This is a genomic window from Betaproteobacteria bacterium (assembly GCA_016720855.1).
Classification (GTDB): Bacteria; Pseudomonadota; Gammaproteobacteria; order Burkholderiales; family Usitatibacteraceae; genus FEB-7.
In genome coordinates, this window is sequence record JADKJU010000003.1 from 676,673 (window position 1) to 730,634 (window position 53,962).

64 protein-coding genes and 5 pseudogenes (2 of these 69 cut by a window edge) are annotated in these 53,962 nt (G+C 64.7%); 19 read left to right on the plus strand and 50 right to left on the minus strand.

Features of this window, described 5'->3' with window-relative positions; translation table 11 throughout:
• The 4 genes from IPP91_16900 to IPP91_16915 all read right to left on the minus strand — a co-directional run.
• Nucleotides 1-29 carry the 5' end (the start) of a hypothetical protein gene (locus IPP91_16900; GenBank protein ID MBL0143734.1) on the minus strand. It extends 607 nt beyond the left edge of the window, so 29 of the gene's 636 nt are visible here — the first part of the coding sequence; its start codon is at nt 27-29; the stop codon falls past the left edge of the window.
• 48 nt (nt 30-77) lie between these two features.
• Nucleotides 78-458 carry a VOC family protein gene (locus IPP91_16905; protein ID MBL0143735.1) on the minus strand — a complete coding sequence of 127 codons (381 nt, stop codon included), beginning with the start codon at nt 456-458 and terminating at the stop codon, nt 78-80.
• Between the two features lie 81 nt (nt 459-539).
• Nucleotides 540-728, minus strand: a complete 189-nt coding sequence (locus IPP91_16910; protein ID MBL0143736.1) for a DUF1697 domain-containing protein — start codon at nt 726-728, stop codon at nt 540-542.
• A gap of 122 nt (nt 729-850) precedes the next feature.
• Nucleotides 851-1,450: a hypothetical protein gene (locus IPP91_16915; GenBank protein ID MBL0143737.1), complete on the minus strand. Its 600-nt coding sequence runs from the start codon at nt 1,448-1,450 to the stop codon at nt 851-853.
• Between the two features lie 259 nt (nt 1,451-1,709).
• On the opposite strand from IPP91_16915, the pseudogene IPP91_16920 reads away from it, so the two are divergent.
• Nucleotides 1,710-2,868 (plus strand): annotated as a pseudogene (locus IPP91_16920) (IS110 family transposase).
• Between the two features lie 398 nt (nt 2,869-3,266).
• Here IPP91_16920 and IPP91_16925 read toward each other — a convergent pair.
• The 23 genes and pseudogenes from IPP91_16925 to IPP91_17035 form a co-directional block, all read right to left on the minus strand.
• On the minus strand, nt 3,267-3,620 hold the full coding sequence (locus tag IPP91_16925; protein ID MBL0143738.1) for a VOC family protein: 354 nt from the start codon (nt 3,618-3,620) through the stop codon (nt 3,267-3,269).
• A gap of 125 nt (nt 3,621-3,745) precedes the next feature.
• Nucleotides 3,746-4,510 carry an ATP-binding protein gene (locus IPP91_16930; protein MBL0143739.1) on the minus strand — a complete coding sequence of 255 codons (765 nt, stop codon included), beginning with the start codon at nt 4,508-4,510 and terminating at the stop codon, nt 3,746-3,748.
• A gap of 27 nt (nt 4,511-4,537) precedes the next feature.
• Nucleotides 4,538-6,060, minus strand: a pseudogene (locus IPP91_16935) (IS21 family transposase).
• Nucleotides 6,061-6,397: 337 nt separating this feature from the next.
• Nucleotides 6,398-6,676 (minus strand): GNAT family N-acetyltransferase, encoded by a 279-nt coding sequence (locus IPP91_16940; protein MBL0143740.1) that lies wholly within the window; start codon nt 6,674-6,676, stop codon nt 6,398-6,400.
• Between the two features lie 281 nt (nt 6,677-6,957).
• Nucleotides 6,958-7,686 carry a CPBP family intramembrane metalloprotease gene (locus IPP91_16945; GenBank protein ID MBL0143741.1) on the minus strand — a complete coding sequence of 243 codons (729 nt, stop codon included), beginning with the start codon at nt 7,684-7,686 and terminating at the stop codon, nt 6,958-6,960.
• Between the two features lie 105 nt (nt 7,687-7,791).
• Complete coding sequence (locus IPP91_16950; GenBank protein ID MBL0143742.1) at nt 7,792-8,349, minus strand: dihydrofolate reductase family protein; 558 nt, start codon at nt 8,347-8,349, stop codon at nt 7,792-7,794.
• 209 nt (nt 8,350-8,558) lie between these two features.
• Entirely contained in the window at nt 8,559-9,020 is a 462-nt protein-coding gene (locus tag IPP91_16955) for a VOC family protein (protein MBL0143743.1), read from the minus strand.
• Between the two features lie 138 nt (nt 9,021-9,158).
• Nucleotides 9,159-9,632, minus strand: coding sequence for a DUF2726 domain-containing protein (locus IPP91_16960; GenBank protein MBL0143744.1), 474 nt, complete (start codon nt 9,630-9,632; stop codon nt 9,159-9,161).
• Nucleotides 9,633-9,723: 91 nt separating this feature from the next.
• Nucleotides 9,724-9,969, minus strand: a complete 246-nt coding sequence (locus IPP91_16965; GenBank protein ID MBL0143745.1) for a GlsB/YeaQ/YmgE family stress response membrane protein — start codon at nt 9,967-9,969, stop codon at nt 9,724-9,726.
• Between the two features lie 111 nt (nt 9,970-10,080).
• Nucleotides 10,081-10,350 (minus strand): hypothetical protein, encoded by a 270-nt coding sequence (locus IPP91_16970; GenBank protein ID MBL0143746.1) that lies wholly within the window; start codon nt 10,348-10,350, stop codon nt 10,081-10,083.
• The gene (locus tag IPP91_16975; protein ID MBL0143747.1) at nt 10,340-10,459 is read right to left on the minus strand and encodes a BrnT family toxin; all 120 of its coding nucleotides are present in this window, start codon (nt 10,457-10,459) and stop codon (nt 10,340-10,342) included. Before IPP91_16975 ends, IPP91_16970 begins: the two co-directional genes overlap by 11 nt.
• A gap of 562 nt (nt 10,460-11,021) precedes the next feature.
• Nucleotides 11,022-11,297 (minus strand): hypothetical protein, encoded by a 276-nt coding sequence (locus IPP91_16980; GenBank protein ID MBL0143748.1) that lies wholly within the window; start codon nt 11,295-11,297, stop codon nt 11,022-11,024.
• Nucleotides 11,287-11,556: a BrnT family toxin gene (locus tag IPP91_16985; GenBank protein MBL0143749.1), complete on the minus strand. Its 270-nt coding sequence runs from the start codon at nt 11,554-11,556 to the stop codon at nt 11,287-11,289. The genes IPP91_16980 and IPP91_16985 overlap by 11 nt, the downstream gene beginning before the upstream one ends.
• 85 nt (nt 11,557-11,641) lie before the next feature.
• Entirely contained in the window at nt 11,642-11,920 is a 279-nt protein-coding gene (locus tag IPP91_16990; protein MBL0143750.1) for a BrnA antitoxin family protein, read from the minus strand.
• Nucleotides 11,883-12,158 carry a BrnT family toxin gene (locus IPP91_16995; GenBank protein ID MBL0143751.1) on the minus strand — a complete coding sequence of 92 codons (276 nt, stop codon included), beginning with the start codon at nt 12,156-12,158 and terminating at the stop codon, nt 11,883-11,885. Before IPP91_16995 ends, IPP91_16990 begins: the two co-directional genes overlap by 38 nt.
• Before the next feature lie 218 nt (nt 12,159-12,376).
• On the minus strand, nt 12,377-12,724 hold the full coding sequence (locus tag IPP91_17000; protein MBL0143752.1) for a DUF3024 domain-containing protein: 348 nt from the start codon (nt 12,722-12,724) through the stop codon (nt 12,377-12,379).
• A 110-nt stretch (nt 12,725-12,834) separates the two neighbouring features.
• The gene (locus IPP91_17005) at nt 12,835-13,128 is read right to left on the minus strand and encodes a type II toxin-antitoxin system RelE/ParE family toxin (GenBank protein ID MBL0143753.1); all 294 of its coding nucleotides are present in this window, start codon (nt 13,126-13,128) and stop codon (nt 12,835-12,837) included.
• Nucleotides 13,116-13,301, minus strand: coding sequence for a hypothetical protein (locus IPP91_17010; GenBank protein ID MBL0143754.1), 186 nt, complete (start codon nt 13,299-13,301; stop codon nt 13,116-13,118). The genes IPP91_17005 and IPP91_17010 overlap by 13 nt, the downstream gene beginning before the upstream one ends.
• A 130-nt stretch (nt 13,302-13,431) precedes the next feature.
• Entirely contained in the window at nt 13,432-13,824 is a 393-nt protein-coding gene (locus IPP91_17015) for a hypothetical protein (GenBank protein MBL0143755.1), read from the minus strand.
• A gap of 275 nt (nt 13,825-14,099) precedes the next feature.
• Nucleotides 14,100-14,390: pseudogene (locus IPP91_17020) on the minus strand (BrnT family toxin).
• A 173-nt stretch (nt 14,391-14,563) separates the two neighbouring features.
• Complete coding sequence (locus tag IPP91_17025; GenBank protein ID MBL0143756.1) at nt 14,564-14,833, minus strand: hypothetical protein; 270 nt, start codon at nt 14,831-14,833, stop codon at nt 14,564-14,566.
• Between the two features lie 3 nt (nt 14,834-14,836).
• Nucleotides 14,837-15,040, minus strand: a complete 204-nt coding sequence (locus IPP91_17030) for a hypothetical protein (protein ID MBL0143757.1) — start codon at nt 15,038-15,040, stop codon at nt 14,837-14,839.
• Between the two features lie 156 nt (nt 15,041-15,196).
• Nucleotides 15,197-15,730, minus strand: a complete 534-nt coding sequence (locus tag IPP91_17035; GenBank protein MBL0143758.1) for a hypothetical protein — start codon at nt 15,728-15,730, stop codon at nt 15,197-15,199.
• 148 nt (nt 15,731-15,878) lie between these two features.
• Between IPP91_17035 and IPP91_17040 the strand changes: the two are divergent.
• Nucleotides 15,879-17,041: pseudogene (locus tag IPP91_17040) on the plus strand (IS110 family transposase).
• 393 nt (nt 17,042-17,434) lie between these two features.
• On the opposite strand, the gene IPP91_17045 reads toward IPP91_17040, so the two are convergent.
• From IPP91_17045 to IPP91_17095, 11 genes and pseudogenes are all read right to left on the minus strand, one after another.
• On the minus strand, nt 17,435-17,857 hold the full coding sequence (locus IPP91_17045) for a VOC family protein (GenBank protein ID MBL0143759.1): 423 nt from the start codon (nt 17,855-17,857) through the stop codon (nt 17,435-17,437).
• 140 nt (nt 17,858-17,997) lie between these two features.
• On the minus strand, nt 17,998-18,210 hold the full coding sequence (locus tag IPP91_17050) for a type II toxin-antitoxin system HicA family toxin (protein ID MBL0143760.1): 213 nt from the start codon (nt 18,208-18,210) through the stop codon (nt 17,998-18,000).
• On the minus strand, nt 18,207-18,413 hold the full coding sequence (locus IPP91_17055; GenBank protein ID MBL0143761.1) for a type II toxin-antitoxin system HicB family antitoxin: 207 nt from the start codon (nt 18,411-18,413) through the stop codon (nt 18,207-18,209). The genes IPP91_17050 and IPP91_17055 overlap by 4 nt, the downstream gene beginning before the upstream one ends.
• Nucleotides 18,414-18,570: 157 nt before the next feature.
• Nucleotides 18,571-18,783 carry a type II toxin-antitoxin system HicA family toxin gene (locus tag IPP91_17060; protein ID MBL0143762.1) on the minus strand — a complete coding sequence of 71 codons (213 nt, stop codon included), beginning with the start codon at nt 18,781-18,783 and terminating at the stop codon, nt 18,571-18,573.
• A gap of 27 nt (nt 18,784-18,810) precedes the next feature.
• Nucleotides 18,811-18,983: pseudogene (locus tag IPP91_17065) on the minus strand (type II toxin-antitoxin system HicB family antitoxin).
• 142 nt (nt 18,984-19,125) lie between these two features.
• Entirely contained in the window at nt 19,126-19,404 is a 279-nt protein-coding gene (locus IPP91_17070) for a hypothetical protein (GenBank protein MBL0143763.1), read from the minus strand.
• Nucleotides 19,405-19,543: 139 nt separating this feature from the next.
• Nucleotides 19,544-19,960, minus strand: a complete 417-nt coding sequence (locus IPP91_17075) for a hypothetical protein (GenBank protein ID MBL0143764.1) — start codon at nt 19,958-19,960, stop codon at nt 19,544-19,546.
• A gap of 779 nt (nt 19,961-20,739) precedes the next feature.
• Nucleotides 20,740-21,087, minus strand: coding sequence for a hypothetical protein (locus IPP91_17080; protein MBL0143765.1), 348 nt, complete (start codon nt 21,085-21,087; stop codon nt 20,740-20,742).
• A 410-nt stretch (nt 21,088-21,497) separates the two neighbouring features.
• Nucleotides 21,498-21,845 (minus strand): hypothetical protein, encoded by a 348-nt coding sequence (locus IPP91_17085; protein MBL0143766.1) that lies wholly within the window; start codon nt 21,843-21,845, stop codon nt 21,498-21,500.
• A gap of 119 nt (nt 21,846-21,964) precedes the next feature.
• A complete protein-coding gene (locus IPP91_17090; GenBank protein ID MBL0143767.1) occupies nt 21,965-22,501 on the minus strand; it encodes a hypothetical protein in 537 nt (178 codons plus the stop codon).
• A 480-nt stretch (nt 22,502-22,981) separates the two neighbouring features.
• A complete protein-coding gene (locus IPP91_17095; GenBank protein MBL0143768.1) occupies nt 22,982-23,590 on the minus strand; it encodes a BRCT domain-containing protein in 609 nt (202 codons plus the stop codon).
• 145 nt (nt 23,591-23,735) lie between these two features.
• On the opposite strand from IPP91_17095, the gene IPP91_17100 reads away from it, so the two are divergent.
• Nucleotides 23,736-24,713 (plus strand): integron integrase, encoded by a 978-nt coding sequence (locus IPP91_17100; protein ID MBL0143769.1) that lies wholly within the window; start codon nt 23,736-23,738, stop codon nt 24,711-24,713.
• A gap of 213 nt (nt 24,714-24,926) precedes the next feature.
• Here IPP91_17100 and IPP91_17105 read toward each other — a convergent pair whose 3' ends face one another.
• Nucleotides 24,927-25,550 (minus strand): SAM-dependent methyltransferase, encoded by a 624-nt coding sequence (locus tag IPP91_17105; protein MBL0143770.1) that lies wholly within the window; start codon nt 25,548-25,550, stop codon nt 24,927-24,929.
• Between the two features lie 144 nt (nt 25,551-25,694).
• Nucleotides 25,695-26,300 carry a hypothetical protein gene (locus IPP91_17110; protein ID MBL0143771.1) on the minus strand — a complete coding sequence of 202 codons (606 nt, stop codon included), beginning with the start codon at nt 26,298-26,300 and terminating at the stop codon, nt 25,695-25,697.
• 150 nt (nt 26,301-26,450) lie between these two features.
• Between IPP91_17110 and IPP91_17115 the strand changes: the two genes are divergently transcribed.
• Both IPP91_17115 and IPP91_17120 read left to right on the plus strand, forming a co-directional pair.
• Complete coding sequence (locus IPP91_17115; protein MBL0143772.1) at nt 26,451-26,831, plus strand: hypothetical protein; 381 nt, start codon at nt 26,451-26,453, stop codon at nt 26,829-26,831.
• Nucleotides 26,832-26,892: 61 nt separating this feature from the next.
• Nucleotides 26,893-27,354 carry a DUF3617 family protein gene (locus IPP91_17120; protein ID MBL0143773.1) on the plus strand — a complete coding sequence of 154 codons (462 nt, stop codon included), beginning with the start codon at nt 26,893-26,895 and terminating at the stop codon, nt 27,352-27,354.
• Between the two features lie 25 nt (nt 27,355-27,379).
• Here the strand turns inward: IPP91_17120 and IPP91_17125 are convergent, their stop codons facing one another.
• The 4 genes from IPP91_17125 to IPP91_17140 are packed head-to-tail and all read right to left on the minus strand — an operon-like array spanning nt 27,380 to nt 31,509.
• Nucleotides 27,380-28,084 carry an SGNH/GDSL hydrolase family protein gene (locus IPP91_17125; protein ID MBL0143774.1) on the minus strand — a complete coding sequence of 235 codons (705 nt, stop codon included), beginning with the start codon at nt 28,082-28,084 and terminating at the stop codon, nt 27,380-27,382.
• Between the two features lie 2 nt (nt 28,085-28,086).
• On the minus strand, nt 28,087-28,950 hold the full coding sequence (locus IPP91_17130; GenBank protein ID MBL0143775.1) for a fructosamine kinase family protein: 864 nt from the start codon (nt 28,948-28,950) through the stop codon (nt 28,087-28,089).
• Nucleotides 28,951-28,993: 43 nt separating this feature from the next.
• Nucleotides 28,994-30,169 carry a cystathionine beta-lyase gene (gene metC / locus IPP91_17135; protein MBL0143776.1) on the minus strand — a complete coding sequence of 392 codons (1,176 nt, stop codon included), beginning with the start codon at nt 30,167-30,169 and terminating at the stop codon, nt 28,994-28,996.
• On the minus strand, nt 30,166-31,509 hold the full coding sequence (locus IPP91_17140) for a flagellar biosynthesis protein FlgA (GenBank protein ID MBL0143777.1): 1,344 nt from the start codon (nt 31,507-31,509) through the stop codon (nt 30,166-30,168). Before IPP91_17140 ends, metC begins: the two co-directional genes overlap by 4 nt.
• 229 nt (nt 31,510-31,738) lie before the next feature.
• On the opposite strand from IPP91_17140, the gene IPP91_17145 reads away from it, so the two are divergent.
• Nucleotides 31,739-35,797 carry a PAS domain-containing protein gene (locus IPP91_17145; protein ID MBL0143778.1) on the plus strand — a complete coding sequence of 1,353 codons (4,059 nt, stop codon included), beginning with the start codon at nt 31,739-31,741 and terminating at the stop codon, nt 35,795-35,797.
• A gap of 48 nt (nt 35,798-35,845) precedes the next feature.
• On the opposite strand, the gene IPP91_17150 is transcribed toward IPP91_17145, so the two are convergent.
• From IPP91_17150 to IPP91_17160, 3 genes are read right to left on the minus strand one after another with little or no spacing between them, the layout of a single operon-like run.
• Nucleotides 35,846-36,580: an ABC transporter ATP-binding protein gene (locus tag IPP91_17150; protein ID MBL0143779.1), complete on the minus strand. Its 735-nt coding sequence runs from the start codon at nt 36,578-36,580 to the stop codon at nt 35,846-35,848.
• Complete coding sequence (gene cbiQ, locus IPP91_17155; protein MBL0143780.1) at nt 36,577-37,386, minus strand: cobalt ECF transporter T component CbiQ; 810 nt, start codon at nt 37,384-37,386, stop codon at nt 36,577-36,579. The genes IPP91_17150 and cbiQ overlap by 4 nt, the downstream gene beginning before the upstream one ends.
• Nucleotides 37,387-37,423: 37 nt before the next feature.
• A complete protein-coding gene (locus IPP91_17160; protein MBL0143781.1) occupies nt 37,424-38,440 on the minus strand; it encodes an energy-coupling factor ABC transporter permease in 1,017 nt (338 codons plus the stop codon).
• A 164-nt stretch (nt 38,441-38,604) separates the two neighbouring features.
• Here IPP91_17160 and IPP91_17165 point away from each other — a divergent pair, with 164 nt between their 5' ends.
• The 8 genes from IPP91_17165 (at nt 38,605) to IPP91_17200 (ending at nt 46,159) form a co-directional block, all read left to right on the plus strand.
• Nucleotides 38,605-39,009, plus strand: a complete 405-nt coding sequence (locus IPP91_17165; protein MBL0143782.1) for a DUF1924 domain-containing protein — start codon at nt 38,605-38,607, stop codon at nt 39,007-39,009.
• Between the two features lie 9 nt (nt 39,010-39,018).
• Nucleotides 39,019-39,516, plus strand: coding sequence for a diheme cytochrome c (locus IPP91_17170; GenBank protein ID MBL0143783.1), 498 nt, complete (start codon nt 39,019-39,021; stop codon nt 39,514-39,516).
• On the plus strand, nt 39,513-40,085 hold the full coding sequence (locus IPP91_17175; protein ID MBL0143784.1) for a cytochrome b/b6 domain-containing protein: 573 nt from the start codon (nt 39,513-39,515) through the stop codon (nt 40,083-40,085). The genes IPP91_17170 and IPP91_17175 overlap by 4 nt, the downstream gene beginning before the upstream one ends.
• A 28-nt stretch (nt 40,086-40,113) precedes the next feature.
• Nucleotides 40,114-40,779 carry a response regulator transcription factor gene (locus IPP91_17180; GenBank protein MBL0143785.1) on the plus strand — a complete coding sequence of 222 codons (666 nt, stop codon included), beginning with the start codon at nt 40,114-40,116 and terminating at the stop codon, nt 40,777-40,779.
• Nucleotides 40,776-42,116, plus strand: coding sequence for a sensor histidine kinase N-terminal domain-containing protein (locus IPP91_17185; GenBank protein ID MBL0143786.1), 1,341 nt, complete (start codon nt 40,776-40,778; stop codon nt 42,114-42,116). The genes IPP91_17180 and IPP91_17185 overlap by 4 nt, the downstream gene beginning before the upstream one ends.
• Nucleotides 42,117-42,234: 118 nt before the next feature.
• Nucleotides 42,235-43,848 carry a peptide chain release factor 3 gene (locus tag IPP91_17190; protein ID MBL0143787.1) on the plus strand — a complete coding sequence of 538 codons (1,614 nt, stop codon included), beginning with the start codon at nt 42,235-42,237 and terminating at the stop codon, nt 43,846-43,848.
• Nucleotides 43,849-43,960: 112 nt separating this feature from the next.
• A complete protein-coding gene (locus IPP91_17195; protein ID MBL0143788.1) occupies nt 43,961-45,664 on the plus strand; it encodes a CBS domain-containing protein in 1,704 nt (567 codons plus the stop codon).
• Between the two features lie 243 nt (nt 45,665-45,907).
• A complete protein-coding gene (locus tag IPP91_17200) occupies nt 45,908-46,159 on the plus strand; it encodes a hypothetical protein (protein MBL0143789.1) in 252 nt (83 codons plus the stop codon).
• Nucleotides 46,160-46,415: 256 nt separating this feature from the next.
• On the opposite strand, the gene IPP91_17205 is transcribed toward IPP91_17200, so the two are convergent.
• The 3 genes from IPP91_17205 to IPP91_17215 all read right to left on the minus strand — a co-directional run bounded on the left by IPP91_17205 (nt 46,416) and on the right by IPP91_17215 (nt 49,585).
• Nucleotides 46,416-46,856, minus strand: coding sequence for a copper chaperone PCu(A)C (locus IPP91_17205; protein MBL0143790.1), 441 nt, complete (start codon nt 46,854-46,856; stop codon nt 46,416-46,418).
• 51 nt (nt 46,857-46,907) lie between these two features.
• The gene (locus IPP91_17210; GenBank protein ID MBL0143791.1) at nt 46,908-49,067 is read right to left on the minus strand and encodes a TonB-dependent receptor; all 2,160 of its coding nucleotides are present in this window, start codon (nt 49,065-49,067) and stop codon (nt 46,908-46,910) included.
• A gap of 122 nt (nt 49,068-49,189) precedes the next feature.
• A complete protein-coding gene (locus IPP91_17215; protein MBL0143792.1) occupies nt 49,190-49,585 on the minus strand; it encodes a DUF2946 domain-containing protein in 396 nt (131 codons plus the stop codon).
• Between the two features lie 212 nt (nt 49,586-49,797).
• On the opposite strand from IPP91_17215, the gene nikR reads away from it, so the two are divergent.
• From nikR to IPP91_17240, 5 genes are all read left to right on the plus strand, one after another.
• Complete coding sequence (nikR, locus tag IPP91_17220; GenBank protein ID MBL0143793.1) at nt 49,798-50,268, plus strand: nickel-responsive transcriptional regulator NikR; 471 nt, start codon at nt 49,798-49,800, stop codon at nt 50,266-50,268.
• A 188-nt stretch (nt 50,269-50,456) separates the two neighbouring features.
• Entirely contained in the window at nt 50,457-50,741 is a 285-nt protein-coding gene (locus tag IPP91_17225) for a hypothetical protein (GenBank protein ID MBL0143794.1), read from the plus strand.
• 109 nt (nt 50,742-50,850) lie between these two features.
• Nucleotides 50,851-51,360, plus strand: a complete 510-nt coding sequence (locus IPP91_17230) for a phospholipase D family protein (GenBank protein MBL0143795.1) — start codon at nt 50,851-50,853, stop codon at nt 51,358-51,360.
• Between the two features lie 114 nt (nt 51,361-51,474).
• The gene (locus IPP91_17235; GenBank protein MBL0143796.1) at nt 51,475-52,470 is read left to right on the plus strand and encodes a tripartite tricarboxylate transporter substrate binding protein; all 996 of its coding nucleotides are present in this window, start codon (nt 51,475-51,477) and stop codon (nt 52,468-52,470) included.
• Between the two features lie 4 nt (nt 52,471-52,474).
• Nucleotides 52,475-53,962, plus strand: partial view of a D-aminoacylase gene (locus tag IPP91_17240; protein ID MBL0143797.1) — the 5' portion only. 108 nt of this gene lie beyond the right edge of the window; the window shows 1,488 of its 1,596 coding nt (coding positions 1-1,488); its start codon is at nt 52,475-52,477; its stop codon lies off the right edge, out of view.

Sequence of the window (53,962 nt, forward strand, 5' to 3'; positions counted from 1 at the left end):
AGCGCGGCACAGAGCAGGATCCGGTTCACGATGTCTCCAGGGATTGGCGCGATTGGGGGAGAAATGTAATGGCGCGTTCAACGACCTTCAGGCGGCTCCCAAAGCTCGATCTTGTTTCCGTCAGGATCGAGCACCCAGCCGAATTTGCCGTACTCCGAAGTTTCCGGCTCGCCAACAAGGTTGCAGCCTTCGCTGCGCAGTGCAGCCAGAAGAGCGTCCAGGTCGTCCACACGGAAATTGATCATGAAAGACGCGGTACTAGGTTCCATCTTGCTCGTATCATCGGCAAAAGGAGTCCAGATGGTCATCCCCGGAGGGCTATCAGGACCGCCCCACTCGAAAACGGCTCCGCCCCACTCGGTGACCTCCAATCCAAGGTGGTCGCGGTACCACGCATTCAAAGCGTTCGGGTCTTTGGACTTGAAGAAGACTCCACCGATTCCCGTAACACGCTTCATGGTGCTCTCCGAATGGGCAGCTATTTGTTCTGCGCTCTAACGCTTGCCATGAGATGCGGCCTGAAGGCTGCAAGGCAGGCTTCAGGACGTCGCCTCGATGGCAAGATCAGGCGTCACGTTCGTTGCTTCAGGGCCTGCAGCTTCAGGACAGTTGTCCATGTTCTCGTGTGCATATCCCAGGTCCGCGAGCAGAGCGCGAAAGTCCGCCATCGGGAAACGCTTGGTGTTGCCGACGTTGACACCTCGGAGCAGGGCTATGAACTGCGGCATCCGCCAAACCTTGCGGCGACGTATTTTGAATTCCGCAATGGTATTCATTGGAGCATCGCGCCTGATGTTTGCCATGAGAGGCGGAACCCCGCTTGCCGGGGCACGTCCTCTCGATGGAGGGGTCAGGCTCCATCGACGAACAACTGCTTGCGTGCGATGGCATCCATGTTCGCTTGCTTGAATGCGCGCGCGTACGCGCTATTGGTGAAGGAGAACCCGATGGCGGTAACTGTGCCGGAGACGAATTCGCGCTTGAGGGTAGGGATTCGAACCGGCTGGAAGTAGCTGGATTGCCCGCGTGACGGCCTGGCTCGCAACATGACCGTGAGCGTTGTGAACACTGCCAGACTTGCGGCGCCAGGGGCAAGATATTTGGCAACGAGTGGCGGCGCGATCCCGATTTCACCGAGCAAGACTAACGCCGCGAAATAGACGGCGAATAGGAGTGCCAGAAGGAGCAGCCTATGAACAACGTTCTTTGGCCGCCGCTTCGCAGATGCGGTGCACCGTGGGCAAAAGGGAAGTGGCAACTGAAACGTAGTCTCCGTGCCTCCGGCAATCAGGTAGGAGCTGCGACGCGTGTCTTGCGGGATGACCCGCAGCCTCTCGTTGGCGCCGCAGTTGCAGCACAAATTGCTTGGGAAGCCGAATTCAACGCCTTCGCGAAATGTCAGGGTACCGAGTGGTATGTGCATGGAGGCATCATTCTTTCTGGAATCCAACGTTCGAGGTGAGGCGGGTCCAGCAGGAAGACCCCAGCCCCGACCGGAAGGATGATAAGCCTCACCTGAAGGCCGGGCCTGGCGGCTTGCCGTTGGGCCTCCCCGGGCGGGTGATGCGGCACTGTATGAGTCCTAGACAAGATGGCTTGTTGAGTTGAGGCGGCCCGTCTCCCGGGATACCGTGAATTGCACGCCGAAGGCGTGCAGAGCCACATCAATGCGCCACGAGGGCCGTTGAAACTCAGCCAGGAGACGAGCCATGAACGAATCCAGCATTCTGTACGTGGGACTGGACGTGCACAAGGACAGCATCGACATTGCGACGGCGCATGGCGCTCGTGATGGTGAGGTCCGGCACCTGGGCAGCATTGGCGGGGACTTGCCAGCATTGTCGAAAGCGCTGCGCAAGTGGATCAGCACCGGTCACCGGTTGCAAGTGGTCTACGAGGCTGGCCCCTGCGGGTTCGTGGTGTGGCGACATCTGCACACGCTCGGCATTGCCTGTGACGTGGTGGCGCCGTCGTCCATCCCGAAGCGATCGGGTGAGCGCGTGAAGACCGACCGTCGTGACGCGATGATGCTGGCCCGGCTTGCGCGTGCGGGGTGAGCCTGACGGCAATACGGGTTCCCGACGAGGCGGACGAGGCGGTGCGCGATCTGGTGCGTGCTCGTGAGGACGCCGGCGTGAGCGTCGTAATGGGCGCCATCGCCTGAAGGCGCGCTGCTGCGCAATGGCATCCCCTACGCGGGCAAGAGTTCGTGGACGGGTGCCCATCTGCGCTGGTTGGCGACACTGAAGATCGCCTACCCGGTGCAGCAAGTCGCCTTTCAGGAGCACCTGTACTCGATCACCGAATCCAGCCAGCGCCTCGGGCGTCTGGAGCAAGCCATCCGCGAGGTGTTGCCCACGTGGGGCCTGGCGCCGCTGGTGGAGGCGCTGCAAGCCTTGCGCGGTGTGCAACTGCTGGCGGGGATGACGCTGGTAAGCGAGCCGCAAAACTTCGAGCGCTTCGACGCTCCGCGTCGCCTGATGGCCTATGTCGGACTGGTTCCCGGGAGCATTCCTCGGGCCAGAAACGCCGCCAGGGCTCGATCACCAAGGCCGGCAACAGCGCGGCACGGCGCATGTTGGTCGAGGTTGCCTGGCACTACCGACACCCCGCACGGGTGACGCCGATCATCGCCACGCGCCAGGCCGATCTGCCCAAAGCGGTGACCGACATCGCGTGGAAGGCGCAGCTGCGATTGCATGCCAAGTTCACGCGACTGCTGGCGCGCCGCGTGCCGAAGAACAAGTGCGCGGTGGCCGTAGCCCGCGAGTTGACGGCTTCGTGTGGGCCATCGCCAAAGAGGTCAACGCAACAGGTTGGCAGGGCTTGCCCCGCAACGTCCCCACCGCCGCGACCGCAAGCCATTGAACCCATGCATGCACCCATTCGATCAATGCAAGGTCTTGAGGGAGAACTCGAACCAAGACAACCATCCGATGCCGGACCGGGAACGCGACGCAGCCACGGCCACAGGGGAATCCACGAAAACGTTATTGGTGCCCGCGCAAGCGGCGATCTCAGTCCCTAGACCGCAGGAAGCCCCGCGACGAACACTTGATCTGTCGGTAACCAACCCACGCATATCAGCATGAACAACCGTCGCATCCACACCCGGCTCCGCCGCGTTCCCCGTCCGGCAACAGATCCGCAAACCTCATCCGAATACCCCGGAGGATTCAATGCACCCTCTTGACAGAGTAAAGCCATATCAGCGTTTGAGCTACGCGGCCCGCAGCGGCGTGTCAAGTTGAGCGAGGTGCTAGCCGTCACTGCGCTTGTTTTCGAGGCAACGCTTCCAGCATGCTCATCCGGTTGCCTTCCGGGTCGTTGAAGGACACATACCTTCCAATTCCCGGGATCATCATGGGTTCGCCCAGGACGCCGCCGCCGGCCTCCGATACCCGCAAGATGGCTTCTTCAATGTTTTGCACCGCTATAACGACGCTCGGATGCTGTGCTGGCCACCCAGGATTTCGCGGGTAGAAGCCACCGTTTATCGCCCCTGGCTCCTTCGGCCTGTTTCCTTCCGTTTTAGTCGTTTCAGCCAGAACGTAGCCCCCCATTTCCGCGCCCAGGGCTTGTGTATTCCAACCAAATGCAGATTGATAGAAGCGAGCCATTCGTTCCGCTGCGGATTCCGGTGAAGTCGGGCCGGCGTTCCGGCGGAAGCCGGGCCATCGTTCCGGTCGATGCCGGGCCGTGGCGTGATGCGGGTAGCGCACTGTCGCTGAGTTGATGGGAGACGTCAATGTGCCTTGGTGCGTGTTGGTGGTTTCGGGTTGGTGGTCTTCTGCTTTCGCATCGAGTCGCCCTTGAGGGCGAGGCGATAGCTGTTGTGAACGAGCCGGTCGAGGATTGCGTCGGCAAGGGTGGGGTCGGCCAGGTGCGTGTGCCACTGTTCGACGGGCAGTTGGCTGGTGACGATGGTGGAGCGGCGGTCATAGCGGTCGTCGAAGATTTCCAGGAGGTCGCGCTTGGTCTGCTCGGCGAGCGGGGTGAGGCCGAAGTCGTCGAGGACCAGGAGGTCGACCTTGGCCAGGAGCTTGAGGAAGGCGGAGCGGTTTTGCAGCGCGTGATAGCGGGCGAGTTCATCGACGAGCCGCGGCAGGCGGAAGAAGCGCACCGAGAAGTCCGCACGGCAGGCCGAGTGGGCGAGCGCGCAGCCCAGGAAGCTCTTTCCGACGCCGGTGGGCCCGGTGATGAGCACGTTCAAGTGTTCGGCGATCCAGGCCAGGTCGCGCACCCGGACCATGGCGCCGGGGTCGAGGCCGCGAAGGGCGCTCGTGTCCATGTCCTCGATGACGGCGCCCTGCGGCAAGCGAGCCCAGCGCAGGCGCTGTGCCAGGCGAGCCGAACCGCGCTCGGTGATCTCGTGCTGGATCATGAGCCCGAGGCGCTCCTCGAAGGTAAGTTGCGAACGATCCGGGGTGCACAGTTGCTGCTCAAGGGCGGCGGCCATGCCGCGCAGGCGCAGTTGCTGGAGTTGCTCGACGAGCGGTTGGGTCAGCATCGATGTCCTCTGGGGTGGGTGACGGGCCTACTGGAAGTACTTCTCGCCGCGCACGCTGTCGTGCTCCAGGGGAGCGCGGCCTGGGCGGGCGGGGCGGGCGCGGGCGTGTTGATGAGCGTTCGAAGCGAGCGGTAGCTGAAGCTGCGGATCGCAACCGCCCGCGTGGCGGCCCCCTCGAGCGCCTCGGGGCTGAAGTCGCGCGCAAGGCGAAGGATCCCCAGGCTCGAGCGCAGGCACTCCTCGGGATGGCGCCTGCGGTGCAGTTGCTCGGTGAGCACCTCGGCGGTGGCCGGTCCGATGGCCAGGCGCGCTGCATCAAGCGCTCGTGGGTGAGGTCGATGACGGCGCTGTGCCGCTCGGGACGATGATCGGCGAGGGTCACGAACTGCCCGCGCGAGGGCGCACGCAGGTGCGTGGCGACCAGGTGCTGGCGATGGAAGATCTCAATCACACGCGCGCTCAGGCGTACCTCGACCGTGCGTCCGACCAGCTTGAAGGCACGGAGTAGTAGGCGCGCTCGACCTCAACGTGATAGTCCAGGTGCACCTTGGCCTTCTTCCAGGTGGCGAATTCGTAAGGCCTGTGCGGAAGCGGGCGCAGCGCCGCACGCTCGATGTCGGCAAACAGGCTCGCGCGGCACCCTTCGCGCTTCTTGAAGGGGCGAGCGTTGAGATCGGCCACGAGGAGCGCGATCGCGGCATTGAGTTCGCCAAGCGAGAAGAACGTCCGGTTACGAAGACGGGCAAGGATCCAGCGCTCGACCACCAGCACGCCCGCCTCGACCTTGGCCTTGTCGCGGGGCTTTCGCACCCGCGCCGGCAGAATCGCCACCGCGTAGTGCTCGGCGAAGTCCTGGTAGGCGGGATTCAAGTCCGGCTCGTAGCGGTGCGCCTTGTGGACGGCGCTCTTCAGGTTGTCGGGCACGAGGGCACGAGGAACGCCGCCGAGGAATTCCAGAGTGCGCACCTGGGAGCCCAGCCAATCGGGCAACGCCTGCGTCCAGGTCGCTTCCGCATAGGTGTAGCTGCTCGCGCCCAGGACGGCCACGAAGATCTGGGCCGCGCGCAGGCTCCCCGCTCGTGCGATCCACGACCGGCATCGTCTGCCCGGCGTAATCGAGGAAGAGCTTGTCGCCGGGAACGTGGTTCTGGCGCAGGACCAGATCCTGGTTGGCGAGCCAGCGCCGGTACTGGTCGCAGAAGACGCTGTACTGCCAGCCATCGGGGAGCCTCGCCTTGTACTCCTGCCAGAGCAATTGCCGCGTCACCCCGGGGCGCTTGAGCCTCGGCATGCAGAAACGCGAAGTCCGGCTGCGGGGTGCGAGACAGCGGCACCTCGCGCTGGTAGAGCCGCGCCTGAAGGCCCGCCTCGTCAAGCCCGGCCGGCAGCGGCCAGCCCACGCCCGCCGCGTGCGCGCGGCGCAGGCACTCCTGCACCGTCGAACGGGCGCTCCCGACGGCCGCGGCAATCTCGCGGTCGCTCAGACGGACTTCAAACTTGAGACGCAGAACCTCTCGGATCTTCCGCATGGGTAACCTCGGTTGCGCCACCGCCGGACTCCTTCCAGATGGGAAAGGAGCCCACGGTAGCCCTGGTTACCCGCATCACCCCCGGCCGGCATGGACCGGAACGCTGGCCCGGCATGCTCCGGAATGGTGGCCCGGCATGCTCCGGAACGCTGGCCCGGCATGGACCGGAATCCGCATTCCGCGTCGTCGTAGGGCATCTCAAAGTGAACGACTGGGTCCATGGAAAGATCTCCTTGAGGTTGGTTGATGGGGGTGGCTTCTGCGTGAGGACTAACGACCTGGTTGAGCGGCCGCACACCGACCGCATTGCCGCGCGAAACGCGGCACACGCTGACTCACGGACAGTTCCAACGCACTGTTAGGCGTCATTCCCCGCACTCAACGGTAGCCGTTTGCTCATGGATGTACCTGCACTAAAACCCGCCGCCTCATAGAACGGCGTCATGGAGGGTGCGCAAGACAAGTAGACGGCGAATACGTTGAGCCGCTCAACCATTCGATTCAGGAGTTCTGTTCCAATTCCCTTGCCCCGATATTCTTGGCGTACTTCAAGTGCGGAAATGTAGGCGCATGCAACGCCGTCACTCAACGCGGCGATGTAACCACAGAGAATCGAGGCTTCGAGGTCCCTGGCCACGATTACGTCGCTACTGTGAGTCAATATTTCGAATAGTGTCCCGTCAGGCGGCTCGAAATCCCAATGCGCTAGGAGGCCCGTCAACTCTGATCGGTCGATATCTTTGACGGAGCTGGAATACGCGATTATCAATTGACGCCTAACGATCGAGCTAAGCGGGCAACGACGGCAAGCCATCAGGCCCGCGCGGTGCAGAATAAGCCACGGAGGCTCGCGGGCTTGGTGGCTTGCCGTTGGCGCTCCGCTTGAGCGAGGGGTTAGGCCGCACTTTTTTATGCGCGTCAATTCATGTTGAGCGGCCAAAGTCCATGCAGCACTGCCGGTATCCAAAGATTCCCTGAGCGATAGTAGACGATGCCAAAGAGTAGGCCAATGGCAAACACCGCAGCGATGGTCCACCAATTGAGCACGCCTGACCCGAAAAGAAGATTGGTATGCAGCGGACCAAGGGTAAATGCGACGTTTGATACGAGAAGGCCGCCGAGTGCACCGAAGCGACGCGTCAGTTCCGTCTGCAACCACCCGCGGTAAAGAAACTCCTGTAGCACCCCCCACACCAATCCGGTAAAGACGGAGAACACCAGGAAGCCAATGTATCCGTGCAGGTTCAATAGGCTCAAGAGGTGGTCTTTAAACACCAGCGCAAATCCGATGAGGGCAAGAGGTGCCACCTGAGTCAGGTACAGTCGCTCGCCCTCGCTCCAGCTCGTGCGTGAACGCAGACCCACGGCCGCAAATGGTGCACGTACAAACGCCGCGTGCACCACCAGGAAGACAACAAGCAACGCGAGCACCAGAGATGTCTTGGCAATTGGAGTGTCAAGCAATCCCGCCTCTCGACCGGCAACTTTCAGTGCTGAGAAAGCGCCTATCGCGACCGCGAGGAAGGAAAGCAAGATCCGTCGTCCGACCGCGTTGCTGTAGTCCGGCGCCAAGGGTGACTCGAACATCAGCATATGCGCCCGCGCCGATCGAACGAGAAATGAGTGTTGGTGGTTTTCTCGGGCCATAAACTTCTCTCCGTGCGGCCTATCGCCCGCGCTCACCGGCGGGCCGAGCAAGGCGAGGCCTGTCCGAGTGCAGCGCGTTGTTAGGCGACATGACCCATCTCCGAGTCAGCGCGCGCGCCGGTAGTGCATGGCGACCGCGCCGCTGCGGAGCGGCTTCGCCGAGATCAACTCGAGCCGTCGCGTGCTGGGCAGCCCGCTCTCGTACAGGGTCGGGCCGTGGCCGGCGATCCTGGGGTGGACGAGCAACTTGTACTCGTCGATCAGATCCAGCCGGTCCAGCTCGGTCGCGAGCTTGCCACTACCGAGGAGTACGCCGTCCGGGCTCGCGTCCTTGAGCTTCTGTACGCCTGTGCGCAGGTCGTCGGCGATGTGGTGGCTGTTGGTCCACCGGAAGTCCTTTCGCGTCGACGACACCACGTACTTCGGCTTGGCCTCCAGCTTGACCGCCCACTCGCGCATCGCCGGCGGTGCCTCCGCGTCGCCGCGGGCGACCGCTGGCCAGTAGCTCTCCATCATCTCGTAGGTGACGCGGCCCCACAGCATCGCCCCGCCCTCGTCCATGAGGCGGGTGAAGAAGGCGTGTGTCTCGTCGTCGGCGATTCCTTCCTGGTGGTCGACGCAGCCGTCCAGGGTGACGTTGATACTGAAGGTCAAGAGTCCCATGGTGTCCTCCGTTCGAGATACGCGACGAGCCGATCGCCGTCTGGCTCCAAGGGCAAGAGCCCATTTCGCGAGGTACTCACCCTGTGTCGCCTAACGCCCAAACTCAGCCGCAGCGCCATTTTTGCGTTAGCACATTTGGTGACGTCGGCTGGAGTGCCTTGTTGGGCGGCATTCATGGAAAGCACGGGTATCTGACTGGACGGGCACGACTACGCCTCGTTGTAGGCTCTCTCGAGCTCAGCCACGTCGAGCTTCACCATCGTCATCATGGCTTCCATCACGGCCTTCACCTTCCTGGGGTCCCTATCATGGATCAGCTCGGTGAATCGTCTCGGAACAATTTGCCAGGAGAGACCGAAGGGGTCTTTGATCCAACCGCATTGCGTGGGCTTCGCTCCTGCCTTCACGAGCTTGTCCCAGTATTCATCCACTTCATCCTGATCCGCGCAGTCCACGTAGAGCGAGACCCCCTCAGAGAAGCTGAAGTACGGACCTCCGTTGTAGCCCATGAAGAGTTGACCACCAACGACGAACTCGGCGGAGCTGATGGGACCGTCCTTGCCCGTGCGGGCTAGGTTGCGTACTTCGGAGTGCGGAAACGTCGCGGTGTAGAACTCGATCGCCGCTTCGAGGTGGTCGTTGAACATGAGGAAGGGTGTCACTTTGTTCATGGGAGTGTCTCCTCTGTGAGGGCGATGCTCTTCTCGGCCCAACGCTCTAGTTGAGCGGCCGGGCACGATGCCTCGGCTGCGGAAAGACGCGGCTCACGCTGACCCACCGCCCGCTCGAACGCGTTGTTAGGCTGCTGGTCATTGCGCTAGGGCCGCCCGTATTGCCGCTTCGTTCGGAATCGCGTTGACACTCCACCTGATCACGGTCACTCCGGCGTCAGCCAATGCCTTGTCTTTCCTCGCGTCAGCCTCGACACGCGACGACCTATCGTGGGAACTGTCGTCAAGCTCAATCGCGGCGACGACCGTCGAGTCCTTAAGGCACACAAGAAAGTCGAGGCTCATGCGGTTGATTCGATTATTCCACTCATGGAACGGGGCCTCCTTCTTCACGCCGAGCACCCGAGAAAGCTGACCCTGGGCAAGGATGATGCAATCAGGGATAGCGGCGACCAACCGGTGATAGAGCACCTGTTCAGGATCACTTAGCGGCTTCTTGAGATAGAACGGCCACTGACCGTCTCCGCCCTTGGACAACCCGCGGACGCGCGCAAGAACAAATGCCGCAGTTACAACCACTAGCACGACGATAGGAATGACCCAAGGCGACACAGCTAGCACACCCCTTGAATGTTCAGCAGCCTAACGGACTAAGTTAACCGGACCGCCGGAGGCCGGTCCGGTTGAACGCGTGGTTAGGCCCCTATGCTCGTTTGATGAGGCGCACGATGAAAATGAGCACTATTGCACCAATCGTTGCAACGATGATGCTTCCAAGAAGACCACCGCCCAAGGACACCCCGAGCGTGCTGAACAGAAAGCCTCCGAGCAATGCGCCCAGCACGCCAACGATAATGTCGCCAATGACTCCAAAGCCGCCGCCCTTCACGAGCTGTCCGGCCAACCACCCTGCCACCAGCCCGATCAAAATAAACCAGATGAATCCCATGTGTTCCTCCACCTAAGACTGCGTTTGACAGCGTACCCCTACGCTACATGTAGTGGGCCTAACGATCTAGTTGAGCGGCCGGGCACAATGCACTTGCTGCAACGGCGCGCATCATTTCTTGGGCGCGCCGTTGCGGCCTACGCTCTTTCCCGGCCCGCTCGAACGCGTTGTTAGACGTCGTGCCGCTTGCCCCGCCTTGAGCACCACTAGCAGAGCTTCGTTTACGGATGCCGAGTCGGGAAAGGCCTTCGCGATATCAGGCTCAAGAACGACTACGTTCGAGCCTTCTTTGGCGAGGCGTTTGTGGTATTTCCCTCTCACCGCACTCGACAAGTCGTATTCGCGCCGCATTTCGGCGACGCCAGGGACTTTAGGTTTCATAGCGTTTGCGCTCCGAGGCGCTGGCTAGTCTTGCACTGATGATTCGGAGGGTTGAGCCGCGCTCGGTGTGTGCGACTACGACAATCCGACCGCCCGAGAAGGCACCCATGGTGATTAATCACCGCTCTCCAAGAGTTCGCACCCATGTCGTTTAGTGGATCTAACGATCTAGTTGAGCGGCCTACCACGCTGCCGCTTCGCGCCGCAGCGGCGCGCCACAATGACCCACGGACCGCCCCAACGCATTGTTAGAAGGCACTTCGCCCATGCTAAACCCCGCGTGCTGCACGACTGCCACGGTTGATCTTCAATAGTTCGACGACTTCTGGCAGGGTGCCCAAACCACACCCCTCAACGGACTTCACTTGGGCAAGGCGCTCCTGAAGCCACAATCCCGACATCGCCCTATGCAGGGTGTAGGCGCCCGAAACCACGGTCATGGCCCCTCTTTGATTGGGACGGTCGAACCTCGCCTCGAGTGGCGATCCATCGTCTGCGAAAAAGAGCCACGTTCTGTCCTTTACGTCGCTCCCTTCGCAATGCGACTCTGCGTCCAGGGTGGTCGGAAATGCCGTTAGCCCACCGTCGTCTGTAGCTAACGCGAAAATCATGTGCCTTCTAACGATCTAGTTGAGCGGCCGACCACGATGCATCTTCCGTGGCGGCGCGCATCATTGCTTGGGCGCGCCGCCGCGGCCCACAACCTTCTTCGGACCGCTCGAACGCATTGTTAGACGTCGTACTGACTGCCCTGCCTTGAGCATCACCCGAAGCGCCTCGTTCACGGATGCGGAGTCCCGAAATACCTTCGCGACATCTGGCTCAAGGACGACGATGTTTGCCCCCTCCTTGAGAAGACGCTGGTAGTACTTCCCCCGCTCCGCCTTCGAATATTCAAACTCATATTCCGGTCGCAACTCGTTGACGGTTGAAGCTTTAGTTTTCATGGCGTTTGCGCTCGCTGGCGCTGGCAGGTCTTGCGCTGATGATTCGAATTGCCGTGCCTCGTTCTGAATGAGCCACGACCAAGAGACGCGCCCTCGAAGACATCCCAACGGTGATGACACGCCGCTCTCCTGCGGAGTGGTCGGGGTCAACAAACGTCGCGGATAGCGGAGCCAGGAACACGGTAGTTGCTTCGTCGAACGAGGCGCGATGCTTGCGAAGATTCGCCTCTGCCTTGTCGCTGTCCCATTCGAAGCGCATATGCCAATTCTAGACGCGAGCTTGTACGACATCTAACGTCCGCGTTGAAGGGCACGCGGATTTATGCGCGTCCCTTCGAATGATGTTAGAGCGAGGCATCTTTAAACGCTTTGAGCACGGCATTGATTCTCGTCTGATAGCCGGGCCCCTTGGACTTGAACCATTCGAGTACGTCAGAGTCCACTCGCAGCGAGATCGACGCCTTTGGGCTGACTGGCTTGAGGCCCTGGCGAACGATACCGCGGACAATGTGCTTCACCTCTGCCTCAGGATGCTTGGCGGAAGTCTTGATGTTCCGGTCCTTCAGGGCACGAACCCGAGGCCAGTCAGTCTTGGAGATTTTGGAGGAGGAGGACTTCTTCATGGCGCGTCGCCTTCCGAAAGGAGATGACATGGATGCGCGAAGGAGTTTCAGTGTGGACGAGGGAAACGGCGATATCTGCCAGGAACCCCAGCGTGACAAAGCGCTGCTCTCCGTACGCAAAGCGATCATCCTCGAACGTGAAGGTAGGACCTTCAAATACCTTGGGAGCATCGACGAAGTCCAAACCATGGTCCTTCAGGTTCGAACGCCGCTTCTTCTCGTCCCAAGAGAATCGCATCGACATAGTGTATATACACTGCGCCTATGCGTCAACTTGCGAGCCTTCGCTCCAACGCTGGAGTTAAGCAGTGCGCGGCCTTTCGCGCGTCCGCTTTGGCGTTATGTTAGCCCGCTTGTCGCGCGGATGATGGAGGCCTGCGTGCCATGAGGGCCGGTAGAACGAGAAACCCGGCGCCGTCAATGATTGCGTGCCGGTTGACATGTTAGATGGCACCTTCAGCCCCAGAAGCACGCGTATTGGTCTTCGTCGACAAGTTTCACAAACTTCTCCAGGGATTCCACCAACGGCGTCGGCTCATAGCGATGCCATTTCAGGTCGGCGCGCTGCCAAAAGACGCGCCAGGCTGCTTCGGTTTTCACGAACGTGGCCTTGGCCACCGAATGCTCTAGCTTTTCGCCCGGCTCTTTCCACCGCGGTCGGATCTCGAATATTTCGACGCTCTGCCCCGTGATTCGGAAGCCGATGTCGAGCTCGGGGCGGATGTGGGCAGGGGGCCGCCGCCTTTGTACGAATGCGCCGACGATTCGCTCGCACCGCTTCTGTTCAAATTCGCTCAATGCCATTTTGGTGCCATCTAACGATCTAGTTGAGCTGCCGGCCACGATGACTGTGCCGCGGCCAGACGCGGCCCACGATGCATCACGGACAGCTCGAACGTGATGTTATGTGTCATTCAGATTTGATACCGCGAAATGTCGAGGGAACCGTGAAAGACCCCAAGGATATCGACGTTGCCGTCGCCCTTCACCAAGTACGCAATTCTGTAATGTCCGTAGAGGAGGATTCGGACGCTTCTCAGTGACTCTAGATAACGGTGTCCGATTTCGGGATGGCTTTCGAGCACTTGAGCTCGCTCGAATATTTCTTCGACCGTCTGCGCGGCGGCCACAGCATTGTCTGTGGCGATGAATGCATAGATGTCAGCAAGCCAGTCTTGAGCCTCGGCCGTCCAGGCTATCTCGGCCATGACTTGATGCGCCGCCCCATGTCTTCATTCGAGATAGTGCGCTTCGCATCGGAATCCGCTAGACCACGCCCGACCATTACGTGGAATGCAAGTTCGCGCACGATCTCGTCGCGCGAGCTGTCATCGGGCTGATTCTGGATCAACAGGATAAGTTCTTCCTTTGCCGTCGACATATCCAGCACCTCCATTTCATGCCTATCGTGCCACAGGCGTCCTCACTCGGCGAATGACACATAACGATCGAGTTGAGCGGCGACCAATGCAGCGCAGCGACGTTGGGGGACCGCCCGCTCGAACGCGTTGCTAGGGATCAAGACGTTTCTCTTCGTACGCAGTACACAGCAACACTCGCCACCCGTCGCCCGTTCGGATGAGGTTATAGGTCGTATGGAATTGCCACGGCGCTTGGCCCCTGGACCGATCAATACGCCACGCAAGGTCGGCCACCGCGAAGTCGTCGCCTTGTGCAAAGAACGATGCCAGCTCAAAGCTCGCGGACACGAAGCCGTTGGAACGATAGAGCTCGCACAGGGCGATCATATTGGCGCGCACCGGATCGAGTGACGGCCAATGCGTGTATCCCTTGTCAGAGGCGATCCCGGAGGGGACTGCGTACATTTTTGCAACCGCTTCGCCGTCGAGGCGATTGAAGGCCGCGCGGTATTGTTCAAGAAACTCCCCAATTTCCGCAGTCACGTCTTGATGCCTAGCGATTAAGCTAACGGGCGGCCCGCTTGCGGGACGTCCCTGTTGAGCGACCAGTTAGAGGTTGCGCGTACGCGTCTACGTAGGCATCCAATAGTTGCCTGATCATGCGTTGATACTGCGTCTGGTTCTTTGCTGCGTGAGACTTGAAGAACTCGACGCTTCGCTTGCTAAGTGCAATCGTGACCTTCACACCCTCATCACGAAACGCGAGTTGATTGGGCGGAGGAAGGAAGTCGGGGACCACGCGGTACTCCCCGATCGGCTCACTTGTGTACTTTGTTTTCGCGGTCATAGATAGATTTCCCTTTGCGCCAGAACCCGGCGCCAAAGATCCTGATAATTCCGCCACGGTACGTAAAGCGGACTGTCAGTACGCCTCGATCAACCCGCCCAAAGCAGAAGTAGCGCTTCTCCCTTGTGCTGTGATCCAAGTCCTCGGCTATGACGCGCCGTGAATCTGCAAAGGCCTATTGCGCCTCACCAAACGAAACCTGATGTTTCTGCTGGTTCTCGAAGTCCTTGGCGGGACCCCACTCGAAATACGTCATCGCCATTTGCCAAGGATATCACTGGTATGGCGCATGTGCCATATGCCTATATGGCATCCCGCATCTCGCGCAATCTCTAACGTCCGCGTTGAGCGGCCGCACACCGGCCGCCGTGCCGCGCGAGATGCGGCCCACGATGTTTCACGGTCAGCTCGAACGCGTTGTTAGACCGCATTTCCTCAGATCTTGGTGAGGAGCTTTTCATATTCGCTGTGCGGACCGACCCAGAACCACATCATCTGGCTCTCCCTGAGTACTCCGACGGCTCGCCAATCGAGGTCGATTCGAACTGAATAGACCGGCAGCGTCGCGTGAACCTTTTTGAATCGGAGGGAAGGATGACTCGGATTCTCTGCCCAAAGCTGATAGGCGGCATTTGCCTTCTCCCGAACGCTCGCAGGAGCTACTTCGAGCAGCTCACGAAACCGCCGCGTCGTGAGCGACTGCACAGTCTAGAGGGGCTTGGTTTGCCCGGTAGCGTGTTCGGCCAGTGCCTCTTCGGCGAGTTTGGCCAATGCGTCCTGCGACTTTGCAAAGGACTCTGACCAGCGCTTCTCCGACGCGAGCTCCTCCAGCACGAGCGTAGCCACCGCATCCTGTTCGGAGGCAGGAAGCTTTGCAACTTCGACTAGTGCTTTCTCGAGGAGGCGGGTCATGAATATGTCCTTGTCGGTGCAGGTCAATTCTACGCCCCTGCTCTAATGCGGTCTAACGACCGAGTTGAGCGGCCGGCCACAGCGACCCTGCCGCGGGAAGACGCGGCCCACGATATTTCACGGACCGCTCGAACGCGTTGTTAGAGGTCATCTCCGCTACCCTGCCTGATCCGCTAGCACTTTGGCGACATGCGTTATTGCCTCTTCATCGAGCGTCGGTCTTGGCATCGCCTCCTTCCCAAGTAGAACTCGTGCCGCATTTAGGAGTGTCCACACGTATTGCACCGCTTTGGCTAGGTCACTGCCTTTGATATTAGCCTGACGCCAAACGGCCGTCGGATCTTGTACCGCATCGGAGTCGATATGAAAGTGCGTAAGGTCGCGAACGTGCTTTAACTTGTCAGCCAGAGTTTCAAGCAACTCGAGATCCACCTTGAGTTTCCTCGCGGCGCTCGCAAGTGGTCCGCCATTGGTCCGGTAGACATACCAAAAGGACGCAGCCTTGCTATTGCGGTCGAGGACCTTGATGCAATGGGCGATGTAGTCATTAAACAGTGCCCAATAAAGAACCTTTACCTCCGTTGCTGATATTTTGCCCGCGCGTTCAATGGACTTCATGGCCGCCAAATTGAAAAGGGCGCGCTCAATCTCTACGAGATTGCGCTCTATAGCTCTCTCATACTTGGTCATGGCGCTTGCCACGAATGACCTCTAGACAAGATGGCTTGTTGAGTTGAGGCGGCCCGTCTCCCGGGATACCGTGAATTGCACGCCGAAGGCGTGCAGAGCCACATCAATGCGCCACGAGGGCCGTTGAAACTCAGCCAGGAGACGAGCCATGAACGAATCCAGCATTCTGTACGTGGGACTGGACGTGCACAAGGACAGCATCGACATTGCGACGGCGCATGGCGCTCGTGATGGTGAGGTCCGGCACCTGGGCAGCATTGGCGGGGACTTGCCAGCATTGTCGAAAGCGCTGCGCAAGTGGATCAGCACCGGTCACCGGTTGCAAAGTGGTCTACGAGGCTGGCCCCTGCGGGTTCGTGGTGTGGCGACATCTGCACACGCTCGGCATTGCCTGTGACGTGGTGGCGCCGTCGTCCATCCCGAAGCGATCGGGTGAGCGCGTGAAGACCGACCGTCGTGACGCGATGATGCTGGCCCGGCTTGCGCGTGCGGGTGAGCTGACGGCAATACGGGTTCCCGACGAGGCGGACGAGGCGGTGCGCGATCTGGTGCGTGCTCGTGAGGACGCCGTGCGTGAGCGTCGTAATGGGCGCCATCGCCTGAAGGCGCTGCTGCTGCGCAATGGCATCCCCTACGCGGGCAAGAGTTCGTGGACGGGTGCCCATCTGCGCTGGTTGGCGACACTGAAGATGGGCTACCCGGTGCAGCAAATCGCCTTTCAGGAGTACCTGTACTCGATCACCGAATCCAGCCAGCGCATCGGGCGTCTGGAGCAAGCCATGCGCGAGGTGTTGCCCACGTGGGGCCTGGCGCCGCTGGTGGAGGCGCTGCAAGCCTTGCGCGGTGTGCAACTGCTGGCGGGGATGACGCTGGTAAGCGAGCTGCAAAACTTCGAGCGCTTCGACGCTCCGCGTCGCCTGATGGCCTATGTCGGACTGGTTCCCGGGGAGCATTCCTCGGGCCAGAAACGCCGCCAGGGCTCGATCACCAAGGCCGGCAACAGCGCGGCACGGCGCATGTTGGTCGAGGTTGCCTGGCACTACCGACACCCCCGCACGGGTGACGCCGATCATCGCCACGCGCCAGGCCGATCTGCCCAAAGCGGTGACCGACATCGCGTGGAAGGCGCAGCTGCGATTGCATGCCAAGTTCACGCGACTGCTGGCGCGCCGCGTGCCGAAGAACAAGTGCGCGGTGGCCGTAGCCCGCGAGTTGACGGGCTTCGTGTGGGCCATCGCCAAAGAGGTCAACGCAACAGGTTGGCAGGGCTTGCCCCGCAACGTCCCCACCGCCGCGACCGCAAGCCATTGAACCCATGCATGCACCCATTCGATCAATGCAAGGTCTTGAGGGAGAACTCGAACCAAGACAACCATCCGATGCCGGACCGGGAACGCGACGCAGCCACGGCCACAGGGGAATCCACGAAAACGTTATTGGTGCCCGCGCAAGCGGCGATCTCAGTCCCTAGACCGCAGGAAGCCCCGCGACGAACACTTGATCTGTCGGTAACCAACCCACGCATATCAGCATGAACAACCGTCGCATCCACCCGGCTCCGCCGCGTTCCCCGTCCGGCAACAGATCCGCAAACCTCATCCGAATACCCCGGAGGATTCAATGCGCCCTCTTGACAGAGTAAAGCCATATCAACGCTTGAGTTAAGCGGCGCGCGGCTTTTCGCGCGTCCGCTTGGACGAACTGTTAGGCGCCATCGGAAGAAGCCCACGGGTTGTACGATCCAAAAGCCCAAACGTGTCCCTCTGGATCCTTGCATGCATATCCGCGACCTCCGTACGGTTTGTCCTCAATTGGAATGAGTATCTCAACGCCCTCTGACACAGCGTGCTTGTAGTGAGCGTCCGGATCACTGACATGGACGATGACCTCAACGGTGCCGACTCCGCCAACCTCTCGTGGAGATTTGCAGAAACTCGGGAATGCGTATGCTTCTGCAGAGCTAAGCATGACTCCGCCATGACCTAGAGTTAGGTGGGCATGAGAAATTGATGAGTTCTCACCCGGAATAACCAGCCGTTTCTCAAAGCCGAAAGCACGACACAACCATTCAATCGCTTGCGGCGCGTCGTGGTACAGCAGACCTGGCGTGATGGACGGAGCTGACATTTCCAACCTCCGGCTACAGAGAATGTTGATATGGTGCCTAACGACCCAGTTGAGCGGCCGCACACCGGCCGCATTGCCGCGCGAGACGCGGCCCACCCTGAACCACGGCCCGCTCGAACGCGGTGTTAGGCGTCCGTTCCCTAGAGATCTTCCGGCCCGAGTCCGGTGTGCTTCGCAATTCGAGCGAGCATCTTGGGGCCAATTTCCTCTCCGTCGTGAAATGCGAAGACGAAATCGGGCCAACCTTCGCGACTGAGCGTGCGATGTGACCCGGCCTGCCGCTTAACTTGCCACCCGATGGCGAGCAATGCCGCTTGTACGCGGCGTGCCTTCGTCGAGGGCCACTGGCTCACGCAGCGGCGACGTTGAACGAGATGGAGTGGGGCCGGCTTTCGCCATGCTCCAGGCGGTCGGCCAAAACGCGCAATGCCAAGACTTCGGCCTTGGACATTGCTTCATCGGCGGAGGCCCCATAAGCAAGAACGCCGGGAAGCTGCGGCACCTCTGCCAGCCAGCGGCCGTCTTCTTCGCGTTCGCACTCAAGTTCGAACTTCATGGCAGGCACTCCTTTGGGACGAACGGTCATTTTACGCCGGCCCCTATTGGACGCCTAACGACCCAGTTGAGCGGCCGCACACCGGCCGCATTGCCGCGCGAGACGCGGCCCACCCTGAACCACGGCCCGCTCGAACGCGGTGTTAGGCGTCCGTTCCCTAGAGATCTTCCGGCCCGAGTCCGGTGTGCTTCGCAATTCGAGCGAGCATCTTGGGGCCAATTTCCTCTCCGTCGTGAAATGCGAAGACGAAATCGGGCCAACCTTCGCGACTGAGCGTGCGATGTGACCCGGCCTGCCGCTTAACTTGCCACCCGATGGCGAGCAATGCCGCTTGTACGCGGCGTGCCTTCGTCGAGGGCCACTGGCTCACGCAGCGGCGACGTTGAACGAGATGGAGGGGCCGGCTTTCGCCATGCTCCAGGCGGTCGGCCAAAACGCGCAATGCCGAGACTTCGGCCTTGGACATTGCTTCATCGGCGAGGCCCCATAAGCAAGAACGCCGGGAAGCTGCGGCACCTCTGCCAGCCAGCGGCCGTCTTCTTCGCGTTCGCACTCAAGTTCGAACTTCATGGCAGGCACTCCTTTGGGACGAACGGTCATTTTACGCCGGCCCCTATTGGACGCCTAACGACCGAGGTGAGCGGCCGACCACCACCGCCGTGCCGCGGCCAGACGCGGCCCACGCTCTTCCACGGTCCGCTCCAACGCGTGGTTAGACATCTGCCCCTCGCTGGTCACCGAACCAAAGAACGACGCCCACCACCATGGGAATTGCAACGATGAGTCCGATAGCGATCATCGCGGGCGCCGCTGACGGGCGGTCGAGGTTCAGCAAGGGCGCGCCAAACACCAGCGGTGCGCCCATGCCGGTTCGAAGGCACTGCCGCTTAACCTTTGCGCGAATTTCGGGCGACAGATTGATGTGCGCAAGGAGCCCGAGGATGAGACCAGCGACAACACCCCAAACGCCGATAGTTTCGAGTACGTTCACCTGTCACTCCTTTCGTCGCTGCCCAGGGCTGATGTCTAACGATCCAGTTGAGCGGCCGACCACTGACCGCTTTGCCGCGCGAGACGCGGCCCACGCTGACCCACGGCCCGCTCGAACGCGGTGTTAGAGGTGCTCTTCTTCACTTTGCTATCACCCAGAAGGCGACTAATCCGCCGACACCTACAACGAATGGAAGAAGCCAGTGCAATGCATCGTCACCTTTGGGATGGTCCCAACTGTCACGGAAAGTCGCAGAGAACTTGCTTCGAATAGAGCGCAAGCGCGCCCGACGAACCTGTATGGCTGCCCACAATTGGCATTGGACCACAGCGGCAAATGCGGCCGCCGCAATGACCAATATGGCGAGTACGGCTCGCTCCCACGAAATTGATACGCCGAAGAGCTGCTTTACGGCGACCAATGCTGCAAAGAGCGCGATTGAGTAGTTGGTGACGCCCAATTGCTGTTGCTTGAAGCCGCCGATCTCTGCAACGCTTGCGTTATAGAGTGCCAACAACTCGGAATGGCACTGCTCTTGATCTCGTTCTATTGGCACCATGTACCTCCGAGCACCTCTAACGACCGAGTTGAGCGGCCGCACACCGGCCGCGTGGCCGCGCGAGACGCGGCCCACGATGTTTCACGGTCAGCTCGAACGCATTGTTAGAACGCAACGGCCTCACGTGAACCCCAGCTTTCGTCTCTCGGTCGCCGCAATGACTGCCTTGATGTAGTGGTGCGGGATATATGCCTCAAACTCAAAGGTGGTTCCATCGGGGCTTTTCGAGTCCACGATGATGCGAAAGTATGAGAGATGAAGTTCCGCCTCTTTGCAGTAGAGGTACTTGCCAATAGGTCCGTTGCTCAAGTGTGGTTTCAAGAAGGCCTCGAGGTCGCTCAGCCCTTGCTCCGTGAACAGAACGCCCCATACGCGAGATGCCTGGTTTGTCACTGACGCCTCCGTTGCGTTCTAACGACCGAGTTGAGCGGCCGGCCACGATGACCGTGCCGCGGCCAGACGCGGCCCACGACAGTTCACGGTCCGCTCCAACGCGTTGTTAGACAGCAATTGTTCGCTCATTCGGGACCTGAGGCATTGTCGCCTGGCACGGTGTATCCATTCTCGGGACGGAAGGCTGCACGGCCCTCGGACCGGAGCATTGAGTAGACAACCACTCCGCCAATGAGTGGGAGCAACCAAACAACTGCCGCCTGAAGCCATTTCTGCCCAGTCTCGAGGTGGCTCGCCCGTACCACGAGGGCCGTGACCCACAGCTGCCAGGCCGCAACTAGTGCGAGGACTGTCCAAACTGCGGCATTGGTTCCCATTGCTGTCTAACGATCGAGTTGAGCGGCCGACCACCGACCGCCTTGCCGCGCGAGACGCGGCCCACCATTGTTCACGGGCCGCTCGAACGACATGTTAGAAAGCATTCCCTCGCAAGCCACGTTGCTTCGCCTTTTCATCGCAACGGAGTGCCGCTGCCTGGCGCTCGCGGCCGCAAGAACGATGCCTTTCAATGAGCCTCCGTAGTTGATGAAGCCGTGTTCCGCCGAAGCCATGCTGTGGCCGCGAGACTTGCCCCAGGCGAACGAAGCCGCGATGCATCCGAAATGCCAGATGCTCGTGACCGGCGCCTCCACGGAGACAGGGTTGGGCATCTTTGAATGGCGCGGCTTCATTTTCGTATCGACCCGATGCTTTCTAACGACCGAGTTGAGCGGCCGGCCACGCTGGCTGTGCCGCGGCCAGACGCGGCCCACGATGCCTCACGGTCCGCTCCAACGCGTTGTTAGACAGCATGCTCATATGCACACTCCCTTGGCGCATGAATACCAAACTGCCCCAACGAGGTCGATCCCCAACACCAGCGCCCCTAACAGGACGGTCACCGCGACGGTGGTCATTCGATTGACGCTGCGCCAATTGCGCCACGGAATTGCGACTGCGACGACGGCACCGAGACTTACGACGAACGGAGACCAATACCAAGGCGAGTCTGGGGCGAGATGGGCAACTTCGCTCAAGAGCGCCACTGTCGCGGCGTACCCAAACACCCCGGTGACCAATGTGGCGATGATTCGCATGCTGTCTAACGATCGAGTTGAGCGGCCGACCACCGACCGCCTTGCCGCGCGAGACGCGGCCCACCATTGTTCACGGGCCGCTCGAACGACATGTTAGAAAGCATTCCCTCGCAAGCCACGTTGCTTCGCCTTTTCATCGCAACGGAGTGCCGCTGCCTGGCGCTCGCGGCCGCAAGAACGATGCCTTTCAATGAGCCTCCGTAGTTGATGAAGCCGTGTTCGGCCGAAGCCATGCTGTGGCCGCGAGACTTGCCCCAGGCGAACGAAGCCGCGATGCATCCGAAATGCCAGTTGCTCGTGACCGGCGCCTCCACGGAGACAGGGTTGGGCATCTTTGAATGGCGCGGCTTCATTTTCGTATCGACCCGATGCTTTCTAACGATCGAGTTGAGCGGCCGGCCACGATGGCTCGGCCGCGGACAGACGCGGCCCACTATGCTCCACGGCCCGCTCGAACGCGGTGTTAGGCAGCCTACTCATCTTCAAGAAGGGCATCCCACTCACCATCCTTTCGAAGATCCTTGAATGCGAGCATGAACCACTCGTGGACTTGTTCCCACTTTTCAAGATAGTCGTCGAAGTGGCCTCTAATCTCTTTTGCGCCTATGGCGATTTCGTCGATTGACTTGTGTTTGGTAAGCCCGTGCACCAGCTTGATTCGACCCGCGTTGGCTCTTTCAGCAATTGCAATTAGGTCGTCGCGGTGTTCAAAGTCAATTGTATTTCGAAGCTCCTCAAGTACCTGGCCAAACATTGCTCTCTTTGGAAGGGCAAGGTGGTACTCCAATGGCGCAACTTGGAGCTGCATCATGAACTCGCTCCATCGCAAGACTAGCCTGAGACTCTCCTCAATGAGTTGGTGATAAACAAGCACCGATGCCAAGTAGCCCTCGATCGATCCCTTTTCAAATGACTCGTCCGCGATCTGATTCAGCTCGATAAGGAACTGGCTACGGTCGAAGTCAGGCCATCTTTCGCGATCTTTGATGGTCTCGACGAGCGTGTCCAAGTACGCCATAGGCTCTCGGCTGCCTAACGATCTAGTTGAGCGGCCGGCCACAACGACCATGCCGCGGAAAGACGCGGCCCACGATGCCCACCGGCCCGCTCGAACGTGTTGTTAGAAAGCACTTCTAGCTACTCCTTCGCGCTGGATCGACTCGCCGCCAGACGCGGGACATTTACGACGACTAGCGTAACTCCGGTCACACCGAAAACGATTGCGAACAATGCACCGACCCAGGAATCGGGCAGATTGACTGCAACCGGCAACACCATGAAAAGGGCCAGCGGTATCAAGCCCGCCCCCACGACCACTCCTAGCGCCGCATATGCTCGGGATATTGGCTCTTGGTTGGGTCGCTCCGATGCCACTGAAGTGCTTTCTAACGATCGAGTTGAGCGGCCGCCCACGATGGCTCGGCCGCGGACAGACGCGGCCCACGATGGCTCACGGCCCGCTCGAACGCGTTGTTAGCCCGGCGCCGCACTAAAGTGATGATGCCCACGTATCCTCATGTACCACGAGAATGGGGAGACCCTCGCGTTTGTACTGCATCGCCTTCTCAATCTTGGTGCCGAAGCTTCCATGCTTCCACTCTGGACTGCCAAGTCCACCGATTACAAGGTAACTGAGCTTCTTGGTTACTCCACCAACAGTTCCACCGCGCGATTCAATGGCTGCGGAACACACCTCTCTTGGCGCGTAGACGAATTCACCTGTGAGACAAAACCTCGATCCGGAAAATGAAACACTGGACACGTCATCAAACGCCAGACCGGTGACATGCTCAGATTGAGCAAGTTGCTCGAGCGATCCGCCAACGAGCTTTGACAGCGTTTCGACAAGATGAGACCGCTCCTCTTCGGTTACAACGCCGTCAGCCAGTACCGCCTTGATGCGGGTATGAACGACATCGCCCGGCCAGGCAGTTGCGATCGCATCGTTGGCTTGTAGCCATTCGTTCAAGAAGCCAATCTCCTGGTCGCTTAGTTGCCTATCGCCAAGCAGGCCCTGTGCAATGCCAACGAGCGCGCCAAACGAGCGCTTCATTTCGTTGGCGTACGCCGCGCCTTGGCGGGCGAAGAAATTTGCCATTCGCGATGACTCCTCTCATCGGGCTAACGATAAGTAGGTTTCGGAATTAACAAATATTGTGGCCATTCTGTCCGTGTAAGAACGGGCGGTCAACCGCAAGTCCCTGATCCTCGTTGTCATTTCCGTACTCCTCCCATTAACGGAAATGGCAAACCCTGCATACCCCGATCCCCGCACCCTCCTCGGCCAGCTCAAGGCCCAGATTCGAGTGCGCCACTACAGCCTGCGCACGGAAGAGGCGTACGTCTACTGGGCTCGCCGCTACCTTCGCTTCCACAACCACCGGCACCCGCGCGAGATGGGCGCGGAGCATCTCAAGGCGTTCCTGTCCTGGCTCGCCGACCCGGGCAAGGTCGCCGCCAGCACGCAGAACCAGGCCCTCTCCGCCCTCCTCTTCCTCTACAAGGAGGTCATCGGGCTGGAACTGCCGTGGCTGGATGGAATCAGGAAGGCCAAGCGCCCCAGGCGCCTGCCCGTCGTACTCACTCGCGAGGAAGCGCGTGCGCTCCTCGCCCGAATGGATGGCACGCATGCGCTCATGGCGAGGCTTCTCTACGGGACGGGCATGCGGCTCATGGAATGCCTGCGGCTGCGCGTGAAGGACATCGATCTCGCCCGCCGTGAGATCGTGATCCGCGAGGGCAAGGGCGCGCGCGACCGCGTCACCGTCCTGCCCTCCACGCTCGTGGCCCCAATCGAGGATCACCTCGTCCGTGTGCGCACGCTCTACCTCGCCGATCGCAAGGCCGGCCTGCCCGGCGTGGAGCTTCCCGGCGCATACGGTCGCAAGAACGCCGCTGCCGGGGCGCTCTGGGGCTGGCATTGGGTCTTCCCGCAGCGCTCGCTTTCCGCAGACCCGCGCTCCGGCATTCGGCGCCGCCACCACGTCTACGACCAGACTTTTTCCAGGGCGCTATCCCGGGCCGCGAAACAGGCCGATCTCGCCAAGCCCGTGACCGCCCACGTGCTGAGGCACAGCTTCGCCACTCACTTGATGGAGGCGGGCTACGACATCCGTACCGTGCAGGAGCTGCTGGGGCACAAGGACGTGAGCACCACGATGATCTACACGCACGTCCTCAACCGCGGCGGTCGCGGCGTGGTGAGCCCGCTCGATCGCTGAGGGATCCTGCGTGCCCCCGGAGGTGCGAGCACCGATCGCCACGCTCGAGCACGCGGGGTTCGCGGATCGCGGCGGCAATCGGGGAGTCCCGGGAATGAAGGACAGCGACAGGCAAGCGAAGATCGTCGAGCGGTCCGTGGGGGAAGCCATGACCCTGCACTGCAAGGATGGCAAGGCCTTGCCGCCGGCCACATCGGGTCGCGATCTTGCAAATCAGGTACAGGACGCAGCCTGGTTCGCCGCGACGCGATCGTAGGTAAGGATTCGCCCGCCCGCCCCCGGCGGCCAGCCGCCGTTGAACTGCACCCGCTTCTCGACGTGCGTGTAGCCCTGCGCCTGCATGTGCTTCGTGAAGCGCCCGCAGTGCCCGCGCCCGGCGTCGGTCATCACGAACTGCACGGTGGGGTTCGCGTGCAGCGCAAGGAACCCGGCCAGCAGCCTCGGGTGGTCGTGCTCGTAGAGCACGTCCGCCCCGATCACGAGGTCGAACCTGCCGATGCCCGGGTCGGGGCCGCCCCACGGCGCCCGGCAGAACGCGATGGGTTCCAGCCCGTTGAGGTCGGTGTTGTGGCGCATGAAGGCTTCGGCCAGCGGGTGGTGGTCGCTCGCGGTGATGTCGGCGCCGCGGTGCTTGAGCACCAGGCTTGCCAGGCCCAGGCCGCAGCCCACCTCGAGGATGCGCAGCCCCGCGATCGGGATCACGCTCATCGCCTCGGCCAGCGCGATGCCTGCGGGCCAGATCACGCCGAACATCGGCCAGGAGGCGGGGGTTACTCCGGCGCGCTCGGCAGCGCCATCGGGGTCGGAAAACTGCCGTCGGTCCGCCAGGGCTCGCATCTCGAAGCTGCGTGTCCCGATGCGATGCGTGTTCGTCTCGACCTTGTAGCCCGGCAAGCGCTGCCCCGGTGATTGCGGATCGGTGCCTTCCCGCGAGGAAGGCTCCTTCCTCGGATTTTACGCGCTTAAGCGGGGCATTCCCGTTCAGGCCACGACGAGTTCTCCCGACATCCCCTCGCGCCCTTCACCGCAGAACACGTCGCAGAGGAAGACGAAGGTGCCGGTTTTGTCCGGAGTGAATGTGAGCCTGGCCACCTGTACGGGAATGATGTCGGTGCGCACCTTGAATTCAGGAGCACTGAAGCCCATTGCCACCTCGGGCGATGTGAATTCCAGCGTCACGGGCCAGTCCTTCCGCACCCCGGTCTTCGAGGAGATGAAAGCGAACTTGCACGTCACCACGGGGACGATGCGGGGCGCGAGCGCCCACACTGCCGCGTCCGAGCCGGGCGCCGCCATCCTCAGTCGCCACCTCGCGGAATCCAGCCCGCGATACGGTTGGGCGGGATCCCACTCGATGGGGTCTCGCTTGGGCTGCAATTTGCCGGCCGGCAGCGCGAAGCGGAGGATCACGTCTCCGCCGGTTTCTCGCTCACCGGCGCGCGGCTCGACTACCATGACGGGCGTCCCGTCGCGGCGATCACGTATCGGCGGCGGCAGCACTTCGTCATTCGGGGCGATCGTGGCCGTCCTGCCGTTGAGCTTCCTCGATTCCGTTACCGGTGAAATTCCCATGCGTGGCCAAGTCATGATATTTCAAGGCTTCTCCATCCTTTCTCCCGTTTTTCCCATGGGCTTTGTCGGCATCAGGGCGATAACTTGTGCGGGCACGGCAAGGGCGATGCCGACGCCGTGAAGTTTCGCCAGGTGCGCCGATCAACTCTTCATTCAGGAGCTCTCATGCTTCGCCAGTCGATTGTTGCCATAGCCTTGTGCTGCCTGTCCGCCATTTCCGCATTTGCGCAGGTGCAGGGAGGCGGCATGGGCGAAGGGCAGCCCGGCGCCAAGCAGGGTAACCAAGGCACGGGCTCCGGTGGCCAGGGCGGTGGCGGCCATCACCATGGTCCGCCGCCGGAGGCAATTGATGCCTGCAACGGCAAGGCCAGCGGCGCGGCGTGCAGCTTCATCGGCCGTCAAAACAAGCAACTGACCGGAACCTGCTTTTCACCGCCGCCCAGGGACGCCGGGCAGTCGCAGGGAACGCCCGCTGCATCCAATTCGGCTGGCCAGGACAAACGCCCGATGGCATGTCGTCCGAACCGCGGTGGTCCGGGCAAGTGATCGCTGGCATCATGGGCACGACGGCCCTGGCACCCGCCCGGACCGCAGGGGCAAGACGCGAATGCGGACGAAACCCGCCTGGAAGGTCGAGATGAAGAGGACCCGGTTCGCCGGCTACTTGCTGGCTGCAATGGCGATGACCGCGGCATTCGCGGAAGATCCTTCTCCCGGCCTATGGGAGATCACGATGGATTCCAGGGTGCCGGTCGACACGGGCTGGGCGCCCGCGCCGCTCGGCGTCACCCAATGCCTCACCGCCAGCGATGCAAGGGATCCCTCGAGTCTGGTCGGCTCGATGTCGACGCCGGGGGCCACGGGTTGCAGCTACACGGAGCGAAGCTATTCGGGCAGCACCTTTCGTTTTGCCGTGGAATGCTCCGGCTCCTACGGCCTCAAGTCCCGGGGCAGCGTGACCTTCGGCGCCGTCAGCTTTGACGGCAACATCACGGCAACGGTCACCTTGAACGGTCAGGCCACGGAATTCCAGAACCGCGTATCGGGCAAAAGGGTTGGGGACTGCTAGCACCAGATATCGACCCGGTGTTCCGCTAGCCCGCAAAGACGGCGATGCGCTTCGCAGCCGTCTCGCCCCACGCGTCATAGACCGCCGGCCCCGGATGAAAGCCGTCGGAAGCCATGTGCATCCCGTCCAGTTCACGCTCGAATGGCAGGTGCTCCGCGCCCCTCCCGTCGGGAAGCGCCCTTGCCAGCGCGCGATCCAGCTCCTTCGCGCGTTCGCCCAGGTACCAGCGCAGCGGCTGCGGCAATGCGGGGAAGCGGTGCACGGGCGGCAGGCCCGAGACGAGGATCAGCTTCGCGCCGAACTTGTCGCGCAGCAGTTCGCGCAGCTTCGCGCTGCGCCCGAGGAACGTCGTCGGGCGCACGTCGCCCGTCACGTCGTTCACGCCGAGCGAGGTCACCACGACGTCCGTATCGAACCGCTCGACGCGCTCCAGGTGCCGGATCGTGGAGGCCGTCGTCGCACCCGTGCGCGCGATGACCCGCCACTCGACTCGATGGCGCTTCCCCAGCCGGGCGACGATGCGCCCCGCAAGTGCTTCGTCCTGCGTGGACGCGCCCACGCCGGCGCCGGCCGAGTCGCCCAGCACGAGAAGCCGCAGGACCGGGCCTTCCCCGCGGATACCCTCGCGCGGCCCCGGGGGCTCCGGCAGCACCGGGGTGTGGCGCCGCACGCGCGTTCCCTGGACGAGCAGCAGCGGGCCCAGCACCCACTTGGCGATCGCAAGCTTCATCGCTAGCGGATTTCGGCGAGCAGCCGCTCGATCAGACGCTCGCCCTGCTCCACGTATCCGCCGGAGAAGAGGTTGGCATGGTTGAGCACGTGATAGAGGTTGTAGAAATCGCGCCGCACGGGGTAGCCGTCATCCAGCGGCCAGGCGTTGCGGTAGGCCGAATGGAAGTCCTTCGGGAATCCGCCGAAGAGTTCCGTCATGGCAATGTCCGCTTCGCGATCGCCGCAATACACCGCGGGGTCGAAGACGACGGGCGTGCCATCGGCCAGCGCCGAGGCATTGCCGCCCCAGAGATCTCCGTGCAGCAGCGAGGGCACGGGCCGGTGCGTGCGGAAGAACGCCTCGCCATCCGTCAGCAGCCGTTCGCCGCGGTCGATCATCTTCGAGGGGTAGCGGTTCGCCATCGCCATGCGCAGTTGCGCGTGCACGCGCTTGTCGCGCCAGAACGCAAGCCAGTCTTCGCTCCAGCCGTTACTCTGTGGCGAGGCGCCGATGAAATTGTCCCTGCCCCAGCCGAACTTCTCCTGCGGCAGGCGGTGCTGGGCGGCGAGCGCCGCGCCGAGCAGCGCGCCGGAGGCCGAGGTGAGCGGCGCGAGGTCGAGCCATTCGAGGATCAGCCACGCCGTCTCGCCATCGTCGCCGCGCGCGATCACCGCGGGCACGCGCACGGCGCCCGCTTCGCCAAGCGCGGCGAGGCCCTCGGCCTCCGCCACGAGTAGCGGCTCGCGCTCCAGGTCGGCGAGCTTCGCGAAGTACCTGGCTTTCCCGCCGGCATCCTCGCCTTCGAGGCACAGTGCCTCGTGGATGCATCCGCCGGTCACGGCCTTTGCCGTGCCGAGCGTCCAGTCCGCGCTCGTCGCGTCCATCACGGCGCGTTCGACCGCGGCTCGCAGTTCCGGGGTCATGCCGCTACGCTGCGGCCCGCCAGCGCGCGAACGCGACGTCGAGGTCGGCCATGAGGTCCGCCGGATCCTCCAGGCCGATGTGCAGGCGGATGAGCGGGCCGCCGTCCCAGGGGCGCACTTCGCGGCCGTGGCGCAGGTTGGCGGGGACGATGAGGCTCTCGAAGCCGCCCCAGCTGTAGCCGATGCCGAAGTGCTCGCAGTGGTCCATGAGCGCGGCCACCTGCTCGCGCGATGAGGGCTGCAGTTCCACGCCGAAGAGCCCCGAGGAGCCCTTGAAGTCGCGCTTCCACAGCGCATGCCCCGGGTCGCTCTCGAGCGCCGGATGCAGCACGCGCTTCACCTCGGCCCGCTTCTGGAGCCAGCGCGCGATCTCGAGCGCCGCGTGGCCCTGCTTTTCCAGCCGGATGGCGAGCGTGCGCATGCCGCGCACCATGAGGAAGATGTCGTCGGGGCTGGTGGTCTGCCCGAGGTCACGGGAAACCGCGTGCAGCATGGGCCACGCGCGCGCGTTGGCGACGACTGCCCCGAGGATCACGTCGGAGTGCCCACCGAGGTACTTGGTCGCCGGCTGCACCACGAGGTCCACCCCGTAGTCCATCACCGGGTAGTAGAGGCCGGTGCCCCAGGCGTTGTCGGCGATCAGGAACGCGCCCTTCGCGTGCACCGCTTTCGCGATGGCCGGGATGTCCTGGATCTCGAAGGTGAGCGAGCCCGGGCTCTCCGCGTACACCACCGTGGTGTTGGGCTTCATGAGCGCCGCCACCTGCTCGCCGCCGGCGAGCGGGTCGTAATAGCTCGTCTGCACGCCGAATTTCGCGAGCGTGTGGTCGCAGAAGTGGCGCGAGGGCCCGTAGACGGAATCGACCATGAGCACGTGGTCTCCGGTCTTCACCACCGCCATGATCGCCACCGCGACCGCCGCCAGGCCGGAAGGAACCGTCACCGCGCGATGGCCGCCCTCGAGGGCGCAGATGAGATCCTCGAAGGCGTTTCGCGGCGGCATGTTCACGATGCCGTAGGTGGCGATCGGCTCGCCCGCCTCGAAGAGCTTCTGCGTCTGCGCGAGGCTTTCCAGGCTCTCGAAGAGCACGGTGGAGGCGCGCGTGACCGGAAGATTGACGGTGGCGGGCGGATGCGCCGCCGTGCGCCCGCCGTGGATGAGCTTCGTCGTCTTCTTCATGCGTCGGCACCTTCGCGTTCCATCTCGCGGCGGATCTTCACCGCCTCGGCGCCCTCGTCGATGGCCACGTCCGCCCACGAGACGGGCTTGCCCGCGGCGACGTCCTTCAAGAGCTTCACCTTGTGCGCCAGGCCGATGGGCAGGCCCCCCGCCTTGAGCGAATCGGAGGCCGGCATCAGCTTGCCGTACACCGTGTAGCCGCCCTCGCCGTCGAGCATCTCGCCCGCCTTCAGGTCGCGCTTGGCGGTGGCGACGCAATCGCCGCGGAATCCGGTCGCCGCGCCGGTGGCCTCGCGGCGCACGCCCACGCTCGCCACGCTGATGCCCAGCTCCAGCCCGATGAGGTGGCTGGGCTTGTACATCGAGGCGTACTCGCCCGAGGGGTCGGTCACGATGCCGTATTCCTGGAAGCAGCGGCGCACGTACTCGTGTCCGGCGGCGAAGGTGACGAACACGCCCCAGCGCAGGTCCCGGAACACCGGGCGCCCGTCGCGCTCGACGCTGGAGATCACCTCCACCTGGCCGCGATGGTGCAGGTGCCCGCCGTCGGCCTGCGGGCGAAGCACGCGCGCCAGGTCGTCCACGCCGCAGGGCGGGAACTCGAGCCCGCCGGGGGCGGCGCGCAGCCCCGTCGCGTTGGCCACCGCCGCCATCTCGATGGCGCTCTTGGTGCCGTCGAGGAAGGAATTGAACATCTGCGCGTTGAAATCGCCCTTGGCCACGGTCTCCGGAGCGAACCCGTAGTGGCCCCACACCGTCTCCGGCGTGGAGGCGTGGTAGGCGGGCAGGTACTTCGTGCCCTTGCCGGCGGCGATGACTTCGAAGCCCGCAGCCCGCGCCCAATCGACCTGCTCGCAGATAAGCGCGGGCTGGTCGCCGTAGGCGAGCGAATACACGATGCCCGCCTGCCTCGCCAGGCGCGCGAGGATCGGGCCGGCGAGGGCATCGGCCTCCACGTTCACCATCACGATGTGCTTGGCCGCCGCGCAGCAGGCGAGCACGTGATGGATGCCGGCCGACGGGCTTCCCGTCGCGTCGATGACCACCTCCGTCGCCGGGTGAGCGATGGCCGCGTCGGCATCGTCGGTGATGAAGGTGCTCCCGGCCTTCAGCGCCTCGTCGAAGGATTTCGCGCCGAGCCTTGCCGCCTCCCATCCCACGCGCAGGAGCGACGCCTTCGCGCGGTCCGGCGCCAGGTCCGCCACTGCCAGCAGGTGGATGCCGGGCGTTCGGCGCGCCTGCGACAGGTACATGGATCCGAATTTTCCGGCGCCGATGAGCACGACGCCGACGGGGCGCGAGGCAGCCTCGCGTTCTTGCAGAAGTCGATGGAGGTTCATGGCAGGTCAGCGTATGAAGGGGGTGCAGCGTTACAGGTGAAGCACTGCGCAGCCGGCAAGCCGTTCGTAGGGGGGAAATAACCGTCCGTCGGGGCGCCTGCTGGCTCGCGTGTGAATCAGCACCTAGCAGTTTACCGCCGCACCTTGGGACAATGCGCGCATTGCCCTAAACTCACCGGAAAACCAAAAAAGAATGGTCATGGCATCGAACCCGAATCCCGGCCCACCCGTGCCCGACCCCGCCCTGGAGGCGCTGCGCCCCGGACTGGAGATGCTGGGCATGCCGGCCTACGTCGTGGATACCGGGCAGCGCTACCGGATCCTCAACGCCGCCTACGAGGACTTTTTCGGGCGACGGGCCGCGGACATGATCGGGCACACGGTGGAGGAAGTGTTCGGACCCGCGCCCGCCGACGACCGGCGCACGGCGCTGGTCAGGGCCCTGACGGGGGAGACGCTCACCTTCGACCGGGATGCGAGGCACGGCCCCAACGCCGGGCGCTGGATCCGCCTGCACTACATGCCGATCCGCTCGAACGGCGCGGTGGTCGGGGTCACCGTCGTCCTGACGGACATCCAGCACCTGAAGGACGCGCAGTCCGCCATCGCCGCGCGCGAGCGCCAGCTTTCCCTCATCACCGACACCATCGGCTTTCCAGTCACCTACATCGACAAGGACTGCATCGTGCGCTTCGCCAACGCGCAGAGCGCCGCGTGGGCCGGGCTCACGCCGATGGACATGATCGGCACGCCCTACGCCACGCTCGCCCCGCCGGAGGTCGTCGCGAAGAGCCAGCCGCTGCTCGACCGCGCGCTCGGCGGCGAGTCGGTCACCTACGAGCGCGAGGCCCTCTGGCCCGGGCGCGAGACCCGTCGCGTCCGCGGCCACATGATCCCCGACAAGGACGAGTCCGGCACCGTGCGCGGGGCGATCGTGGTGCTGATGGACATCGAGGAGGACCATCGCCTCCAGGAGTCGCTCCTCGCCCGCACCCGCGAGCTCCAGCTCGTCACCGAGAACGTGGGCGTCCCGATGGCCTACATCGGGGCCGACCGGCGCTACCGCTTCGCGAACACCCAGGGCATGGACTGGCTGCCCGGAATCACCGTCGACAACATCGTCGGCAAAACCATCGACGAGGTTTACCCGCCCTCGATCCTCGAGTCCGTGGGCGACCGCCTTGGACGGGCGATGGCCGGCGAACGCGTGATGTACGAACGCCTGGGCAAGGCGCCCGACGGCTCGCGCCGCTGGATGCGCGTGAACCTCATCCCCGACCGGGTGGGCGAGGAGATCCACGGCGCCTTCTCCGTGATGATCGACATCGACGACGACAAACGCCTTCGCGAGGCCCTGGAGCGCCAGGAGCGGCAACTGCGCTTCTACGCGGAGAACATCCCCGAGGCCATCGCCTTCGTCGACGCGGACCTGCGCTACCAGTTCGTGAACAAGGTCTTCGAGCGCATTCGCGGCGCGTCCGCCGGCGACATCGTCGGGCGTTCCGTGCCCGATGTCCTGGGCGAGGAGGACTTCACGAAGTACTTCTCGCCCTACATCGAGCGCCTGAAGCGCGGCGAGGCCTGCACCTTCGAGCGCCTTGCGGGCCCGCAGGAGTCCGGGAAGCGCTGGTTCCAGATCCGCCTCGAGCCGCACATGGCGGACGACGGCGCCTTCGCCGGCTTCTACATCGTCGGCGCGGACATCCACGACCTGAAGCTCGCCCGCGAGCGCCTCGAGGAGCAGGAAGCGCAGCTTCGCGCCCGCGAGGAGGAGCTGCGCTTCTTCGCGGAGAACATCCCCGAGGCCATCGTCTACATCGATCTCGAGCGCGGCTGCACTTTCGTGAACAACGTCTTTCTCGCTTCGCGCGGGATCACGCGCGAGCACGCGCTGGGCAAGTTCCCCCGGGACGTGTACCCGCCGGACCTGGTGCAGGCGCTCAAGCCCCACCTCGAGAGGGTCGAGCGCGGAGAGAGCGTGAGCTACGAGCGGCGCATGCGCATCAGCGGCAAGGACGAGGAGCGGTGGGTGCGGGTAAAACTCACGCCGCGCAAGAACGACGCGGGCCGGGTGCTGGGCTACTACGTGGTATCCAGCGACGTGCACGACCTGATGACGGCGAAGACCTCCCTCCAGGAAAAGGAGCGGGAGCTTCGCCAGGTGATCGACTCGATCCCGACGCCGATGGTGTACGTGGACGCGCAGCAGCGCTACCGCTACGCGAACGACGCATTCCTCTTCTTCGCCGGCAGGCGGGCCGGCGAGGTCGTCGGGCGCACGGTGCTCGAGGTGCTGGGAGCAGAGCGCCATGAAGCGCTGCAGCCCGTCCTGCGACGCGTTCTCGACGGCGAGACCGTGAACGTGACGCGCCCCATCATCTACCCCGACGGGCGAGGCCGCTGGATGAGCATCCGCTACACGCCGCGCCACGACGGCGCCGGGCGTGTCCTGGGCTACTACGCCACGACGAGCGACATCCACGAGCAGAAGGCGGTGGAGGAGGAACTTCGCCGCGCCAACTCGATCCTCTCCGCCCACTTCGACAACACGCCGCTGGCGGTGGTCGAGTGGAATCCCGACATGAAGGTGACCCGTTGGTCGGGAAGCGCGGAGTCCATTTTCGGCTGGAGCGCCGACGAAGTGCTCGGCCGCCCGCTTCAGGACTTGCGCCTCGTGTACGAGGAGGACGCCCCGGCCGTGAGCGCCGCGGTTCAGCGGCTGGTGGACGGCACCACCTCGCAGGGCACGACCCTCAACCGGAACTACCGCAAGGACGGCTCGGTGATCTGGACCGAGTGGCACAACTCGGTGCTGCGCGATTCCGACGGGACTCTCATGTCGATCCTGTCCCTCGCTCAGGATGTCTCGTCCCGAATCCAGTCGGAGGAGCGCCTGCAGTTCATGGCCACCCACGACGGCCTCACGGGGCTGCCCAACCGCCTCCTGCTGCCTGACCGGCTGAGCTCCGCCATCTCGCGCGCGCAGCGCTTCAGCCACGGGGTCGCGGTGCTTTTCCTGGACCTCGACCACTTCAAGGACGTGAACGACACCTTCGGCCACCGCGTGGGCGACGAGCTGCTGAAGAGCCTCGCCCGCCGCGTGCGCGGCACCCTGCGCCAGAGCGATCTCCTGGTGCGCCTCTCGGGCGACGAGTTCGTCATCGTGCTCGAGGATCTCGAGGGCGACGGCGGCACCGACCGCGTGGCGCAGAAGATCCTGGACGACGTGCTGCGCCCGTTCACGATCGAGGGCCAGGAGGTGCAGGTGAGCGCGAGCCTGGGCTACGCCGTCTACCCCGACGACGGGAACGACCCGGAGACGCTGCTCAAGAACGCGGATGCGGCCATGTACCACGCGAAGGAGATGGGCAGGAACAGCTACCGCGCGTTCTCCCGCTCGCTCGCCCAGCGCCGCGACCAGCGCCTGGGCCTCGAGGTCGCCCTCAAGCGCGCGATCAGGCAGGGCGAGTTCGAGCTCTACTACCAGCCGATCCTCGACGTCGTGACGGGCCACGTCGCGCACGCGGAGGCGCTGGTGCGCTGGCACGATCCGGCGCGGGGCCTCGTGCTCCCGCCCACCTTCATCCCGGTCGCGGAGGAGGCCGGCCTCATGCGCGACCTCGGCCACTGGGTCTTCGAGGCCGCCGCCCGGCAGGCGGCAGCGTGGAATTCCTCGGGCACCGGTCCCCTCACCGTGAGCGTGAACCTGTCGGCCAGCCAGCTGCGCGACTCGACCATCATCGCGGAGCTCGAGGCCATCCTCGCGAAGACGGGGTGCGCGCCCACGTGGCTCACGCTGGAGATCACGGAAACGAGCATGGTGAAGGACGTGGAGGGCGTGAGCCTCACCCTGCGCAAGCTCCGGCGCATGGGGTTTCGCATCGCGATCGACGACTTCGGCACGGGCTTCTCGAGCTTGTCGCACCTGCGCCACCTGCCGGTGGACACACTCAAGATCGACAAGTCCTTCGTGGCGGATATCAACGGCGGCTCGCGGCGGGCGTCGGAGAGCGGAGGCGCGGCCATCGTCGCGGCCGTCACCGGCCTGGCTCGTGGCCTGGGCCTGGATGTGGTGGCCGAGGGAGTAGAACGGGAATCGCAGCTCGCCTTCCTGCGCGAGCAGGGGTGCGCTTCCTTCCAGGGCTTCCTCGCCCTCAAGCCGGTGCCCGCCGCCGAGTTCGAGCGCTGGCTCGCGGAGCGGTCGGGGCAGGCGAAGGGCAAGGCGCCCTCGAAGAAGAAGCCCGCGGTGAAGAAACCCAAGGCGAAAAAGCCGGCCGCGAAGAAGTAGAAAAAGGGGACAGACCCCTTTCCCGGAAACGGGGTCTGTCCCCTTTTTCTACCGCGTCTTCCAGGATAGGGGCGGCTCCAGGTGGCAAGCCGCCAGCAGCGCCGCGTCGCCGAAGATCGCCCCGGGCGAACCATCGGCCTCGACGCGACCCTCGCGCATCACGAGCACCCGCGCGCACACGTCGAGCACCAGGTCGAGGTCGTGCGTGGCGATCACCTTCGTGTGCGTGAACGATGCGAGCAGCCCGATCAGGCGCCGCCGCGCGGCAGGGTCGAGTCCGGACGAGGGTTCGTCGAGGAGCAGCACCGAGGGCAGCATCGCGAGGACTCCCGCGATCGCCACCGCGCGCTTTTCGCCGCCGGAGAGCCGGTATGGGGCTCGCCGCTCCAGGTGCCCGGCGCCCACCGTCTCCAGGGCATTCTTCACGCGGGCTTCCACTTCGCCGGGCGGCAGGCCGAGGTTGAGAGGGCCGAAAGCCACGTCCTCCCGAACCGTCGGCATGAAGAGTTGGTCGTCTGCATCCTGGAACACGAAACCCACCGTGCGATGAACCTGCGCGCGCGTCGCCGCAGTGACGGGCATCTCTCCGATTCGCGCCTCGCCGGCGGTGGGCGCCAGGAGCCCGTTGAGGAGCAGGAGCAGCGTGGATTTTCCCGCGCCGTTGGCGCCCACGACCGCCACCGATTCGCCGTGCGTGATGCGGAAGCTCACGTCCCGCAGGGCAGGCGTGCCGTCGGGATAGGCGTAGGAAAGCCCGCGCGCCTCGACGAGGTGGTGGCTCATGCGAGCGCCCCGGTCAATGCGTGCCCGAGGAGCTGCGGCAGGTCGACGGCGCGCGCGAGCGCGAACCACGCGCACCACCCGGCGACGAAGTGCGTATCCGCCGCCTTCCATTCGAGCACGCGCATCGCGCGAACCTCGCCGTCGAAGCCGCGCGCAAGCATCGCCTGGTGGATGCGCTCGGCGCGGCCGAAGGCGCGCAGGAGAAGGTGCCCGGCGAGCGAGCCGTACACCGCGAGCGCCGGCGACCCGGTGCCGCCGCGCAGCATCCGCGCCGTCCCCATGCGCGAGGCCTCGCCGCCGAGCACGAAGGCATAGCGATACAGGAACAGCAATTGCGCCACGAAGATCCGAGGCGCGCCGATCCGCCCCAGCGCCGCGCACAGGGTGTGCATCCCCGTGCCCGCCACCACGGCCAGCGCCGCGGTCACGGTGAGCGCGAAGCGCAGCAGGATCGAGCCGAAGGAAACCCATCCGCCCGCGATCGCCGTCGCACCGAGGGCCATGACGGGCTCGCGGTCGAGCAGCGGGTTGAAGAGACCCACGGCCACGGCGAAGGGCGCGGCGATCGCCAGCTTGCGAAGGAGCCAGCGCGCGGGAACGTCGCCCAGGGCGGCGAGCACGGCCGGATAGAGCGCGAAGGGAAGCAATGCCGCGATGGTGTAGCGGTCGAAGGACACCACCGCCACGATGAAGGCGAGCGTCGTCACGATCTTCGCGCGCGCGTCCACGTGCGAAAGCGGCGTGTCGCGCACGGCCAGCGTGTCGAGGCTGCGCAGGTCGCGCAGGGCGGCTTCGATGGGGCTCATGGCGCGACCCGCACCCGCGTGCGCGCTGCCATGAAGTTCAGACGCGGCGCCTGAGCAGCGTCGCGGCGACGAGGACCACGAGGAGCGTCACCATGCCGCCGACGAGGCCCGCCAGCGACTTGCCGGGGCTCACCTCGGGCCAGGCGGGCGCGGCTTCCCCCTTCGCCTTGTCGTGCGACGGCAGGTCGTAGTCGGGCATCACCGAGAGGCGCGCCTGCAACTCCGCTAGCCGCTGGTGAACGGTGCCCTCGGGTGCCTCAAGCTCCGCGACGCCGGACGCGCGCTCGAGGGACCATTCGAGCCCGTCGGGCTGCGCGGAGGCGAACCACGAGAAAACGCCGCCGGTGAGCGCCGCCGCGAGGGCGAACCCCGCGGCAACGGGCTTCAGTCGCGACCCCGCCGGCGCCGGACTGTGTTCGCGGTCCACGAGGTCGGGCCGCGCGCGGCGAATGAAGAGCACGAGCGCCGCCGTGGCGAGTCCTTCCACGAAACCGATCGCGAGATGGATCGGAAGCATCAGCCACAGGAATGTCGAAAGCGTCAGGCTCGACACGCCGGATGCCACCGTCTCGATCACGACGCCCAGCGCCCCGAGCTGCAGGCTGGCCACGGCCGCAACGACCGAGGCCGTCGCGATTCGCGCTCCCGATGCGCCCGGCCGCGCGATGAGCCGGTAGGCGAGCGGGTACGCGACGAAGCACGGAAAGAAACCGAGGTTGAAGACGTTGGCCCCCAGCGCCAGCAGCCCGCCGTCGGCGAAGAACAGCGCCTGCACGGTGAGGACCGAGGCGATCGCGATGAACGCCGCCTGCGGCCCGAGGAGGATAGCCAGCAGCAGCCCCCCGCCCAGGTGCCCGCTGGATCCGGTGCCGGGAATCGCGAAGTTGACCATCTGGGCGGCGAAGACGAACGCGCCCAGCACGCCCATGAGCGGAATCACCCGGTCGTCCCGCTGCCGGCGCACGCCGCGGGCACAGGCGGCCAGCGTGACCCCCGTGGCCAGCCACATCGTGGCTCCCACGGCAGGGGACAGCAGGGCATCGGCCATGTGCATCGTCGGGCTCCGGGCTCGTATGACGAATCTACCTGCTCTTCATACTCCGCGGTGCCGGGGACCGGATTGACCTTCGACAAACTTCCAGCCGGCGCAACCCTTAATCCCCCGTTAACGCAGGCCCTTCACCATTCCTCCCTCTTCAACGAATCAAGGGGATCTTCATGCGACACGCCCTCTTCGCCCTCCTGGCCATCGGGATGGCAGCCACCGCCGATGCGGCAGAATCCATCGCCTCGATCCAGTCCGCGTACGCGACCGAAGCGAAGCGGGAGGACTCCGGTTTCACCGCCTTCTCGGCCGATCGGGGCCGCGCCTTCTTCGCCGCCACGCACGGCAAGGATTGGAGCTGCTCCACCTGCCACACCGCGAACCCGGGCGCCCCGGGCCGCCACACGGTCACGGGAAAGGCCATCGCGCCGCTCGCGCCCTCCGCCAACCCGGAGCGATTCACCGACGCGGCCAAGGCGGACAAATGGTTCAGGCGCAACTGCACCGATGTCGCAGGCCGCGCCTGCACCGCGCAGGAGAAGGGCGACATCCTCGCCTGGCTCCTCGCAGTCAAATAGGAGAACCCCATGAGCCCGATGAGAAACGCCCTGCGCCTCGCCTCGATGTACTTCATCGCCGCGGCCTGCACCTCGCTTGCGCTGTCCGCCCGTGCGGACAAGCACGCCTACCGCGTCGACAATGCCACCTATCGGCAGGAGTGCGGGTCGTGCCACGTGCCCTATCCCCCCGCCCTCCTCGCCGCCCCCTCGTGGAGCGCCGTGATGGGAGGCCTGGACAGGCACTTCGGAACCGACGCGAGCCTGGAGCCCGCCGCGCGGACGCAAGTCCTCGCCTTCCTCGAGAAGAATGCCGGCGGCAGGGATACCTCGGCCAACGGCAAGCCCCTGCTGCGCATTTCCGAGTCGCCCTGGTTCACCCGGGAACACCGCAAGGAGATCGCCGCCGGAACCGCGAAGCGGGCGGACGTGAAGTCGATCGCGAACTGCGGCGCGTGCCATGCCGGCGCCGAGCAGGGCGATTATTCGAAGCGGGGACTGCAGGTCCCGGGGGGGCGAGCGCGATGAGCTCGATCCTCCACGACCGGGCGACCCGCGCCCCGCGGCCCACGACCGTGAAGGTCTGGGACATCCTCCTGCGCGCCTTCCACTGGTCCTTCGCCGCCTGCTTCGCCGGCGCCTGGCTCACCGCCGAGAGCGAGCGCTGGCGCGACGTCCACGTGGCGCTCGGCTACACGATGCTCGGCCTGGTCGTCTTCCGCATCCTCTGGGGCCTCGTGGGCCCGAGGCACGCGCGCTTCGCCAGCTTCGTGCGCGGCCCGGCGGCGGTCCTTCGCTACCTGAAGTCGCTCCTCGCGGGAGAACCCGAGCACCACGTCGGCCACAATCCGGCCGGGGCCATCGTCATCGTGCTGCTGCTCGCCCTGGTCGCGCTTGCCGGCTTTTCCGGCTGGGCCGTCTACAACGACGCGGGCGGAAAATGGATGGAGGAGTCGCACGAGTTCCTTGCGGGCGCCATGCTTGCGGTCGTCGGCGTCCACCTGGCGGGGGTGGTGGTGGCGAGCTGGCTGCACCGGGAGAACCTCGCCCTCGCCATGCTGACCGGGCGCAAGAACGCGCCGGACGAAACGCCCTAGACTGGCGTCGTGACGGGAGGAACGGGCGTTGAGGGTGCTGGTTGTCGAAGATGATGCGCTGCTGGGCGATGCGATCCAGGCTGGCCTGCGCCAGCAGGGCTTCGTCGCCGACTGGGTGCGCGACGGCGCCGCAGCGGACCTCGCCCTCGAGCAGGACACGCATGCCGCCGTGGTGCTCGACATCGGGCTTCCACGCCGCTCCGGGCTCGAGGTGCTCGCGCGGCTGCGCGCGGCGAAGAATCCGGTGCCGGTCCTCATCCTCACCGCGCGCGACACCGTCGAGGACCGCATCGGCGGCCTCGATGCCGGCGCCGACGACTACCTCGTGAAGCCCTTCGACCTGGGCGAACTTGCCGCGCGACTGCGCGCCCTCACCCGCCGCTCGGGGGGAACGGCCTCGGCCGCTCTCGCCGTGGGCGCCCTTTCGCTCGACCCGGCCACGAGGGAGGTCACGTGGCGGGGCGAGGCGAAGGCGCTTTCGCGCAAGGAGTTCTCGCTGCTGCACGCCTTCATGCTGAACGCCGGCCGCGTCCTCACCCGCGAGCAGCTCGAGGAAAAGCTCTACGGCTGGGGCGAGGAGATCGAGTCGAACGCGATGGACGTGCACCTTCACCACCTGCGCCGCAAGATCGTTCCGGGCGTGGTGCAGACCCTGCGGGGCGTGGGCTACGTGATGCCGAAGGACCTCGCGTGAGCGCGGCGCGCGGCAGCGTTCGCCGGCGGCTTCTGGCGATCCTCTTCGCCGGGCTCGCCCTCGTGTGGCTGGCAGCCATGGCCGCCACGGTCTACAAGGCCGACCACGAGATCGAGGAGGTGTTCGATGCGCACCTCGTGCAGAGCGCCGCGCTCCTCGCGCTGCGCATCGGCGACGAGGCCGACGAGGTGGACACCGAGCACGCGCCCGTCCTGCACAAGTACGCGAAGCCGCTTTCGTTCCAGGTGTGGAAGCACGGCCGCACGCTCCTGCTGCACTCCGCGGACGCCCCCGGCAGCCGGTTCTCCGCCAGCGACAAGGGCTTTTCGACCGTGACCCTCGACGGGCGCGACTGGCGCGTCTTCAGCCTGTGGGACGCGAAGCGCGAGCACCTGGTGCAGGTGCGCGACGCGCTGCGCAAGCGGCGCAGCGTCATCGTCGACATCGTGGCGGCCATGGCGAAGCCGCTTGCGATCGCGCTGCCGTTCTTCGCGCTGCTCGTCTGGTTCGCCGTCGGGCGGGCGCTGCGGCCCCTGGCGCGCCTGAGCGACGAGATATCGCGCCGCGATCCCGCCTATCTCGCGCCGCTCGAGGGCGAGGCGCCCGCCGAGATAGCCCCGCTCGTCGCTCGCCTGAATGCCCTGCTTGCGCGCGTGCAATCCTCGCTCGATGGCGAGCGCCGCTTCACGAGCGACGCCGCGCACGAGCTGCGCACGCCGCTCGCCGCCTTGCGCGCGCAGCTGCAGGTCGCGCAGGGCGTCACGGACGGGGCCGGACGAACGCACGCCATCGACCAGGCGTTGCGAGCCGTCGAGCGCGCGACGCACCTGGTCGAGCAGCTCCTCACGCTCGCGCGCCTCGAGCACGGCGCCTGGCAGGCCGCGGCGGCTGCCTTCGACCTGCGCGCGATGGCCGCGGCCGTGATCGGCGAACGCGCCGAAGCGGCGATCGCACGCAACATCACCCTTTCGCTCGAGGCCGAGGCGCCGGCGCTCGTGCACGGATTCGAAGGACTGGCCGCCATCGCCCTGGGCAACCTGCTGGACAATGCGATCCGCTACAGCCAGCGCGACACCGCCGTCACCGTCTCGATCGCGAGCGATTCCCGGGGCTACGGCCTGAGCGTGCGCGACCAGGGGCCCGGCATTCCCGCCGCGGACCGCGAGGCGGCGCAGCGGCGCTTCACGCGGCTCGAGGGCGCCGCCGGCGAGGAGGGCAGCGGGCTGGGCCTGTCGATCGTGGCGCGCGTCGCGCAGCTTCACGGCACGTCGCTCGCGCTGGGGGCCGGCCCGGGCGGGCGCGGGCTGGAGGCCACGCTGAGATTCGCCGCAGCGTAAGGTTCGCCCGCGTCGCGGTCACGGCCCGCGAGTGTGCGAAAATGCCGCTCCCCGCGAAATACGCCTTGCCGCCGGTTCCGCGCCACCCTCCCCGAAGCCCCGCGCATCCCCGCACGCCATGACGATCGCCCAGGAAGTCGCCCGCCGCCGCACCTTCGCGATCATCTCGCACCCCGACGCCGGCAAGACCACTCTCACGGAGAAGCTCCTTCTCTTCGCGGGCGCCATCCAGATCGCCGGGAGCGTGAAGGCCCGCAAGGCCTCGCGTCATGCCACCTCCGACTGGATGGAAATAGAAAAGCAGCGCGGCATCTCCGTGGCCAGCTCCGTCATGCAGATCGAATACCGCGACTGCGTGGTGAACCTGCTGGACACCCCCGGCCACCAGGACTTTTCCGAGGACACCTACCGGGTGCTCACGGCGGTGGACGCGGCGCTCATGGTCATCGACGCTGCCAACGGCGTGGAGGCCCAGACGCTGCGCCTGCTGCATGTCTGCCGCGCGCGCAACACGCCGATCATCACCTTCATCAACAAGATGGACCGGGAGGTGCGCGACGCCGTCGACCTGATCGACGAGATCGAGAGCGCGCTGGGCATGGCCGCCGTCCCCTTCACCTGGCCCGTCGGCATGGGCAAGTCCTTCCACGGCGTCTACGACCTGCGCAACGCGCGCATGCGCGTCTTCCGGCCCGGCGCGGACCGCCTGGGCCACGAAGGCGACGAGATCGTCGCCGACATCACGGACCCGGCGATCGTCGATCGCTTCGGCGCCGAGCTCGACCACGCGAAGCAGGAAATCGAGTTGGTCCAGGGCGCTTCCCACGAGTTCGACCACGCGGCCTTTCTCGCCGGACGGCAGACGCCGGTTTTCTTCGGTTCCGCCATCAACAACTTCGGCGTGCACGAGGTGCTGGACGCCCTGGTCGATCTCGCGCCTCCGCCCGGTTCGCGCGCCGCCATCCAGCGCGTGGTGTCGCCGTCCGAAGGCAAGTTCAGCGGCGTCGTATTCAAGATCCAGGCCAACATGGACCCCGCGCACCGCGACAGGATCGCGTTCGTGCGCGTGTGCTCCGGGCAGTTCGAGCGCGGCATGCGGCTCACCGTCGCGCGAAATGGCAAGGTCATCCGCCCGGGCAGCGTCGTGTCCTTCCTCTCGCAGCGCCGCGAGCTGCTGGAATTCGCCTTCCCCGGCGACATCATCGGCATTCCCAACCACGGCACGCTGCAGCTGGGCGACACGCTCACCGAGGGCGAGGCGCTCCAGTTCACGGGGCTGCCTTTCTTCGCGCCGGAGATCTTCCAGGGCGTGGAGATTGCCGACCCGATGCGCAGCAAGCAGCTCAAGCTCGGTCTCGCGCAGCTCGGCGAGGAAGGCGCGATCCAGGTATTCCGCCCGCATCACGGCGGCACGCTGCTGCTGGGCGCCGTGGGGCAACTGCAGTTCGAGGTCGTCGCGCACCGCCTGCAGCACGAGTACGGCGTGCCCGCGCGCATGGCGCCGTCGAAGTTCCGCCTCGCGCGCTGGGTGACCGCCGCCGACCCGAAGGAGCTCTCCCGCTTCATCGAGGCCAACGGCCACCGGGTCGCCTACGACGCCGTCGACGCGCCCACTTTCCTCGCCTCCGCCAACGCGGAACTCGCGGTCACGCAGGAGCTGTGGCCGAAGATCGAGTTCCACGCGCTGCGCGAGCACGCGGGCCTCGTCTTCCAGCAGCGCCTCGAGGGCTGAGCCGGCTGCATCGACCTTTGGGGGCATATTTGCGGGAGGTTATTGACCTCCCACAATCCGGGAGTGGCGGCAGCGCGGAAAATTGGTTGGGTCTTTCGAGCGAGGTTCCACCATGAAGCAGGTCGTCATCCTCGGCGCCGGAACCGGCGGCGCGCTCATCGCCAACGTGCTGAGCCAGAAGCTCAAGCTGCGCGAGTGGGTCATCACCGTCGTCGACCGGTCCGACACCCACGTCTACCAGCCGGGCCTGCTCTTCCTGCCCTTCGGCCTCTACGGGCACGAGTCCCGCCAGGACATCACCCGCCCCATCGGCGATCCGCTCCCTCGAAACGTGAACTTCCTCGCCGCGGATATCCTGCGCATCGACGCGGGCAAGAAGACCGTCGAGACGAGCATCACGACGCTGCATTACGACTTCCTCGTCTGCGCCCTGGGCTGCCGGGTGGCGCCCGAGGAGGTCGATGGCCTCGCCGAGCCCATGGGCAAGGATGGCGTGCACACCTTCTACACGCTCGAGGGGGCCGTCGCGATGCGCGGCGCGCTCGAGAGGATGACGCAGGGGCGGCTCGTGATCGACGTGTGCGACATGCCGATCAAGTGCCCGGTGGCGCCCATCGAGTTCGCGTTCCTGGCCGACTACTACTTCACGAAGAAGGGCGTTCGCGACGCCATCGACATCACCCTGGTCACGCCCTACGCGGGCGCCTTCACCAAGCCGAACGCCAACCGCGTCCTCACCGAGGTGGCGAAGCGGAAGGGCGTGAACGTCGTGGCGGACTTCGCGGCGCAGTCCGTGGACGCCGCAGCGAAGACGCTCAAGTCCTTCGACGGGCGCACGCTCGACTACGACCTGCTGTGCGCCATCCCGCCCAATCTGGGCCCGCAGGTCGTGGACGATTCCGAACTGGGCGACGGCACGGGCTACGCGCTGACCGACCCGCGCACGCTCAAGAGCAGGAAGGCCGACTTCATCTACTTCCTCGGCGACAACACCAACGTGTCCACCTCCAAGGCGGGCTCGGTCGCGCACTTCGAGGCCGAGACGATCGTGGAAAACCTGCTGCGCGAAATCGAGGGCAAGCCCGCGCTGCCGACCTTCGACGGCCACGCCAACTGCTTCATCGAGACCGGTTACCACAAGGCGATGCTGCTCGACTTCAACTACGACATCGAGCCGCTCGAGGGCTCGTTCCCGATGGCGCACGTGGGGCCGTTCTCGCTGCTCGAGGAAAGCTACATGAACCACATGGGCAAGCTCGCCTTCCAGTGGGTGTACTGGAACCTGCTGCTCAAGGGGCGGCTGCCCAACGTGCCGCTGCTGCCCTCGCACATGAACTTCGTCGGCAAGGACCTCGAGACCACGCCACATGCGCGCCACGCCCGCGAGATGAAGGTGCGCGACGTGATGACGAAGGACGTGGTGAGCGTGCACAAGGGAAGCGCCCTCACCGCGGCCGCGACGCTGATGGTCCAGAAGAAGGTGAGCGGCGTGCCGGTGCTCGACGAGCGCGAGCGCCTCGTGGGCGTGCTCACCGAGGCGGACTTCCTTTCCTCGATGAACCTCGACCAGAGCGCCGTCACCGACGCGCTCGAGACGGTGGTGCGCAAGCGCCGCGCCCGCAAGGACATGGGCACGATCGTGGACGACATCATGACCACCTCGCCCATCACGATCCGCGAGGACGACACGCTGCGCACCGCGGTCACGCTCATGGACACCAACCGCATCAAGCGGCTCATCGTGACCGACGGCGAGCGGACAGTGCGCGGCGTTGTCTCACGCGCCGACCTGATCCGGCTGTACGCGATGAAATAGCGCGGGCCCGCTGGGCGAGCATCAGGTTCGAGGGCGAGGCTGGTGAGGAAGAAGAGGGAATTGGCGCGGCTATCCAGGAATGCGGGACCGCTCCTGCCGCCATCCCGCGTCCTGCCGGGATTGGCGGCTTGGCTCGCGTCAACGGCCCGCAGGCGCCAAGTCGTGGCAAAATCCCCTTCTTACGCCCTCCCGACAGCAACCCGCTGGCCGGCAGGGATCGATCAACTACCTGTCAGGACTCCGATGAAAAGCATTCTTGCTGTCGCCATTCTTGCCGGCGCGCTGGGCGCTGCCGGTTGTGCCACGACCGAGCCGCAGGCCAAGGCCGCGGCCAATTCCCAGGCCAGCGCGGCGCCCAAGGCCGCGAAGAGCGAGGAAATGCTGACCGGCAGCCGCATTCCTCGCAAGACAACGGGCTCCCAGCCGGTGGTCTCGATCAGCGACGACGAAATCAGGCGCAATTCCGCTCCCGAGATCTACATCGCGCCGAAGTAGTCGGGATGAGAAAATAGGCAGGGTGCGGGCCCGGGCCTTGCGATGGCAGCGGAGAGCAAGGGTGCGAACCCTGGATCTCGATCAGGATTCAGCTTCAACTGAAGCCATCAATCCATCGAGATCATCAGACTCGGTGCGAAGGTGACCGCCCAACCACTCCTTCGGCTGGCATCGCAGGCGATCAGCGTCAACGCGCGCGAGTCATCGCCAATCGCAGCTCGCTGCCGCGCACGCGGGCTGCGACGATCGCCTGGCGCTACCTGCTGCCGTCCGGTGCGCGCACCTCGGCCGTCACCTCGGTCGTGCTTTTCCTGCCGTCCCTGGCTTGAAGCGTGAGGGTGACGGGGACCTCGTCTCCCTTCGATAGCGGCTTCGCGAGATCGAAGAGCATCACGTGGTAGCCACCCGGCTCGAGCTCGACGGTCTTGCCGGCGGGCAGGGGCAGCGCCTCGACCGCGCGCATTTCCATCACGCCGCCCTTCATGGTCATCTCGTGGAGCTCGACGATCTTCGCTGCGGGGGAAGCGACGCCGACGAGCTTCGCCTCCTCGCGGCTCTTGATCTTCATGAACACGCCCGCGGCCTTCTGCGAGGGCACGGTGCCACGAACCCATGCTTCGGTGGCGGATACTTCCGCGCGGGCTGCCGACGCGGCCATCGCAACGGCGAGGATGAGGGACACGCTGGTTGCCTTCATTTTCAACTCCTTCCATTGGATCGATTGCAGTGAGGGCGACGTGGCGGGGCCTCAGAACTTGACGCCGACGCCGACGTACAGGGAGCGCCCGATGCCGGCCACACGGTTGCCCCACGCCTGCGTGCCGCGTTCGCCGATGTAGGCGCCACCCAGCGGCATGTCGTAGTTCCTGTCCAGGAGATTCTCGATTCCTGCATCGAGGCGGACCCGCCCCCAGTCGTAGCTGGTGCGCAGGTTGAGAAGTGCGTAACCGGCCGTCGTGGTTTCGTTGCGTGCGGCCTGGACGTCGTCCTTTGCGGCGACGAGCTGCGCCTCGAGCGTGCTGCTCCACCGGTTCCACTGATGGTCGAGTGCCAGCTTCGCGTTGAGCGGCATCATGTGGTACAGGTTGTCGTGGGTATCGAGGTTTTCACCCCGGACGTAGCCGAGCACGCCGCGACCGGAGAACTTGCCTGCCGGGGTTTCGGCCAGAAGCGCCTTGCCGGAGACATCGATGCCGTACAGGCGGGCATCGTGATTGGCGAACTGCAGGTAGACGAAGCCGGTGCTGGCCGTCTGCGGCATGCCGCCGGTCAACGGGCAGCCCCCCATCGTTCCGGCGCTGCACCGGTTCACGTCGATGAAATCCTTGACGCGTGTGGTGTAAGGCGTGACGGTGATCGACCAGGCGCTCTTCGCTGCGTCGTGCCAGCTCGCGGTGGCGGAAATCGTGTCCGCCACTTCCGGCCGAAGGTCCAGATCGCCGACGTAGCCGTTGCCGTCGCCAAACCAGCCGTTCATTCTCATCGCCATGCGGCCGCGTCCCCAGGCGAAGCGTTCATACAGATTGGGCGAGCGGGTCTTGCGGGCATAGCCTGCCTCGAAGGTGCTGGTCGAATCGCGCGTGTAGCGAGCGAGCGCGGTGACATCGAAATGGTTGTCGCTGCGCTGGTGATCGCTGGCATTGAAGGCGTTGGCGGCGGCGATGTCGACCGCCTGCATCATTCCCGTCCACGAGTAGGGCTGGACGTCTCCCGTGTCCATGCCGACCCGGTCGTAGCGGGCGCCCAGGAGGCTCGTCCACTGGCCGCTCCAGCGCGCTTCCCACTCGGCAAACGCGCCGAAGCGGTCGCGCCGTCCGCCGTTGATGTTTTCGAAGGTGCCCGGGCCCATCATCGGGCTGCCCGCGACGGGCGGCCACCAGTCGTCCAGCAGGAACCGCTGGAAGTCGGTGCCGATACGCAGCGAATCGCGCCCGGAAAGCTCGACATCGGCCTTCAGCAGGTAGCCCATGTTCTTGCCGTCGGTATTCATCGGCATGTCGCCGGGCTGCTTGTCGGCCAGGAAATTCATCTCGTGCCGCGTGTGCTCATAGAAGGCCTTCGCCTCCAGCCTGCCCCATCCGAACAGGCCCTCGTAGCGGATGTTCCCGAACGCCGCATCGTTTCCAACCATGTCCATCCAGGCGTTCGGATAAGCCTGGTAGGGAATGCGCTGCACGCCGATGCTGGCCACGACCAGTTGGTCCTTGCCCCGCGCGGCCAGGGAGATCGCGTGATTCTGCGACTCGTAGCGCGTGGATTTCACTTCCGAGCCGTCGCCTGCCTCGTAGTTGCCGCTGCGCGAGCCGGCCCCGGTATAGGAAAGGCTCACGGACTCGCCGGCCACATTCGCCGTTGCGGATACGCCGACGGCGCCGCCATTGGAGCGATAGAAGCCGGAGAGACTCCCGGCCAGCAGGTTTTCTTCGCCGGCTCTCGAGAAAACGGGGGGAGTTGAATCGATGACGATCGTGCCGGCAATGCTGTCGCCGCCGAGGCTGACCGGCGAAATGCCTGCCACGACGGCCGCACGGCCGACATTGGCCGGATCGATGTACGAGAGCGGCGGATTCATGTGATTGGCGCAGGCCGACGTGAGACTCATGCCGTCGATCGAGATGCCGATGCGATCGTCATTCAGCCCCCGGATGACCGGAATACCGGACACCCCGCCGGACGAATAGAAACTGAAGCCCGGGATGTCCCCGAACAACTGCGCCGTATCGCTCACGAAGGATCGCCGGGCGGCAATCTCACCGGCGCTCAATGTTCCGGCATTGACGGGGAGCGGGATATCGCGTGGGGCGGTCACGATGACCGAAGGCAGGGCTTGCGTATCGGCATGAGCGGGCACGGCAGTACAACAGGCGACTGCCACGGCGGCAGCCAAAGGACGAATTCTGGGAGACATGGGTTTCCTCGCATACGGCATGTTGATTCAGCGCGGGCGAACGACGCCGGTGCCACGGCACCGGCAGTCAACCGTCGCGGTTGTGCAGGCGCCGGTGGGCGCCCGACACGATCAGCAGTACTTCAGGAAGCGCGAGGAGGTGCGCGTGGCTGCACCGCGGCCCAGGTGAAAAGCGGGCGCGGAGCCAGGAGGAGAAGGAGCGGGGGAACCGGATCGGACCCGGCGGTGAGCGGAACGGCAACCGCAGCGGTCGGCGGCAACATCGGAGCTGCCGCGCCCGGGGAGCAGAACGGGCAGTGGTCGATCGCGTGGGTCTTGGGCGCGACGGGAACGCCGTCGGCATCGGTGGGCACCGACACCAGCCTCGCGCCGTCGGCCGTGCACACCGCCACCCAGCGCGTGTGCTGGCCATTGGCGGCAGACAGCGCGCTGGTGATCGCCGGCGCAAGCCCGGCGAGCAGCATCGCGAACATGGCGATGCCGGCCGTGAGGCGACGCGTTGCGGTTAGGAAGCCCATGGCGGCCGATCATAGGGCAGGATCGGGGCCGGGGAAAAGAGGAGGTTGTTCTTTTCCTAAACTATTTCAATTCCATCCGCGCAGGGCCTGCCCGGCGGGGCACGGTTCGTGGTTCGAGCTGTGCGTCGAGTGGCCTCGGATGGCCATTGCCCATGCGGCTTCCGGGGGCTTACCCTTTCGGAGAATCCCCGGCTACCTATGAGGAGTTGGAGATGGAACGAATCACGATGTCGATCGACGAATCGCTGGCGAAGGAGTTCGACGCGATGATCGCCCGACGCGGCTACGGCAACCGCTCCGAGGCGATGCGCGACCTCCTGCGCCGGGAGGTGGAGGCCGATCGCGCGAACAGGGATGGCCGCGGCCATTGCGTGGCCAGCCTCTCCTACGTCTACGACCATCACGTTCGGGACCTGGCCGAACGGTTGATCGAATCGCAGCACGAACATCACGATCTGGTCGTCGCGACCATGCACGTGCACCTGGACCACGACCACTGCCTCGAGATCGAGATCCTCAAGGGGGCGACGAACGCTGTCCGGGGCTTCGCCGACCGGATCCAGGCGGAGCGGGGCGTGCGGCACACGGCGATCAACGTGATCAGCGTCGAGACCGGCGACCGGCACGCGGAGCTCGAGACGCATCACCACCACGGCCACCAGCACCTGATCCCGCGGTCCTGAACGGACCAAGGCGGGTCCCGAGCCTTCGTTTGCGGCTCGGCAGGAAGCGGCCGGATTCGACGGCGTGCACTTCCATCCCATGGAGAGCCGCGCGGTTTGCCTGGGCGTCCTGTACGGCTGGTAGAGTTCGGGGTAGGTTGTGTCCACCGCCGGCCATGCGGCGCCACGAGAGAACAGGGGAGATGATCATGTCGAACACGCCGAAAGTTCCTGACGGACACGATCATGCCCATGATCACGCGCATGAGCACAGCCACGAGCATCTGCATAGACACGGCGACCTGATTCACAGCCATTCGCACAGCCACGCGCACGAGCACGAACACGTCCACAGCCACGCGCATCCGGAGTCTCATGTCGAGGTCGACGCGGATCATCCCCATGAGCGCAAACTCTCGTCGCACGACCACACGCACCCCGAACTGGATGACACCGGTCATGAGCACGAACCGCACGACCATCGCCATGACTGAAATTGTCGATCAGGGCATCACACCCCGGATTCACTGGGCGCAAGTGTCGAGCGCAATGAGCATTCTGAATCGCCGGCTTGCGGTGTTCGCCTGGTGCCTGTTGCAGGCAATGCCGGCTCTCGCCGATGAGAGCCGGCTCAACTCGCCAGGAGTTATCGAAGTTGCCTTTGGACCCGAGGGGGCTGCCGCGGAGGGTTTGATTCTCCGTAGCATCGCGTCAGCCGGAACTTCGATCAATGTCGCGGCGTATGCGTTTTCATCACCGGCGATCGTCGATGCGCTGAAAGCAGCACGCGAGCGAGGCGTCGACGTGCGACTGGTTGTCGATTACAAGCACAATGTCGGGGAAGACCGGAAGGGTATCGGCCGCAAGGCACTGGACGCGCTGGTCGCGGCTGGTGCTGTCGCGAGAACCAATTCCAGCTATCGACTTCACCACGACAAGTACATGATCATCGATGCGCGCCACGTGCAGACCGGCAGCTATAACTACGCGGTCTCCGCAAACCTCAACAGCGAGAACGTCATGGTCATCCGTGATGATCCAGTGCTTGCCCGGCAATACCTGGCGCATTGGACGGCGCGCTTCGGCGAGGGGACCGATTACCGCACTCGCTGAATTTGACGGCAATGCGCGTTACGCTTCCCGGTCGGGTCCGGCGCACTTTCCGGGGCGGTCATTCCATGCGAACATTCCCGCGACCTATACCCCCCTTTCGACGGAGAGATCCCCATGCGCGCACCTTCCGTGAACCGAGTCCGCCTCAGGACCCTTCTCGCCACCGCAAGCTTTGCCCTCGCGGCGTGGCTGCCAGCCACCTCGTTCGCACAGGCCTACCCCACGAAGTCCGTCACGATCGTCGTGCCCTTCCCGCCTGGCGGCGCGACCGACGTCATCGCGCGCCTGCTGGCGCAGCACCTCTCGGAAACGACCCGGCAGACCTTCGTGGTCTCCAACATCCCGGGGGCTTCGGGCTCGATCGGCCACGAGCACGTCGCGCGCGCCGCGCCCGACGGCTACACGCTCATCGTCGGCACGGCGAGCACGATGGCCGGTAACGTGGCTTACAACGAACCGAAGTGGGATCCGATCCGCGACTTCACGCCGGTGGCGGCGCTCACGACGGAGTCGATGTCCCTGATCATCCACCCGTCGGTCCAGGCGAAATCCGTGCAGGAGCTGATCGCGCTCGCCAAGGAAAAGCCCGGCTCGCTCAACATGGCCTCCTTCGGCAATGGCTCCATCTCCCACCTCGCGGGCGAGCTCTTCAAGACGATGGCGGGCGTCGATATGACGCACGTGCCCTTCCAGGGGTCCGGGCCTGCCCTCAACGCGATGATCGGCGGGCACACGCAGGTCATGTTCCACACGCTGTCCGTGTCGCTGCCGCCGGTCCAGTCGGGCAAGCTGCGGATGCTCGCGATCACCGACGACAAGCGCAAGGCGCAGTTGCCCGACATGCCCACCGTCGAGGAATCCGGTCTGCCGGGCTACACCGCCATCACCTGGCTGGGCCTCTTCGGCCCGGCCAACCTGCCGAAGGACACCGCCGCCTTTCTCTCGGCCGAGGCGCGCAAGATGCTCGCGAAGCCCGAGGTGCGAGAGCGCCTGCTCAAGATGTCCAGCGAGCCTTCGGACGGCACGCCGGAGACGCTCGCGGTCAATCTGGCGCGCGATCTCGCCAAGTGGCGCAAGACCATCAAGGATGCCGGCCTGAAGCGGGAGTAGCGCCGTGGACGACCTGATCATCCGCGGAGGCATGGTGCTCGATGGCACGGGCGCGCCGGGCCGTGAGGCCGACGTGTCCCTGGCTGCGGGCCGCATCACCGAGGTCGCCCCGGGCTCGGACCGGAAGGCGCGGCGCGAGATCGACGCCCGCGGCCAGGTCGTGGCGCCGGGCTTCATCGACATCCACACGCACTCGGATTTCACGCTCCCCATCAACCCGCGGGCCGAGTCGAAGATCCGCCAGGGCGTGACCACGGAAGTCGTGGGCAACTGCGGTTTCTCCGCGGCGCCGGCGCTGCCCGGCACCTCGGCCATGCTGAAGGAGTACCTTTCCGCGAGCGCGCCGTGGCTGCCCTTCCGCGACGTGAGCTTCGCCGACTACGTGGACACCTACCCCGCCACCTCGGTGAACGTCGTCCACCAGGTGGGCCACAACACGCTGCGGTTGATGACCGTGGGCATGGAGCGCCGCGCGGCCACCCCCGAGGAGATGCAGGCCATGGTCGCGCTCCTGGAGGAGGCGCTCGCGGCGGGCGCGCTGGGCCTGTCGTCGGGCCTCTTCACGGCGCCCGGCATCAACGCGGGCCCGGAGGAGGTCCACGCGCTCGCCCGCGTCCTCGCCCGCCACGGCGCGCGCTACTCCACGCATGTGCGCGACGAGGGCAACCGGGTATTCGAAGCCGTTCGCGAGGCGATCGCCGTGGCGCGCGAGACGGGCGTGCACACGCAGATCGCGCATCTCAAGCTCTCGGGGATGGACAACTGGGGCGGCGCGGCCAGGCTCCTGGCCGAGATCGACGCCGCACGGCGCGAGGGCGTGCCCGTCGACTGCGACCAGTATCCCTACGACACCGGCACCAACCCGCTGCGCAATCTCCTGCCCACCTGGGTGCAGGAAGGCGGGATCGGCGCCATGCTCGAGCGCCTGAAGGAGCAGGCCGTGCGCGAGCGCCTGCGATCCGACATCGCGCGCGACGGCCTCAACAACTTCGGCCGCATCCCGGGCTGGGACGCCGTGCGCGTGGCGCTCTCCGCGAGCCAGCCGCAACTCGCCGGCAGGACGCTCGACGACATCGCGCGCGAGCACCGCCTCGACCCCTTCGACCAGGTCTGCGAGTGCATCCTCGCCGACCGCGGCCACACCCGCATCCTCGTCACCTCGATGGCCGAGGAAGACGTGCGCGCGATCACCGGCACGCCGTGGATCCTCGTGGGCTCCGACGGCAACTCGCTCGCCGTGGAGGGCGTCACGAGCCAGGGCAAGCCGCACCCGCGCTTCTACGGCACGCACACGCGCGTGCTGGGGCCCTGCGTGCGCGACCTGGGCCTGCTCACCCTCGAGCAGGCGGTGCACAAGATGACCGGCGGCAGCGCCACGGCGCTGGGCTGGACCGACCGCGGCTGGCTGCGGCCGGGCCACTGGGCGGACATCACGGTGTTCGATGCCGCGCACATCTCTGACCGCTCCACCTACGACCAGCCTCACCAGTAC

Excerpts from the sequence above, each read along its gene's own strand:
- IPP91_16905 (MBL0143735.1), bottom strand. The coding sequence starts at position 458 with ATGAAGCGTGTTACGGGAATCGGTGGAGTCTTCTTCAAGTCCAAAGAC.
- IPP91_16910 (MBL0143736.1), bottom strand. The coding sequence starts at position 728 with ATGCCGCAGTTCATAGCCCTGCTCCGAGGTGTCAACGTCGGCAACACC.
- IPP91_16925 (MBL0143738.1), bottom strand. The coding sequence starts at position 3,620 with ATGGCTCGCTTCTATCAATCTGCATTTGGTTGGAATACACAAGCCCTG.
- IPP91_16930 (MBL0143739.1), bottom strand. The coding sequence starts at position 4,510 with ATGCTGACCCAACCGCTCGTCGAGCAACTCCAGCAACTGCGCCTGCGC.
- IPP91_16945 (MBL0143741.1), bottom strand. The coding sequence starts at position 7,686 with ATGGCCCGAGAAAACCACCAACACTCATTTCTCGTTCGATCGGCGCGG.
- IPP91_16950 (MBL0143742.1), bottom strand. The coding sequence starts at position 8,349 with ATGGGACTCTTGACCTTCAGTATCAACGTCACCCTGGACGGCTGCGTC.
- IPP91_16955 (MBL0143743.1), bottom strand. The coding sequence starts at position 9,020 with ATGAACAAAGTGACACCCTTCCTCATGTTCAACGACCACCTCGAAGCG.
- IPP91_16965 (MBL0143745.1), bottom strand. The coding sequence starts at position 9,969 with ATGGGATTCATCTGGTTTATTTTGATCGGGCTGGTGGCAGGGTGGTTG.
- IPP91_16970 (MBL0143746.1), bottom strand. The coding sequence starts at position 10,350 with ATGAAACCTAAAGTCCCTGGCGTCGCCGAAATGCGGCGCGAATACGAC.
- IPP91_16975 (MBL0143747.1), bottom strand. The coding sequence starts at position 10,459 with ATGGGTGCCTTCTCGGGCGGTCGGATTGTCGTAGTCGCACACACCGAG.
- IPP91_16980 (MBL0143748.1), bottom strand. The coding sequence starts at position 11,297 with ATGAAAACTAAAGCTTCAACCGTCAACGAGTTGCGACCGGAATATGAG.
- IPP91_16985 (MBL0143749.1), bottom strand. The coding sequence starts at position 11,556 with ATGCGCTTCGAATGGGACAGCGACAAGGCAGAGGCGAATCTTCGCAAG.
- IPP91_16990 (MBL0143750.1), bottom strand. The coding sequence starts at position 11,920 with ATGAAGAAGTCCTCCTCCTCCAAAATCTCCAAGACTGACTGGCCTCGG.
- IPP91_16995 (MBL0143751.1), bottom strand. The coding sequence starts at position 12,158 with ATGCGATTCTCTTGGGACGAGAAGAAGCGGCGTTCGAACCTGAAGGAC.
- IPP91_17000 (MBL0143752.1), bottom strand. The coding sequence starts at position 12,724 with ATGGCATTGAGCGAATTTGAACAGAAGCGGTGCGAGCGAATCGTCGGC.
- IPP91_17005 (MBL0143753.1), bottom strand. The coding sequence starts at position 13,128 with ATGGCCGAGATAGCCTGGACGGCCGAGGCTCAAGACTGGCTTGCTGAC.
- IPP91_17010 (MBL0143754.1), bottom strand. The coding sequence starts at position 13,301 with ATGTCGACGGCAAAGGAAGAACTTATCCTGTTGATCCAGAATCAGCCC.
- IPP91_17030 (MBL0143757.1), bottom strand. The coding sequence starts at position 15,040 with ATGACCCGCCTCCTCGAGAAAGCACTAGTCGAAGTTGCAAAGCTTCCT.
- IPP91_17035 (MBL0143758.1), bottom strand. The coding sequence starts at position 15,730 with ATGACCAAGTATGAGAGAGCTATAGAGCGCAATCTCGTAGAGATTGAG.
- IPP91_17045 (MBL0143759.1), bottom strand. The coding sequence starts at position 17,857 with ATGTCAGCTCCGTCCATCACGCCAGGTCTGCTGTACCACGACGCGCCG.
- IPP91_17055 (MBL0143761.1), bottom strand. The coding sequence starts at position 18,413 with ATGAAGTTCGAACTTGAGTGCGAACGCGAAGAAGACGGCCGCTGGCTG.
- IPP91_17080 (MBL0143765.1), bottom strand. The coding sequence starts at position 21,087 with ATGAAGCCGCGCCATTCAAAGATGCCCAACCCTGTCTCCGTGGAGGCG.
- IPP91_17085 (MBL0143766.1), bottom strand. The coding sequence starts at position 21,845 with ATGAAGCCGCGCCATTCAAAGATGCCCAACCCTGTCTCCGTGGAGGCG.
- IPP91_17095 (MBL0143768.1), bottom strand. The coding sequence starts at position 23,590 with ATGGCAAATTTCTTCGCCCGCCAAGGCGCGGCGTACGCCAACGAAATG.
- IPP91_17100 (MBL0143769.1), top strand. The coding sequence starts at position 23,736 with ATGGCAAACCCTGCATACCCCGATCCCCGCACCCTCCTCGGCCAGCTC.
- IPP91_17105 (MBL0143770.1), bottom strand. The coding sequence starts at position 25,550 with ATGCGAGCCCTGGCGGACCGACGGCAGTTTTCCGACCCCGATGGCGCT.
- IPP91_17110 (MBL0143771.1), bottom strand. The coding sequence starts at position 26,300 with ATGACTTGGCCACGCATGGGAATTTCACCGGTAACGGAATCGAGGAAG.
- IPP91_17115 (MBL0143772.1), top strand. The coding sequence starts at position 26,451 with ATGCTTCGCCAGTCGATTGTTGCCATAGCCTTGTGCTGCCTGTCCGCC.
- IPP91_17120 (MBL0143773.1), top strand. The coding sequence starts at position 26,893 with ATGCGGACGAAACCCGCCTGGAAGGTCGAGATGAAGAGGACCCGGTTC.
- IPP91_17125 (MBL0143774.1), bottom strand. The coding sequence starts at position 28,084 with ATGAAGCTTGCGATCGCCAAGTGGGTGCTGGGCCCGCTGCTGCTCGTC.
- IPP91_17130 (MBL0143775.1), bottom strand. The coding sequence starts at position 28,950 with ATGGACGCGACGAGCGCGGACTGGACGCTCGGCACGGCAAAGGCCGTG.
- metC (MBL0143776.1), bottom strand. The coding sequence starts at position 30,169 with ATGAAGAAGACGACGAAGCTCATCCACGGCGGGCGCACGGCGGCGCAT.
- IPP91_17140 (MBL0143777.1), bottom strand. The coding sequence starts at position 31,509 with ATGAACCTCCATCGACTTCTGCAAGAACGCGAGGCTGCCTCGCGCCCC.
- IPP91_17150 (MBL0143779.1), bottom strand. The coding sequence starts at position 36,580 with ATGAGCCACCACCTCGTCGAGGCGCGCGGGCTTTCCTACGCCTATCCC.
- cbiQ (MBL0143780.1), bottom strand. The coding sequence starts at position 37,386 with ATGAGCCCCATCGAAGCCGCCCTGCGCGACCTGCGCAGCCTCGACACG.
- IPP91_17160 (MBL0143781.1), bottom strand. The coding sequence starts at position 38,440 with ATGCACATGGCCGATGCCCTGCTGTCCCCTGCCGTGGGAGCCACGATG.
- IPP91_17165 (MBL0143782.1), top strand. The coding sequence starts at position 38,605 with ATGCGACACGCCCTCTTCGCCCTCCTGGCCATCGGGATGGCAGCCACC.
- IPP91_17170 (MBL0143783.1), top strand. The coding sequence starts at position 39,019 with ATGAGCCCGATGAGAAACGCCCTGCGCCTCGCCTCGATGTACTTCATC.
- IPP91_17175 (MBL0143784.1), top strand. The coding sequence starts at position 39,513 with ATGAGCTCGATCCTCCACGACCGGGCGACCCGCGCCCCGCGGCCCACG.
- IPP91_17190 (MBL0143787.1), top strand. The coding sequence starts at position 42,235 with ATGACGATCGCCCAGGAAGTCGCCCGCCGCCGCACCTTCGCGATCATC.
- IPP91_17195 (MBL0143788.1), top strand. The coding sequence starts at position 43,961 with ATGAAGCAGGTCGTCATCCTCGGCGCCGGAACCGGCGGCGCGCTCATC.
- IPP91_17200 (MBL0143789.1), top strand. The coding sequence starts at position 45,908 with ATGAAAAGCATTCTTGCTGTCGCCATTCTTGCCGGCGCGCTGGGCGCT.
- IPP91_17205 (MBL0143790.1), bottom strand. The coding sequence starts at position 46,856 with ATGAAGGCAACCAGCGTGTCCCTCATCCTCGCCGTTGCGATGGCCGCG.
- IPP91_17210 (MBL0143791.1), bottom strand. The coding sequence starts at position 49,067 with ATGTCTCCCAGAATTCGTCCTTTGGCTGCCGCCGTGGCAGTCGCCTGT.
- IPP91_17215 (MBL0143792.1), bottom strand. The coding sequence starts at position 49,585 with ATGGGCTTCCTAACCGCAACGCGTCGCCTCACGGCCGGCATCGCCATG.
- nikR (MBL0143793.1), top strand. The coding sequence starts at position 49,798 with ATGGAACGAATCACGATGTCGATCGACGAATCGCTGGCGAAGGAGTTC.
- IPP91_17225 (MBL0143794.1), top strand. The coding sequence starts at position 50,457 with ATGTCGAACACGCCGAAAGTTCCTGACGGACACGATCATGCCCATGAT.
- IPP91_17230 (MBL0143795.1), top strand. The coding sequence starts at position 50,851 with ATGCCGGCTCTCGCCGATGAGAGCCGGCTCAACTCGCCAGGAGTTATC.
- IPP91_17235 (MBL0143796.1), top strand. The coding sequence starts at position 51,475 with ATGCGCGCACCTTCCGTGAACCGAGTCCGCCTCAGGACCCTTCTCGCC.